Annotated in this window: 57 protein-coding genes (1 of these 57 only partly in view); 28 read left to right on the top strand and 29 right to left on the bottom strand. The window is 67.4% G+C overall.

The window, feature by feature from the left end:
* From WEB06_16950 to WEB06_16935, 4 genes are all read right to left on the bottom strand, one after another.
* A protein-coding gene (locus tag WEB06_16950; protein MEX2557305.1) for a sulfatase crosses the window boundary here: on the bottom strand, positions 1-1,231 show its 5' portion. It extends 305 nt beyond the left edge of the window; only the first 1,231 of its 1,536 coding nucleotides appear in the window; its start codon is at positions 1,229-1,231; the stop codon falls past the left edge of the window.
* Positions 1,232-1,279: 48 nt separating this feature from the next.
* On the bottom strand, positions 1,280-2,794 hold the full coding sequence (locus tag WEB06_16945) for a Calx-beta domain-containing protein (GenBank protein MEX2557304.1): 1,515 nt from the start codon (positions 2,792-2,794) through the stop codon (positions 1,280-1,282).
* A gap of 119 nt (positions 2,795-2,913) precedes the next feature.
* Complete coding sequence (locus WEB06_16940; GenBank protein ID MEX2557303.1) at positions 2,914-4,344, bottom strand: NAD(P)/FAD-dependent oxidoreductase; 1,431 nt, start codon at positions 4,342-4,344, stop codon at positions 2,914-2,916.
* A gap of 189 nt (positions 4,345-4,533) precedes the next feature.
* Positions 4,534-5,118 (bottom strand): hypothetical protein, encoded by a 585-nt coding sequence (locus WEB06_16935; GenBank protein ID MEX2557302.1) that lies wholly within the window; start codon positions 5,116-5,118, stop codon positions 4,534-4,536.
* 38 nt (positions 5,119-5,156) lie between these two features.
* Here WEB06_16935 and WEB06_16930 point away from each other — a divergent pair, with 38 nt between their 5' ends.
* On the top strand, positions 5,157-5,492 hold the full coding sequence (locus tag WEB06_16930) for a DUF779 domain-containing protein (protein ID MEX2557301.1): 336 nt from the start codon (positions 5,157-5,159) through the stop codon (positions 5,490-5,492).
* Here the strand turns inward: WEB06_16930 and WEB06_16925 are convergent.
* The 6 genes from WEB06_16925 to WEB06_16900 form a co-directional block, all read right to left on the bottom strand.
* A complete protein-coding gene (locus WEB06_16925) occupies positions 5,489-6,190 on the bottom strand; it encodes a chlorite dismutase family protein (GenBank protein MEX2557300.1) in 702 nt (233 codons plus the stop codon). The genes WEB06_16930 and WEB06_16925 overlap by 4 nt on opposite strands.
* On the bottom strand, positions 6,187-7,440 hold the full coding sequence (locus WEB06_16920; protein MEX2557299.1) for a glycosyltransferase 87 family protein: 1,254 nt from the start codon (positions 7,438-7,440) through the stop codon (positions 6,187-6,189). The genes WEB06_16925 and WEB06_16920 overlap by 4 nt, the downstream gene beginning before the upstream one ends.
* Positions 7,437-9,560, bottom strand: coding sequence for a PBP1A family penicillin-binding protein (locus tag WEB06_16915; GenBank protein ID MEX2557298.1), 2,124 nt, complete (start codon positions 9,558-9,560; stop codon positions 7,437-7,439). The genes WEB06_16920 and WEB06_16915 overlap by 4 nt, the downstream gene beginning before the upstream one ends.
* Positions 9,561-9,621: 61 nt before the next feature.
* Positions 9,622-11,172 (bottom strand): hypothetical protein, encoded by a 1,551-nt coding sequence (locus WEB06_16910; GenBank protein MEX2557297.1) that lies wholly within the window; start codon positions 11,170-11,172, stop codon positions 9,622-9,624.
* Positions 11,169-11,858, bottom strand: coding sequence for a hypothetical protein (locus tag WEB06_16905; protein MEX2557296.1), 690 nt, complete (start codon positions 11,856-11,858; stop codon positions 11,169-11,171). The genes WEB06_16910 and WEB06_16905 overlap by 4 nt, the downstream gene beginning before the upstream one ends.
* Before the next feature lie 42 nt (positions 11,859-11,900).
* Positions 11,901-12,257: a DUF5318 family protein gene (locus tag WEB06_16900; protein ID MEX2557295.1), complete on the bottom strand. Its 357-nt coding sequence runs from the start codon at positions 12,255-12,257 to the stop codon at positions 11,901-11,903.
* 269 nt (positions 12,258-12,526) lie between these two features.
* Between WEB06_16900 and WEB06_16895 the strand changes: the two genes are divergently transcribed.
* The 4 genes from WEB06_16895 (at position 12,527) to WEB06_16880 (ending at position 16,938) form a co-directional block, all read left to right on the top strand.
* Entirely contained in the window at positions 12,527-13,096 is a 570-nt protein-coding gene (locus WEB06_16895) for a PadR family transcriptional regulator (protein MEX2557294.1), read from the top strand.
* A gap of 12 nt (positions 13,097-13,108) precedes the next feature.
* Positions 13,109-14,284, top strand: coding sequence for an inositol-3-phosphate synthase (locus WEB06_16890; protein MEX2557293.1), 1,176 nt, complete (start codon positions 13,109-13,111; stop codon positions 14,282-14,284).
* Positions 14,285-14,299: 15 nt separating this feature from the next.
* The gene (locus tag WEB06_16885) at positions 14,300-15,880 is read left to right on the top strand and encodes an MFS transporter (GenBank protein ID MEX2557292.1); all 1,581 of its coding nucleotides are present in this window, start codon (positions 14,300-14,302) and stop codon (positions 15,878-15,880) included.
* Between the two features lie 155 nt (positions 15,881-16,035).
* Positions 16,036-16,938 carry a patatin-like phospholipase family protein gene (locus WEB06_16880; protein ID MEX2557291.1) on the top strand — a complete coding sequence of 301 codons (903 nt, stop codon included), beginning with the start codon at positions 16,036-16,038 and terminating at the stop codon, positions 16,936-16,938.
* Between the two features lies 1 nt (position 16,939).
* On the opposite strand, the gene WEB06_16875 is transcribed toward WEB06_16880, so the two are convergent.
* Entirely contained in the window at positions 16,940-17,446 is a 507-nt protein-coding gene (locus tag WEB06_16875; protein MEX2557290.1) for a S26 family signal peptidase, read from the bottom strand.
* On the opposite strand from WEB06_16875, the gene sodN reads away from it, so the two are divergent.
* Positions 17,445-17,834 carry a superoxide dismutase, Ni gene (sodN, locus tag WEB06_16870; GenBank protein MEX2557289.1) on the top strand — a complete coding sequence of 130 codons (390 nt, stop codon included), beginning with the start codon at positions 17,445-17,447 and terminating at the stop codon, positions 17,832-17,834. The two genes, WEB06_16875 and sodN, sit on opposite strands and share 2 nt — an antisense overlap.
* A gap of 114 nt (positions 17,835-17,948) precedes the next feature.
* On the opposite strand, the gene WEB06_16865 is transcribed toward sodN, so the two are convergent.
* From WEB06_16865 to WEB06_16845, 5 genes are all read right to left on the bottom strand, one after another.
* Positions 17,949-18,302 (bottom strand): VOC family protein, encoded by a 354-nt coding sequence (locus WEB06_16865; protein ID MEX2557288.1) that lies wholly within the window; start codon positions 18,300-18,302, stop codon positions 17,949-17,951.
* Positions 18,302-18,778 carry an SRPBCC domain-containing protein gene (locus tag WEB06_16860; GenBank protein ID MEX2557287.1) on the bottom strand — a complete coding sequence of 159 codons (477 nt, stop codon included), beginning with the start codon at positions 18,776-18,778 and terminating at the stop codon, positions 18,302-18,304. Before WEB06_16860 ends, WEB06_16865 begins: the two co-directional genes overlap by 1 nt.
* On the bottom strand, positions 18,738-19,082 hold the full coding sequence (locus WEB06_16855; protein ID MEX2557286.1) for a metalloregulator ArsR/SmtB family transcription factor: 345 nt from the start codon (positions 19,080-19,082) through the stop codon (positions 18,738-18,740). Before WEB06_16855 ends, WEB06_16860 begins: the two co-directional genes overlap by 41 nt.
* Before the next feature lie 67 nt (positions 19,083-19,149).
* The gene (locus WEB06_16850; protein MEX2557285.1) at positions 19,150-20,772 is read right to left on the bottom strand and encodes an HDIG domain-containing metalloprotein; all 1,623 of its coding nucleotides are present in this window, start codon (positions 20,770-20,772) and stop codon (positions 19,150-19,152) included.
* A 49-nt stretch (positions 20,773-20,821) separates the two neighbouring features.
* Positions 20,822-21,892, bottom strand: coding sequence for a type IV pilus twitching motility protein PilT (locus WEB06_16845; protein MEX2557284.1), 1,071 nt, complete (start codon positions 21,890-21,892; stop codon positions 20,822-20,824).
* 165 nt (positions 21,893-22,057) lie between these two features.
* Here WEB06_16845 and WEB06_16840 point away from each other — a divergent pair, with 165 nt between their 5' ends.
* Complete coding sequence (locus tag WEB06_16840) at positions 22,058-22,579, top strand: YbaK/EbsC family protein (protein ID MEX2557283.1); 522 nt, start codon at positions 22,058-22,060, stop codon at positions 22,577-22,579.
* A 6-nt stretch (positions 22,580-22,585) separates the two neighbouring features.
* Here the strand turns inward: WEB06_16840 and WEB06_16835 are convergent, their stop codons facing one another.
* Both WEB06_16835 and WEB06_16830 read right to left on the bottom strand, forming a co-directional pair.
* Complete coding sequence (locus WEB06_16835) at positions 22,586-22,972, bottom strand: sulfite exporter TauE/SafE family protein (protein MEX2557282.1); 387 nt, start codon at positions 22,970-22,972, stop codon at positions 22,586-22,588.
* Between the two features lie 10 nt (positions 22,973-22,982).
* Positions 22,983-23,342 carry a sulfite exporter TauE/SafE family protein gene (locus WEB06_16830; protein MEX2557281.1) on the bottom strand — a complete coding sequence of 120 codons (360 nt, stop codon included), beginning with the start codon at positions 23,340-23,342 and terminating at the stop codon, positions 22,983-22,985.
* Positions 23,343-23,368: 26 nt separating this feature from the next.
* Between WEB06_16830 and WEB06_16825 the strand changes: the two genes are divergently transcribed.
* The 9 genes from WEB06_16825 (at position 23,369) to trxB (ending at position 33,509) form a co-directional block, all read left to right on the top strand.
* Positions 23,369-25,411 carry a DUF6049 family protein gene (locus WEB06_16825; GenBank protein ID MEX2557280.1) on the top strand — a complete coding sequence of 681 codons (2,043 nt, stop codon included), beginning with the start codon at positions 23,369-23,371 and terminating at the stop codon, positions 25,409-25,411.
* A gap of 14 nt (positions 25,412-25,425) precedes the next feature.
* Positions 25,426-27,144 (top strand): murein biosynthesis integral membrane protein MurJ, encoded by a 1,719-nt coding sequence (murJ, locus tag WEB06_16820; GenBank protein ID MEX2557279.1) that lies wholly within the window; start codon positions 25,426-25,428, stop codon positions 27,142-27,144.
* On the top strand, positions 27,144-27,521 hold the full coding sequence (locus WEB06_16815; GenBank protein ID MEX2557278.1) for a hypothetical protein: 378 nt from the start codon (positions 27,144-27,146) through the stop codon (positions 27,519-27,521). The genes murJ and WEB06_16815 overlap by 1 nt, the downstream gene beginning before the upstream one ends.
* 8 nt (positions 27,522-27,529) lie before the next feature.
* Positions 27,530-28,855 (top strand): hypothetical protein, encoded by a 1,326-nt coding sequence (locus WEB06_16810; protein MEX2557277.1) that lies wholly within the window; start codon positions 27,530-27,532, stop codon positions 28,853-28,855.
* Between the two features lie 33 nt (positions 28,856-28,888).
* Entirely contained in the window at positions 28,889-29,962 is a 1,074-nt protein-coding gene (locus WEB06_16805; GenBank protein ID MEX2557276.1) for a peptidoglycan bridge formation glycyltransferase FemA/FemB family protein, read from the top strand.
* Positions 29,963-29,967: 5 nt separating this feature from the next.
* Complete coding sequence (gene alr, locus WEB06_16800; GenBank protein MEX2557275.1) at positions 29,968-31,086, top strand: alanine racemase; 1,119 nt, start codon at positions 29,968-29,970, stop codon at positions 31,084-31,086.
* Positions 31,083-31,664: a sigma-70 family RNA polymerase sigma factor gene (locus tag WEB06_16795; protein MEX2557274.1), complete on the top strand. Its 582-nt coding sequence runs from the start codon at positions 31,083-31,085 to the stop codon at positions 31,662-31,664. Before alr ends, WEB06_16795 begins: the two co-directional genes overlap by 4 nt.
* An 8-nt stretch (positions 31,665-31,672) precedes the next feature.
* Positions 31,673-32,458, top strand: a complete 786-nt coding sequence (locus tag WEB06_16790; protein ID MEX2557273.1) for a zf-HC2 domain-containing protein — start codon at positions 31,673-31,675, stop codon at positions 32,456-32,458.
* Positions 32,459-32,582: 124 nt separating this feature from the next.
* Positions 32,583-33,509, top strand: coding sequence for a thioredoxin-disulfide reductase (gene trxB, locus WEB06_16785; GenBank protein MEX2557272.1), 927 nt, complete (start codon positions 32,583-32,585; stop codon positions 33,507-33,509).
* Here the strand turns inward: trxB and WEB06_16780 are convergent.
* Positions 33,506-33,769 carry a hypothetical protein gene (locus tag WEB06_16780; GenBank protein ID MEX2557271.1) on the bottom strand — a complete coding sequence of 88 codons (264 nt, stop codon included), beginning with the start codon at positions 33,767-33,769 and terminating at the stop codon, positions 33,506-33,508. The genes trxB and WEB06_16780 overlap by 4 nt on opposite strands.
* Before the next feature lie 52 nt (positions 33,770-33,821).
* On the opposite strand from WEB06_16780, the gene WEB06_16775 reads away from it, so the two are divergent.
* From WEB06_16775 to WEB06_16765, 3 genes are all read left to right on the top strand, one after another.
* A complete protein-coding gene (locus WEB06_16775; GenBank protein MEX2557270.1) occupies positions 33,822-34,961 on the top strand; it encodes a mandelate racemase/muconate lactonizing enzyme family protein in 1,140 nt (379 codons plus the stop codon).
* Positions 34,962-35,064: 103 nt separating this feature from the next.
* Positions 35,065-35,394 (top strand): thioredoxin, encoded by a 330-nt coding sequence (gene trxA / locus WEB06_16770; protein ID MEX2557269.1) that lies wholly within the window; start codon positions 35,065-35,067, stop codon positions 35,392-35,394.
* Positions 35,395-35,434: 40 nt separating this feature from the next.
* Positions 35,435-36,505 carry an N-acetylmuramoyl-L-alanine amidase gene (locus tag WEB06_16765; protein ID MEX2557268.1) on the top strand — a complete coding sequence of 357 codons (1,071 nt, stop codon included), beginning with the start codon at positions 35,435-35,437 and terminating at the stop codon, positions 36,503-36,505.
* Here the strand turns inward: WEB06_16765 and WEB06_16760 are convergent.
* The 10 genes from WEB06_16760 to WEB06_16715 all read right to left on the bottom strand — a co-directional run bounded on the left by WEB06_16760 (position 36,502) and on the right by WEB06_16715 (position 45,367).
* The gene (locus WEB06_16760) at positions 36,502-37,137 is read right to left on the bottom strand and encodes a GNAT family N-acetyltransferase (GenBank protein ID MEX2557267.1); all 636 of its coding nucleotides are present in this window, start codon (positions 37,135-37,137) and stop codon (positions 36,502-36,504) included. The genes WEB06_16765 and WEB06_16760 overlap by 4 nt on opposite strands.
* A gap of 138 nt (positions 37,138-37,275) precedes the next feature.
* The gene (locus WEB06_16755; GenBank protein MEX2557266.1) at positions 37,276-38,457 is read right to left on the bottom strand and encodes an aminotransferase class I/II-fold pyridoxal phosphate-dependent enzyme; all 1,182 of its coding nucleotides are present in this window, start codon (positions 38,455-38,457) and stop codon (positions 37,276-37,278) included.
* Positions 38,458-38,477: 20 nt separating this feature from the next.
* Positions 38,478-39,359 carry a ParB/RepB/Spo0J family partition protein gene (locus WEB06_16750; protein ID MEX2557265.1) on the bottom strand — a complete coding sequence of 294 codons (882 nt, stop codon included), beginning with the start codon at positions 39,357-39,359 and terminating at the stop codon, positions 38,478-38,480.
* Entirely contained in the window at positions 39,356-40,285 is a 930-nt protein-coding gene (locus tag WEB06_16745) for a ParA family protein (protein ID MEX2557264.1), read from the bottom strand. The genes WEB06_16750 and WEB06_16745 overlap by 4 nt, the downstream gene beginning before the upstream one ends.
* The gene (locus WEB06_16740; protein ID MEX2557263.1) at positions 40,282-40,812 is read right to left on the bottom strand and encodes an RsmG family class I SAM-dependent methyltransferase; all 531 of its coding nucleotides are present in this window, start codon (positions 40,810-40,812) and stop codon (positions 40,282-40,284) included. Before WEB06_16740 ends, WEB06_16745 begins: the two co-directional genes overlap by 4 nt.
* Before the next feature lie 178 nt (positions 40,813-40,990).
* A complete protein-coding gene (gene jag, locus WEB06_16735) occupies positions 40,991-41,698 on the bottom strand; it encodes an RNA-binding cell elongation regulator Jag/EloR (GenBank protein ID MEX2557262.1) in 708 nt (235 codons plus the stop codon).
* Positions 41,695-42,843 carry a YidC/Oxa1 family membrane protein insertase gene (locus WEB06_16730; GenBank protein MEX2557261.1) on the bottom strand — a complete coding sequence of 383 codons (1,149 nt, stop codon included), beginning with the start codon at positions 42,841-42,843 and terminating at the stop codon, positions 41,695-41,697. The genes jag and WEB06_16730 overlap by 4 nt, the downstream gene beginning before the upstream one ends.
* Positions 42,836-43,099, bottom strand: a complete 264-nt coding sequence (gene yidD, locus WEB06_16725) for a membrane protein insertion efficiency factor YidD (protein MEX2557260.1) — start codon at positions 43,097-43,099, stop codon at positions 42,836-42,838. Before yidD ends, WEB06_16730 begins: the two co-directional genes overlap by 8 nt.
* 360 nt (positions 43,100-43,459) lie before the next feature.
* Positions 43,460-43,594 carry a 50S ribosomal protein L34 gene (rpmH, locus tag WEB06_16720; GenBank protein ID MEX2557259.1) on the bottom strand — a complete coding sequence of 45 codons (135 nt, stop codon included), beginning with the start codon at positions 43,592-43,594 and terminating at the stop codon, positions 43,460-43,462.
* Between the two features lie 222 nt (positions 43,595-43,816).
* Positions 43,817-45,367, bottom strand: coding sequence for a sulfatase (locus tag WEB06_16715; protein ID MEX2557258.1), 1,551 nt, complete (start codon positions 45,365-45,367; stop codon positions 43,817-43,819).
* 303 nt (positions 45,368-45,670) lie between these two features.
* Between WEB06_16715 and dnaA the strand changes: the two genes are divergently transcribed.
* The 9 genes from dnaA (at position 45,671) to WEB06_16670 (ending at position 56,310) form a co-directional block, all read left to right on the top strand.
* Complete coding sequence (gene dnaA, locus WEB06_16710) at positions 45,671-47,065, top strand: chromosomal replication initiator protein DnaA (GenBank protein ID MEX2557257.1); 1,395 nt, start codon at positions 45,671-45,673, stop codon at positions 47,063-47,065.
* The gene (locus WEB06_16705; protein ID MEX2557256.1) at positions 47,058-47,225 is read left to right on the top strand and encodes a hypothetical protein; all 168 of its coding nucleotides are present in this window, start codon (positions 47,058-47,060) and stop codon (positions 47,223-47,225) included. The genes dnaA and WEB06_16705 overlap by 8 nt, the downstream gene beginning before the upstream one ends.
* The gene (gene dnaN / locus WEB06_16700; protein MEX2557255.1) at positions 47,222-48,313 is read left to right on the top strand and encodes a DNA polymerase III subunit beta; all 1,092 of its coding nucleotides are present in this window, start codon (positions 47,222-47,224) and stop codon (positions 48,311-48,313) included. Before WEB06_16705 ends, dnaN begins: the two co-directional genes overlap by 4 nt.
* A 17-nt stretch (positions 48,314-48,330) precedes the next feature.
* A complete protein-coding gene (locus tag WEB06_16695; GenBank protein ID MEX2557254.1) occupies positions 48,331-49,434 on the top strand; it encodes a DNA replication/repair protein RecF in 1,104 nt (367 codons plus the stop codon).
* Between the two features lie 46 nt (positions 49,435-49,480).
* Positions 49,481-49,768, top strand: a complete 288-nt coding sequence (locus tag WEB06_16690; protein ID MEX2557253.1) for a DUF721 domain-containing protein — start codon at positions 49,481-49,483, stop codon at positions 49,766-49,768.
* A gap of 304 nt (positions 49,769-50,072) precedes the next feature.
* Positions 50,073-51,986: a DNA topoisomerase (ATP-hydrolyzing) subunit B gene (gyrB, locus tag WEB06_16685; protein MEX2557252.1), complete on the top strand. Its 1,914-nt coding sequence runs from the start codon at positions 50,073-50,075 to the stop codon at positions 51,984-51,986.
* Between the two features lies 1 nt (position 51,987).
* Entirely contained in the window at positions 51,988-54,450 is a 2,463-nt protein-coding gene (gene gyrA / locus WEB06_16680) for a DNA gyrase subunit A (protein ID MEX2557251.1), read from the top strand.
* Positions 54,451-54,466: 16 nt separating this feature from the next.
* A complete protein-coding gene (locus WEB06_16675; GenBank protein ID MEX2557250.1) occupies positions 54,467-54,868 on the top strand; it encodes an archease in 402 nt (133 codons plus the stop codon).
* The gene (locus tag WEB06_16670; protein ID MEX2557249.1) at positions 54,868-56,310 is read left to right on the top strand and encodes an RtcB family protein; all 1,443 of its coding nucleotides are present in this window, start codon (positions 54,868-54,870) and stop codon (positions 56,308-56,310) included. The genes WEB06_16675 and WEB06_16670 overlap by 1 nt, the downstream gene beginning before the upstream one ends.
* Positions 56,311-56,439 lie beyond the last annotated feature (129 nt).

Raw genomic sequence — 56,439 nt, 5'->3', positions numbered from 1 at the left:
GCTCCCCGGTCGAGAGCTCGGCGTACTTCCATTCGTGCGTGCGGATCGCCCAGAAGCCGGGCTGATTGTTCGTCCCCGACGTCTGGTGGAGGAGGCTCGATCTCCAGCCGGCGCCCGGATCCTCGATCAGGGGAAGAAAGCTCGTACCGTCGATCGCGTCCGGAGGGACCATCCCGGCCAGGTCGGCGAACGTGGGAGCGATATCGACGCTCGAGACGAGGCCGGGTTCGACCCGCTCTTCGATCCAAGGAACCCGCACGTACATGGGGGTCCGGATGCACTCCTCGTACACACAGTTCTTGCCCGAGCCGCGATGCTCGCCGAACAGATAGCCGTTGTCGGTCATGAACACGATCACGGTGTTGTCCAACGTGTTCGTGTCATCCAGGGCGTCGTACACGGTGCGGATCAGGTCGTCGACGGCTTGCACCGCCCGGTACTGCTGCACGCGCTTCTTGTCCATCGCGTTCTCGAGGTTGGGGCTCAGCAACGGCAGGGACTGGATCCAGGCCGGCTTGTCGGAGACGTCGGCCTCGTTGAAGTTGGGCGAACGCGTGACGGTGAAGGGTGTCTTCGCGTACCGCTCCGGCGGCGTGGTCGGCGAATGCGGGGCGATCGGAGAGGCGTACAGGAAGAACGGCTCCCCCGCAGAGGATCGGATGAACGCGTCGGCTCGCCGGGCGATGACATCGGTGTGGTAGTCCTCCGGAGCGCTGCCGTACGAGACGGTCGTTCCGTTGTCGAACATGTCGTAGTTGTAGTACTTGCTCGTTCCGACGTTCGCGAACCAGTCCGACCAGCCCGGCGGGACGAAGGGCGACGAACCGAATGGGTAGTCGTTGAGGTACTTGCCGGCCAAGCCGGTGCGATACCCGGCCGACTGCAGCCAGGTCGCCAGCGTCGAGTCGTGATCGAACGGCCCGCCGGTGTTCTGGGTGACGCCGTGGTGGTGCGGATACAGCCCGGACAACAGGGTCGCCCGCGTCGGGCAGCACAGCGGCGTGTTCAGGAAGGCGTTGGTGAACTCGATCCATCCCCCGCCGGGCTTGCTGGTGAGGAAGGGCATCGCCGCCAGGGCGTCGAGACTCTGGTCGTCGCTGAGGATGAGCACGATGTTGGGCGCAGTGGGCGGGGTCGCGGTCGCCGGTCCGGATAGCGATCCCGTCGCGAAGAACATCACGGCGCCCGCAAGCAAGCCGAGAACGGACAACGCTGCCACACGACGGCGCATCCTGTTCGCTACCTCCCCCGCCCCGTCTGCCGACCCCGGGGCACGCGCCTAGCCTTCGTCGTTCAGGATCGTGCACTTGCCCTGCGCATCGGCGATCGACGCGCCGGAAGCGTTGCTCAGGTTGAGGAAGAAGGACTCGTCCCGCTCCGTGAGCATGTCGCCGGAGATGGACACATCGACGGTCTTCGACACCTCGCCGGGAGCGAACGTCAAGATCCCGCTCGTCGCCGTATAGTCGCTCGGCGCCTTGGCACTTCCGTCCGCGGTCGCGTAGGAGACCATAACCGTCGCCCCGCTCGGGTTCGACAGGGTCACGACCAGGCTCGCGATGGACGTCGTACCGCCGTTGCCTTCCAGGAGCGACACATCGGAGATCGTGATCGCAGGCACGGAGTCGTCGTTGAGGATCGTCCCGTCACCGCGTCCGTCCGCGACCAGCACGTCGGACGAGGAGATGTCCACGTAGAAGACCTCGGACACCTCCGGGTCGGTGTCGCCGAAGACGGTGACGCCGATCGTCTTCGAGCCCTCACCCCCGGCGAAGTTCAGCGTGCCCGAGACGGCCTGATAATCGCCGGGAGCGACCGCGGTCCCGTCGGCCGTCGTCCACGACACCTCGACGGGCCCGCCGGCGGGCGGTGAGATCGAAACCGTGAACGTGGCGATCACCGAGCCGCTGTTGCCCTCGACCACGGAGACATCGTCGATCGAGGCGGAGGGCGGGGCGTCGTCGGTCAGGATCGCGCCGACGCCGGACCCGTCCGCGATGGCGGCGCCCGACGCGCCGGACAGTTGCACGGTGAACGTCTCGTCCGGCTCCGGCGTGGTGTCGCCGTTCACCAACACGGTCACCTGGTTTGACGTCTGCCCCGGGTCGAACGTGACCTGACCGTACGTCGTCTGGTAGTCGCCGGGCGCGGTCGCGGTTCCGTCCGCGGTCGCGTAGGAGACGGAGACCGTCCCGCCGCTCGAGGGCGAAAGGGAAACGGTGAACGTGGCGGCCGTCGTACCCGAGCTGCCCTCCACGACCGAGACGTCGTCGATGGACAGCAACGGCTCCGGGCCGTTGATGACCGTCATCGAGTCGCAACCCTCGATCTTGAGGCCGGTCGTGGTCTGCCCGTACATGCAGGCACTGGTATCCGAGCCCTGGATCCCGGTCAGCGGCGTCGACCATTTCCAGATTTTGTCCTTCTTGCCGTCCCCGTTGACGTCGCGGAACTTCCCCCGCCGCGTCACCGGCTCACACGCGCGGTTGTTCGGATCGCTTGCGTCGCCGAAGCACAGCGGGACGTCCTCGATCACCGCCGGATCGAGGGCCGGGGTCCAGAGGACCGCGGCGTGGACGGTGTGGAACTCGAGGTCGACGGTGTTGTTCTTCTCGGGCTCGACAACCATCGCGACCACGAGGCACCCTTCGCCCGGCGGCTGATCGACGACGCCGTCGCCGTCGGCGTCGATGCCGAGGCACGGGTCGGGATCTGCGCTCGCGACGGGAAGGCCGGCCCCGATGACCAGAGCGGCCGCCAAGAACGCGATGACCGGCAGTCGCCCGGTGCCCATCCCCCGTCCTCCGATCCCCCCAGGCTGCGAAGGGCAGAACCCCGCCCCTCTCACGTCACGCTACCCGACCCCTCATACGACGGGAAGGGTCGACTCCCGATGCGTGACAAAGTTCACACTCAGCCGGCGACCTCGACGCCCGAATCGGCCTTCTGCCCGCCGTTGGCGACCATCGGGAAGGCGACCTCCTTCGGCGTGTAGCAGGTCGGCGCTTCCTTGTTGTAGTCCTCGCGGTCGAGGATCAGCTTCTTGTAGTGCTCGAAGCCGCGGGGGTCCTCGAGCGCGTCGAAGAACTTATTGTAGCGCTCGTGGTTCTCGAAGAAGTCGCCGGCGAGCATGTAGTGCCCGGCCGCCATCGCGCTCTCATGACGCTTGTGGACCTGGTGGTCGACGCCGACCTCCGCCCACGTGATCGCGTGCGGGTTGTAGAAGAGGCGGATCATCCGGTGCACGAAGTTGTATGCGCCCGAAACCTTGCGGTACGCCTCGACCATTTCCGGTCCCATCGGTTCCTGCTCGCCGAGCAGCTGCTTGTGGAGCGCCGCCGAAACGAGGTGGGCCGTCTTCATCGACAGGAACACGCCCGACGAGAAGATCGGGTCGATGAAGCCGCGCGCGTCGCCGATCATCGCGTAGTTCGTGCCGTAATGGTTCGAGATCTCGTACGAGTAGTTGCCGTTGACCATGATCTGCATGACGCGGTGTGCACCCGGCGTGTCGAGAAGCCTCGCGACGACGGGCGATTCACGAAGCTCGGCCTCGCACATGGCCTCCTGCCAGTCGGTGATGCCCTCAGCCTGGAGCTCCTTGCGACGCTTACGGATGTAGGAGTTCTGGAAGACCACGCCGGCGGTGATGCGGCTGTCGGAGAGCGGGAAGACCCAGATCCAACCCTTCTTCTCCTCACCGATGTAGATGATGAGCGACAGCCCCTCCTCGAGGCCGTGCGCCATCTTGACGCCCTCCCAGTGGGACCAGAGCGCCGTACGGTCGAGCTCCTCGCGCGGCTTGCGCCACCCGTTCTTGGAGCCCACGATCGCGTCGCGACCGCTCGCGTCGACGAGGAAGCGAGCCGTGTGGACCTCTTGCACGCCGTCGACGGTCTCCGACTCGATGATGACCTTGTTGGGATCGCTCAGGTCGACGTCGGTGACCTTGACCTCTTCCCGCACCTCCGCGCCGAGGCGGCGCGAGTTGTTGAGCAGGATGTTGTCGAAGGGTGCGCGGTTGACCTGGAACGAGAGGTAGGTCTCGTCCTCGATGACGACATCGAAGCACCAGGTGGTCGAGGCGATGTCATTGCGGTCGATGAAGCGGACGCCCGGCTTCCGGACGAACGTGCGCTCCATCTCCTCGCGGACGCCCAGCCCGTCGAAAAGCTTGTAGCAGAACGGCAGCATCGACTCGCCGACGTGATCACGTGGGAACTTCTCGCGTTCGAGCAGGAGAACCTTGTGCCCATCGCGGGAGAGCAGCGAGGCTGCGGTGGAGCCGGCCGGGCCGCCCCCGACCACGATGACGTCGTAGTCGTATTCGTTGCTCGAGGCCATTCTTCACTCCTTGGGTAGATCGTTCGGATCCCAACGCCGGGCGCGAGATAGCACGCCGACAGAGGTCTGCGTGCTGAGGATAGCGTCCGGCCACGGAGCGCGAAAGTGGTGGATTCCCCCTATGCAAGCGCGATCAGCGAGGAACCAGCGGTTGCGCTGACCAGCAGAAACGGGGCTATCTGACATTTCTCATCCGACCGGCGTCGGCGAGGGGTCGGGAAGGTTCGGCGAAGCCCCGAGCCCGAGCCGCCGGCGATGGAATTGAATCACGCCGGCGACGCGGTCGAACAGCTTGTCGGCGTTCTCGGCGATGGTCACCGCTTGGTCGACCGCGGCCGAGAGGGTTCCGGGGTCCGCGCGACCCACCGTCTGGAACGCGTCGACCGTGACGAGGTAGGCGCCCATCGCCGCGTCCCAGCCGGCTTCGATGTCGCCGAGGAGGGCCGGCGGTTCGAGGCCGAGCAGGTCGTCGCGGACCCGCTGGAACACCCGCTGCCAGGCGCCCGTCCGATCGAGGAGCTGCACGCCCGTGATGGTCCCCTCGACGATCTCCCGAAGCGACGGCTTCATCTCCTGCTGGACGATCCGGCCGGCTTCGCGGACGGCCGGGAGCAACGACTCCTCGTAGGAAACGAGCGCGGCGCGGTCGTTCTTCCGGTTCGACGAGCCCATCAGGAACACGGCCGTTGCACCGGCGGCCAGCACCAGCACCAGCGCGATCGTATAGACGAGCGGGCTGCGCCGGCGGGTTTTCGTTACGTCCGGATCGGCCATATCGGGTCCTCGGATGCGGATGCTACGATGATTTAGCGATGAACGTCGCCGTGACCTCCGACGCCTCGAAGATCGTTCAACGCGTCCGGGAGGACGGCCGCACCAACCTCATCATGGTGCTCGGAACAGGTTGTTGCGACTCGACCGCGCCGTTCCTCTACGACAACTACCTACCCGAGCCCGACGCGCGTCCGGTCGGCGAGATCGACGGCGTTCCGATCGTCGCCCCCGCCTGGCTCGCCAACCTGTACCCCGGCGAGGAAGGGCTCATCGTCGACGTCGATCCGAACGTGGTGAACGACTCGTTCTCGCTCGAGAGCGAATACGACTGCCGCTTCACGCTGCGTCTGCCGGAGCGCCCCGAGCGGCGTTAGCCGAGCGCTTCGAGCACGGCGAGGGGCTCGCCGGCGATGCACGAGAAGATAGGGGTGTCCCGCAAGGTGAACTCCGACGAGCGCGTCTCGCGCAGCGCCATCACTAGGTCGAGGAAGTCCTCCGGAGAGTCTGTTTCGAACGCGACCACGAACTCCTGATCGTCCAGGCCGAAAGAGTACGTCGTGTTCAACTTCACCGTCGGGTAGCGGTGCCCGATCTCGATGTGCGCATCCATCATCTTCTGCCGCTCATCGAACGGAAGCAGGTACCACGCGCGCGTCTTCACGAACGGATAGATGAACAGATACTTGGCACGGCCCGGCTTCACCTTGAGCTTCTCGCGGGTGGATGGGTCGAGCCGGTCCTCGTACTGCGAGCGCTTCGTCATCGCAAGGAACGAGTGCGACGCGTGGAGCCAGCGTCCGAGCCCGGTAGAGCGGATCGCGGTCTCCAGGTCGCGGATCTCCTCGAGCGTCTTAGCGGCCGACCAGATAAGCATGTCGGCATCGCCGCGCATCCCGACCGTCGAGTACGTGCGGAGCATCGGGAACCGTTCGCGCCACTCGTCGAGCAGCCCGGCCAACTCCTTGCGCGCGGCGGCGCGCTCCTCGTCGGGCAAGCCCAGCCACGCGGGGTCGGCCTTGTAGAAGGCGTACTTCACCATCTGGCGGGGATGCGGTTTCTGGGTCTCGCTCACGCCGTCAATGGTACCGGAGCGCCTCGGGGCGCCCGTCCGGGCGGCGCGTCGACCAAATCGTCGGCCCGGCGACTCAAAACCAGGAGGATCAGGAGCACGCCGTATCGGAGCCAGACGGTCACCTCGGTCACGTTCAACCGGAATGCCGGATCGCCGGACGCGAACTGCACGGCGGTGAAGTAGGCGCTGATCGAGATCCACACCGCCGCGTCGGCAACGACGAATGCGACGTACGACCATAGGGGGAGCCTGAGCAACACGAAGAACGGCAGCAGCCAGAGCGCGTACTGGGGGGAGAACACTTTCGCGGTGAGCAGGAACACGACAAGGATCCCGAAGCCGAGCGCGAACGGCCGGGGGCGCTCACGCAAGGACTCGAGGACGATGAGCACACCCGCGCCGATCAGGAAGAGCACCCCGGACGCCACGTTCGCGAAGGTCGGATACCAGGTCGCGAGCCCCGCGTAGTCGGGATGGATGTGACGGAAGACCATGAACCAGGCCGTCTCGAAGTTCGGCGCCCGGCTGCTCTGGAAGTCCCACGGGTACTTCCATCCTTCGAAGTTCGCGATGAGCAGGGGGACGTTCAACGCTGCCACGCCGAGCACGAACAAGGCGGCCATCCGCCAGGGCGGCTTCTCGCGGCGTCGCCACGCCGCGAGCGCGAGCGCCGGCAGGAGGAACGCGGGATAGAGCTTCGTCGCTGCGCCGAGGCCGAGCGACAACCCTGCCCAACCGTCGGCTCCTCTCCAGAACGCATAGAGGCCGACGGTCGCGAATCCGACGGCCAGCAGATCCCAGTTGTGGAACGCGTACAGGATCAGCGGAGGGCCGAGCGCGTACAGCAGCACGCGTCTCGGGTCGCGCGCCATCGAAGTCAACGCCCACGCGGCGGCGATGCCCATGAGCGCGAGCCCGACCGTGTTCGCGTTGAAGAACGAGTCCAGCGTGGTCGTCGTCTTGGCCACGACGCCGAAGTAGAGGCCGGTTCCGGCGGGATACTCCACGTCTTGGTGTGCGGCGCGGGTCTCGGTGGTCGAGTCGAGGTAGGGGAATCGTCCCTCGGCGAGCCCGCGCGCGCCGTACAGCGGGACGATGTCCGAGTAGCAGAGGCGACGGTACTGCTTCCCGTCGTTCCAGTCCCCGGAGATGCACGGGGCCTTCAGTGCGTAACCGGCCGCCAATCCGACGACGGCGGAACCGAGAAGGAAAAGGGTGATCCTGCGGCGGCGGTCCGCCGCCCAGCTCACCCCCCGCCTCCCGACGGTGCCGCCGACGGCGACGACGTCGGCGACGGACTCGGGGGTCCGGGAGTTTTGGTCTCCTTGGGCTTCGGGGTTTCGGTCTGAACCGGCGGCAGGGTCGCCACAGGTGTCGGCGTCTTCGTGCTGCTCGGCGACGGAGAAGGCGTCGGCGACTCATTGAGGATCTCGCCCTCGAAGGTCGGCTTTCCGAAGCCTTCGACGGGCATGGTCTCCATAACGGGCTCCATGAACTCCCGCCAGATCTGGGCCGGGAACGATCCCCCCGTGACCGCGATGCCGCGCACGTTCTGCATCTTACGTTTGCCGTCCGGAAATCCCATCCATACCGTCGTCGCGATCTGACGGGTGAATCCGGCGAACCACGCGTCGACGTGATCCTCGGTCGTCCCCGTCTTGCCGCCGACCGGCCGCGATCCAAGGTCGGCTCGACCACCGGTACCGCTCTCGACGACCTGGACCAAAGCGTGGGCGACGGTGTCGGCTACCTTCGGCTCGACGACCTGCGCCGGCTTGATATCGGTCTCGAAGATCGTCCTCTTGTCGGCATCCTGGATGGAACGGATCAGATGGGGCTGCGCATGCTTGCCGCTGTTCGCAAACGAGGCGTACGCGCCGGCCATCTCCAAAGGCGACACGTCTGACGTCCCAAGCGTCAGCGAGGGAACCGCCTGCAACTTCGACGTGATCCCTAATCGCGCGGCCATATCGGCCGCTGACTTTGGGCCGACCTTGAGGATGAGTTGTGCGTAGACGGTGTTCACGCTGAATTCCGTGGCCGTGATCAGATCGATCTGTCCGTAGTTCTTGTTGTCGTAGTTCGCGACCTCCCACGGTTCGAAGCCCGTCTCGAGCTTGATCTTCGCCGGAGCTTTGAACGTGGACTTCACGGAGTACTCGGCGTCCACCGCGGTCGCGAGCACGAACGGTTTGAACGCGCTACCCGCCTGCCTTCGACCTTGGCTGGCGAGGTTGAACTGGTTCTCCTCGAACGTGCGCCCGCCGACCATCGCGACGACCTCACCGGTCGCGGTATCGACGGCGACGAGCGCCGCCTGAGGGTCGTCCTTCCGGTCGAGGACCGACGCGACGGCTTTCTCCGCGAGGTACTGGTGATCGATGTCCATCGTCGTCCGCACGGTCAAACCCCCGCGGTACACCGTGCCGGCCCCGTATTGTCCGACCAAGATCCGACGCACGTCCTCGACGAAGTGCGCACCGACCGCGGGCACCGTGGTGGTGACGCGGTCGCGAACCTTGACCGGTTTCGCCGCCGCGGCCGTCGCGTCGGCGGCGCTGATGAAGCGCAGGCTCGCCATCGCGTCCAAGACGAGATCTCGCCGCTGCTTCGCGGTCTCCGGCTTGCGGACGGGGTCGTAGGTCTCGGGTGCCTTGATGATCGCCGCGAGCAACGCCGACTCGTGCAGCTCCAGCTTCGAAGCTCGCTTCCGGAAATAGGTCTGAGCGGCGGCCTCCACCCCGTACGCGCCGCGGCCCAAATAGATCGTGTTGAGGTAGTCCTCGAGGATCTCGTCCTTCGACTGTTGGCGTTCTATCTTCATCGACACGATCGCTTCCTTCACCTTGCGCCACATGGTGCGCTCGCTGCCGACGTAGGCGTTCTTCACGAACTGCTGTGTGATCGTGCTTCCCCCCTGCTGGACGCCGCCTCCGATGAGGTTCGCGAACGCAGCACGGGCGATCGACGGGATCGATACGCCGCCGTGTTGATAGAAATCGCGGTCTTCGGCGGCGATCACCGCCCGACGCAGATGCTCCGGCATGTCCTTGAACGGGATGTCGACGCGATCGGCTTCGGCGTGGAGACGCGCGATCAACTTGTTGTCTCGATCGAGCACGATCGTCGATCGGGCAGTAGAGATGTCGGTCGGAACGGGGACGTCGACGAGGGCATAGGCCATGCCGAAGAGCAGCATGCCGAAGAGGAGCCCACCCGGGACTGCCACGATGACGTACCGCTTGAGGCGCTGATGCCAGCGGCGGGCGGCCGGCGTTCTGCCTTGCAGCCAGTCGCGGAAACGCCGGACGCGCGAGGCGGGTGGCTTGCCTCGCGGGGTGGGCGGTCGTTTCGACGTCGATCGGGGCATCGCAGGATTACTTTCTACCCAGAGTGAGCGTGGCGTACGCTCCGGAGCCGAACCCCAGCCCTCACAGGAAGCCTCGTCCGGACGCCACGATGTAGACCCGGATCGCGATCCCGATCGACGCGGCCATCAGAACCGTAGCCGCGATCGACCACTCGCGCTCGGCGATCGGGAGCGGCAGGCGAGCCGGAAGAAGCGCGAACCTTCGAGGGGGCGTCCGGGGCGAGCCGGCCGGTGGGCCGCCCGATCCCGCGCGGCCCGGCCCCACGAGGAAGGCGAGCACCGCGACGGCCACCATCACGATCGCCAGATCCTCGGCGACCCCGGGTTCGGCGCCGACGCGAAGGAGACGCCCCACGCCGAGCGCGTCGGAGACCGGGAACGCGAGCCCATGCACGGCTCGAACCGGCAGCGCCGCCAGTGCCGTCGCGGCGGCGACCGACAACCAACCCCAGAGCGCCGCCGCAGGTCGATCACCGCGTGCGCGCGTATGGAGACCTCGGCCGGGGATGCCGGCCGACACGGCGGCGGCCAGGACCAGCGTCGCCGCCAGTGCCGGCAGCGCGAACGCGAGGAACGCCGGGCGCACCACGGCTGCCTCGAACGTCGCCGCCACCACCAACACCGCACCGGGGAGCATCGCGCCGGCGGGAAGGACGCCGACCGTCGGACGGATCGACTCACGCGCGGCTCTTCCGGCGAACCAGGCCGGTACCGAGGCGAAGGCCGCCGCGATGCAAAGGATCGCACCCCAAAGCGCCACCGGCCCCCCCAAGGAGATCCCGAGCACCGCGAGCGACACGCCCACCGTCGCCGCCGGACCGAGATCTGGGTTGCGGAGCGCTCGTACGGAGAAGAGCGATGCTGTAGCGGCCGCGGCCGCCGCGGCAGCGTAGGCCACGCCGCGCCCGGCCGCGACGGCGGCGGGGACGAGAAGCAGACCTTGTGCGCGTATCGGCCCCAGCCAGATCGCCGCGATCACCGGGTCCGCACGCGATGCGTCGCCGGCTCCCCACCACAGCGGAACGAGGCCGAGGCGAAGCGCGACCGCTCCGAGGAGCAGCGCGCCGGCGGTGATCGACAGATCCGGAGGAAGCTTCGTCCCCGAGGACACGGCCGTGCCGATCGCGAGAAGCGCCGCGACATCGGAGAGCGCCAGAGCCGCGATCGCGCGGCGGTGCGCGAGCCCAAGCGTCTCCCGACGCGACGAGACGACCGCCGCGCACGCGAACGCGAGCGTGCTCACCGGCAGCGTGACGGCGAGGAGGTGAACCTCGCGCACGAGGAGCGGCGCGACGCCGGCCGCGGCGGCTGCGAATAGGACGGCTTCCGTCGGTGCCGGCCGGCGTCGGCCGCCGGCGCGCGCGATGCCGGCAACGATGGAAGCGACCGCTCCCAGGGAGAGCAACGCCGTCCAAGCGTCGGACGCGAATCCGCGCCACGCGACGGCCTCTGAGGCGGCCGAGCGCACCAACGCGGTCGCCGCACCTCCCAGGATCGCCGCGCTGCACACCGCGACGAGTGCGCGCCGTTGGGTGGGAACTTCGGCGAATGCGATCGCCGCGACCGCCCCAACGAGCGGGGCCAGCAGCAAGACAAGAAGTGGAACGCTCACGGCGCGCCACCGACGAGGACGAGCCCAAGGCCGACGGCGGCGAGGGAGGCCGGAAGGGCCGGTAGATAGGCGATGTCGGGCAGCCTGACGCGCCGCGCGTACCACGCGGCGGCCGCCAGCGGGATCATTCCGCCGACCCACCATGCGGCTTCGGGACCGTCGACGATCTGGGGTCCGAGGAACAAAGTGACGACGAGCGCCGCTTCCGCGAGGACGCCGATGGCGTCGAGCATCCTCACGGGAGACGGCGCCTCCACGCGACCGGGAGCAGCCCCGGCGGTCTCGGCGCCGAGCTCCACCCACGTGATAAGCGCGAGGATCGCCGCCCCGAGCGCGAGCCACGAACCTGCGACCGTGATCACCGGGCCGTATGCGAGCGCCGATCCCGCGACCGCGTTCGCCCCACGCAGTCCGTCGAGCTCGGGCGAGCCGGCACGCGCGACCGCCGCCGCGGCCGTGAGCGTCCACACCGGCGCGAGCCACACACGCCCGCGGAGACCCCGCAGCGCATCCGCAGCCAGTATGGGACCCGCGTCGACGAGCGCCGCGAGCGAGGCGGTCCGGATCGAGAACGCGAGAAGAAGCGCGAGAACGACGCTGCCCTCGAACCGGCCGGAGAGCAGCAGCGCCGCCCCGACGGCGGCGGCGACACCCGTGGCGAAGGCGACCCGCGAGCGAACGCTCACGCGCGCAAGTCTAAGAGCAAGGAGGAGGCTGCGAAGGGATGCCTACCCGGCGCGACGGCCGGTGACGAAGCTGCGAACCAGGTGGTTCCAGGAGCAATCGATGCAAACCTCGACGACGTAGCAGACGAACTCGTTCACCTGACCGCGTAGCTCCCGGAGCTCGGCGGCTCGGCGGGGCCACCCGTTGTGGCGCTTCAGATCCTTGCCGTAGGTGTACAGGACGAGACGGAGTCCCGTGTTCCCGCACACCGGGCACTGCTCGGTGGTTTGCTCGCCGATGTGGCGCGCGGCGCGGATGAGCTCTGGGTGTGCGTCGCACACGTCGATCCGCGACACCATGCCCGTACGAAGCTGGCGAAGCGTCGCACGCTTCGCCATCCGGTAGTCGATCGTCGCCATGGAGATGCGGCATTGTACTTCGCGGCCCCGACGGTCTGGAAGGGTTCGTTCCCGGAACTTCAGGGTTGGGCCGGGGGGCCCCCGCCGGGTTCTCTTTCGAGAAGTTCGAGCGCATCCAGGGCCGGGCCCGCCTAGCTTGACACCCCCCTGGGGCCCCGGCACAATATCGGAGCGATATATCGGACCGATATATCGGGCCGCTACATAGAGTGGCCACGGGCCGACAGGTTCGACCGGTCCGTCCGATACCCGATCAGGAGCGCGAAACGATGCTGGAACTCGGACTGCTGGGTCTCCTCAAGGGGAAGCCCATGCATGGGTACGAGCTGAAGCAGCGTCTCGCGGAGCAGCTTGGGCCGTTCGGACGCTTTTCCTACGGCTCCCTCTACCCGACGCTGAAACGCCTCGCGAAAGAGGGCGCCGTCGAGACCGAACTGCCCAAGGGCGAGACGTCGCGACGCAAGAACGTCTATCGGATCACGCCGGCCGGGGAGAGCCTCTTCGAGACGTTGCTCGAGGAGTCCGGCCCTTCGGTGACCGAGGAACGCAACGCGTTCATGCTCCGGCTCGCCTTCTTCCGCTACATGAAGCCCGAGGCCCGCACGCGGCTGATGGAAAGCAGGCGCGGGTACCTGCAAGGGAGGCTCCAGAAGATGGCGGCCTCGCTCAAGAACGTGAAAGAGAAGATGGATGGGTACACGGTCGAGGTCATGCGCTACGGCGTCACCGAGGCCGAGCACGACATCCGTTGGCTCGATGACATGCTCGAGGCCGAGCGGCGAAATGGGAACGGGAACGGGACCAACGCCGCCGCGCCGACGCCTGAGGGCGCTCGATAGGGGGAGCCGCTAATGAGGAATGGAACGAAGAGGGTGCGCGTCGCGATCGCTGGGGTGGGCAATTGCGCGTCCGCACTCATCCAGGGCGTTCACTACTACGCGGACGCCGACCCCGAGGATGACGTCCCCGGTCTGATGCATGTCGACCTGGCGGGGTATCACGTCGGTGCCATCGACTTCTCGGTCGCCTTCGACGTCGACGCGAAGAAGGTCGGGCGCGACCTCTCTGAGGCGATCGCAGCCCAACCGAACAACACGATCAAGTTTGCCGACGTTCCGCCTCTCGGTGTCGAGGTTCTTCGAGGCCCGACCCTCGACGGCCTCGGCCACTACTACCGCGAGATGGTCGAAGAGTCCCCGACGACGCCCGTCGACGTGGCGCAGGCGCTGCGCGACTCGAACACCGATGTGCTGGTTTCGTACCTGCCCGTCGGGAGCGAGGCCGCGACCCGCTTCTACGCGGAGGCCGCCCTGCAAGCCGGCGTCGGCTTCGTCAACTGCATCCCGGTGTTCATCGCCTCCAAGCCGGAGTGGGCAGACCGGTTCCGCGCCGCCGGGCTTCCGATCGTCGGCGACGACATCAAGAGTCAGGTCGGCTCGACGATCATCCACCGCTCGCTCGCGAAGCTGTTCGAAGACCGCGGCGTGCACCTCGACCACACGTACCAGCTCAACTTCGGCGGGAACATGGACTTCATGAACATGCTCGAGCGTGAGCGCTTGCAGTCGAAGAAGATCTCGAAGACGCAGTCGGTCACGTCGAACATGCGCCGCACGCTCAGCAAAGATGACATCCACATCGGCCCGTCCGATCACGTCCCCTGGCTGCAGGACCGCAAGTGGGCGCACATCCGGCTCGAGGGCCGCGAATTCGGCAACGTCCCGCTCGTAGTTGATCTCAAGCTCGAGGTCTGGGACTCGCCGAACTCGGCGGGTATCGTGATCGACGCCGTGCGGTGCGCCAAGGTGGCGCTCGACCGCGGCATCGGCGGGCCGCTCATCGGACCCTCCGCCTACTTCATGAAGTCGCCTCCGGTCCAGTACCCGGACGACGTCGCACAGCAGATGGTCGAGGCCTACATCAAGCCTGCGCAGACGCCCATCCACAGCTCGAACGGGAACGGGTCGAACGGGAACGGGTCGATGCCGCACGTCACCGCGGCGGCGCGGCTCGCCGACCGCTCCTAACAAGCGACGGCAACGTTGATCGGGCCGGCGGAAGCCGGCCGGACGACCCGGCAGCGCGTCCGCGAGGTCTTTTCCTCCTCCGGGTTCCGCCGTCTCGTCCTCACGCGGGTCACCTCACAGATCGGCGACGGGCTCTTCCAGCTTGCGGCGGCAGATCTCCTGCTGTTCGACGATCCCGGTCGTAACCCGGCGCTCAAGCTCACCGCCCTCGTCGCCATCACGCTCATCCCTTTCAGCGCCGTGGTTCCGTTCGTCGGCGTGTTCATCGACCGATGGGACCGCCGCAAGATCCTCGCCCACACCCCGTTCTTCCGAGCGGGCTTGGCCGCATTGTTGCCGCTGACGATCTTCGGAAACGACGAGTCGCCGGTCTTCTTCCTGATCACGCTGGTGGTGCTCTCGGTGAACCGGCTCTTCCTCGCGACGATGTCCGCGGTGCTTCCTTCGCTCGTTCCCGAACGCGATCTGCTGGTCGCCAACTCGGTCGCAGCGACCGGAGGAAGCCTCGCTACGGTGACCGGACTCGGTTTGGGGGCCGCGACCGCGGCGGCGTTCGGGGGGGCGCGCGCCGCACTCGTCGCCGCCGTCGCTTTCGCGGCCGCCGGGGTGCTCGCGCGAAGACTGCCGATCCAAAAGCACGTGCCGCACGACCACGGGACGCTCGTGCAGGAGGTGCGCGCCATCCTCTCCGAGATGGTCGAGGGCCTCCGGCGCGTCCGCGACAGCCGACGTGTCCCATTCGCCCTGAGCGCCGTCGGGTTGGGGCAGCTGTTCGTCGGTGCCACCACGGGAGCGACGACGGTCGTGTTCCTCTCGCGCCTCGGCCTCGGCGTCGAATCGGTTGCCACGTTGCTCGGCGCCGTCGGGATCGGCCTCGGGATCGGGGTGGTGGTCGTTCCCTTGATCGCGCGGCGGGTACGCGAGGAGTTCATCGTGCCGATCGCCTTCGCGATCGGATCGGTCGGGGTGCTGGTGTCGGCGACATCGCTCACGCGGGGACGCATGATCGCCGCGGCGACGATCGTCGGCCTGTCGTACGCGTTCGCGAAGATCCCGGTCGACACCATCGTCCAGGAGGAGATGCCCGACGAGTTCCGGGGGCGCGCGTTCGCCGTCTACGACCTGTTGTTCAACGTGGCTCGGGTGGCCGGAACCGGCGCCGCGGCCCTCGCGATCGAAGCCGGAGCGCGACTCGACGCGATCCTTGTCGCGGTGGGGCTCGGCTATCTCTTCACCTCCGCGGGACTGCTCGCGTGGGCGCGTAGGATCGTGGACGTGCGCAGACGCAAGCGTTCGAACGCACCGGGCCGGGGGTCCGGCCTCTCTCTGCTCGCCGGCGAGATGGTGACCGTGCGCGCGTACGAGGGATCCCGCGCCGACGAGGAGCCGCGCGCGGTCGTGATCGGTGGCCGCGAGGTCCCCGTGGACGAGGTGGAATGGCGGGCCGTCGTCGAGCGGGGCGGCGAGCGCCGGCGCGTGTTCGTCGTCCGGATCGGCGGCGCTCGGGTCCGGCTGGCACATGTGGAACCTTCTTCGCTCTGGGAAGTCGAACGAGTGATGTCCGAAACGCCTATCCGGGACGAGCGTCCCACCTGACCGGATCCCGGCAGGAGGACCCGACTCACCCGTCGAAAGGCTTCCTCGAACGGGCACTGGGGAAGGCCTGGACGGGCCACCTCCAGATGGCCCGTTCGGGGTCTCCAGCGCATCTCCACCGTACCGAGGTCGTTGGAGAGGGCAGGAGTAGCGGGATGCGGCTCACCGATTACGTCCGCACGGTCCGTGTTCGAGGGAGGGCATCGGATCGGGCGAGAGCACGCCGCAAGCCGACCGTCGCGTTCGTTCTGTCCGGCGGCGGTGTCCTCGGAGCCGCCCAAGTCGGACAGATGCAAGCGCTCATCGACGCCGGCATCCGTCCCGACGTACTCGTCTCAACCTCGGTCGGCGCACTCAACGCCGCCGCCGTCGCGGCAGATCCGACCCCCGAAGGCGCCGCCCGCCTCGCAGAGGTGTGGCGCGCGCTGAAGACCGAAGACATCTTCCCGGGAAGCCGCGTGGCGCGAGCATGGAACATCGTCTCCCGCGGCGACCACATCCATCCGAACACCGGGATCCGGCGCTTGGTGGAGAACCTCCACGCCGCGACGTTCGAGGAGACCGAGATCCCGGTGTGGATCTCCGCGACGAACCTCCGCACCGGCGAGGAGCACTGGTTCTCCAGCGGATCGCTCATGCGCGCGATCCTCGCGTCGACCGCGCTGCCCGGGATCTTCCCGCCGGTGGCGATCGACGGCGAGCTCTACATCGACGGCGGCGTCGTGAACAACGTTCCGATCTCGCAAGCCATATCGCTCGGAGCGAAACGCATATACGTCCTCACGTGCGGCACCGCAACCGGCGGCCAGCGTCCGATCCGGCGACCGCTCGACGTTCTCGTGCAAGCCTTCGCGCATTCCCGTCGCGCGCGTGTTCCTCAGGATCTCATCCAGTACGCCGACCGAGCCGAGATCGTGATGATGCCGACGTTCGATCCGGGCTACATCGGCTACAACGATCCGTCGCAGAGCGCCCGCTTGATCGAACGTGCGCGGTCGATGTCGGCGGAGTTCCTCGCCGCGCCGCGCGGCGTCGAGGCCGCCGGCGCGAACGCCTGATTCATCGGTATAACAACCGCCAGGACCGCGGCGGCCAGTAGCACGCCCGCGCCACGGCCACGACCTCCCCGCGAGTCACCGGCCCGTAGTGGCGGCTGTCCGTCGAGCGCGACCGGTTGTCACCCGCGATCGCGAACCGGCCGGGGCCCAGCGTGGTCTCGCCCGTCTCGAGACGAACCCGGTCGCCCGGCGTCCCGACGATGCGCTTGAGATGCTCGGAGCCGTCGGGCCGCCGCACCACGACGACGGCCCCATACGATGGTTCGCCTCGCACCGGCGACACAGCGACGAGCGAGCCGGCGGGCAAGGTCGGCTCCATCGAATCACCTTCGACAAGAACCGGCGCCCAGCGCGCCCGCCGCAGCGCGAGCGCACACGCGATGACGCCGGCGAGGAGCGCACCTCCCCGATATCGACCTCGCCTGCGTGGTTGCGTCATGGCCGGTGGGGGATGGTATACCTGCCGCGTCAGCGGTAACGACCAGCGAAGGAGGACGGCGATGGTCATGCGATGGATCAGCCCGACGCGCGTCGTACGCGCCCACTGCGATCTCCCGTGCGGCGTCTACGACCCCGCGCAAGCCCGCATCGAAGCCGAATCGGTAAAGGCCTGCCAGGAGAAATACCAGGGTAACGAAGACCCGGTCTTCCGCGAGCGCGCAGTCACCATCAAGGAAGCACGCGCCGACATGGTCAAAGAACACCTCTGGATCCTCTGGACGGACTACTTCAAGCCCGAGCACCTCCAGAAGCACCCACAGCTCCACGACCTCTTCTGGAACGCTACCAAAGAAGCCGGAGCCGCCAAGAAGTCCGTGGACCCCGCCCAAGGCCAGAAACTCCTGGACCTGATCGCCGAGATCGACAAGGTCTTCAAAGAAACCAAGAAGGGTTAGCTGACGTACGAGCGGGGCCCGGCACGCACCTTCCCTCATCCGCAAGCGCTCTAGGATTCGGGAAGGCGGATGCCGGGCCCCGCTCTAACCGTCAGAACAACCCCAGGTTCCTTCTTACATTCCCTTGGAGAGGCCGATCACGTGGCCTTCGGGGTCGGCGAAGTGCGCGAGGGAGATGCCGGCGCCGGGAACTTCCATCGGCGGGTTGACGGTCTTGCCGCCGAGTTTTTCGATCTTGTCCAGGGCGGCTTGGAGGTCGTCCACCTCGATGTAGACGGTGACCCCGCTGCTCCCGTCCGGGGGCTGACCGATCCCGCCGTTGATGCCCTTGCCGGCGTGGGTGTCGACCATGCCGTAGTTCATCGGGTTGTTGTCGTCGACGTGCCAGTCGAACGCCTTGGCGTAGAACTCGCCGAGTGCCTTCCCGTTGGCGCCGTTGATCTCGAAGTGCGTGACTGCGTTGCCCATCATCTTCCTCCTTCTTCGGATGCGAGCATCCAGGGGTCCACTCCGGGATCTCCGCCGGCGGCGACGATCGAGAGCCGCTCGAGGAAGTGATCCCAGCCATCGACGTGCGCGGTGGCTGCTTCGACGGACGGGAAATCACGGTGCTCGAGCCGGACGACCGTCTTCGATCCCTCGGGGCGCAGCGTGATCTCCACCGTGCTGGTGCCGGGTTGTACCGGACTCTCGGGGCTCTCCCAGCCCCACGTGAACACGACCCGGGTGTTGGGCTCGACGGCGACGTATTCGCCACGCGCGACGTCCCGGCCGGTCACATCGACGCGATAGATCCCGCCGGGTCGCGGGTCGAGTTTCGCGTCGATGCCTTTCCACCGAATCATCTTCTCGGGATCGGTGAAGAACGGGAAGATGGTTTCCGGGCTGGCGTCGATCGTCACCTCACGGACGACGACGTCGACGAGTTGCTCTGCTTCGGGCACGCTTCCTCCTCTCCTCGCGTTCGGCCGCAACCTTCAAGCGCTGCAGTCCCTCGTCCCAATAGGACTCCAGGAACGCTCGAAGCTCGCCCAAGCCTTCCGGACTGGCCCGGTACAAGCGACGGGTCCCCTCCCTCCGTTCCGTGACGAGCGCCGCCTCTCGCAGAACGCGCAGGTGCTGCGAGACGGCCGCGTGCGACACGTCGAAGTGTGAAGCGATCTGTCCGGCCGGAAGCTCCCGATCCCAGACCAGCCGCAGGATCTCGCGGCGGCGTGGCTCGGCGATGGCTCTCAGCGCGGACTCCATACGGCCTTATTTAAGTCAAACCTTAAATACGGTGTCAAGCCCCCGGGAGAGGGATCATGCGAGACCCTCAGGAACCCTTGGCCGGGTTCTGCTCTACCACCCAGGTGTCGAGCAACTGCTCCGCTTCCTCCTTGGGGATCTCGCCGCGATCCAAGCGGACCTCCATCAGGTAGCGGAGCGCCGCACCGACGACCGGGCCAGGCGGGAGCCCAAGGTGCGTCATCACTTCGTCCCCGTTGAGCGCGGGACGCATCTGCTTGATGTTCTCTTCCTCTGCCAGCCGGCGGATCCGCGCTTCGAACAACGCCATGGCGAGCCGGAGCCGTTTGGCCTTGTTCTCGTTGCGAGTGGTGCAGTCGGCAAGCACCAGGGCGTTCAGCCGCGGCAGCAGCGGGCCCGCGTCGCGCACGTAGCGTCGCACGGCCGAGTCTTTCCATCCCGGCTTCGCGCCGAACAACTTCTGACGAAGCGCCATGGCGTCGCGCACGGTCGCCGCGGTCGCGTCGTCGTAGCCGGCCTTCGCCAACCGCGACGCGACGTCTTCGACGAGCGCGGGAGCGTTGCGATACTCGAGCTCGGCGCGAGCGACGATGCGGCCGATCTCCCGCGCAGCGTCCTCGGGAAAGCCGTGCTCGGAGACCACGCGCATCACCATGTCGCGCCAGTCCGGGCGGTAGGAATGGAAGCGGAGGTGGAGTTCGATCAGCGAACCGACGTCGCGGATCTTCTCGGAAGGGAAGTGGAGCTCGCGCATGCGCTGCTCGGCCATACGCGCACCGACCACCTCGTGATGGTGGAACGAGACGCCGTCCGGTCCGAACCGTCGCGTCGCCGGCTTGCCGATGTCGTGCAGCAGTCCGGCGAGCCGCAGATCGATGTCGGGTTCGCCGTCGATGACGGCAGCCATCAGGTTCTCCATCACGGCGAGCGAATGGCGGTAGACGTCCTTGTGCCGATGGATCGGGTCCTGCTCGAGCCGCAGCGCGGGGAGCTCTGGGAGGAACTCCTCGGCGAGCTCGGTCTCGACGGCGAGGTCGAGACCCTCCGACGGATGCGGCGCCGCGATGATCTTGATGAGTTCGTCGCGGACCCGCTCGCCCGACACGATCTTCAAGCGCTCGTGCTGCGCGCGCATCGCATCCACCAGCTCGGGCGCCGGCGTCACACCGAGCTGCGCGACGAACCGTGCTGCCCGGAGCATCCGGAGCGGGTCGTCGGCCAAGGACTCCTCGGGCGACAGCGGGGTACGCAGCCGGCCGCCATCCAAGTCACCGCGGCCGTCGAATGGATCGATGAAAGAACCTTCCGGGAGCTTCACGGCCATCGCATTGATCGTGAAGTCGCGGCGCGCGAGATCGTCCTCGATGGTGGAGACCCGCGACACTTTCGGGTGCCGCGACGCGGGGTCGTACCGGTCGCCGCGGAAGGTCGTGATCTCGAGCCGGTGCCCATCCTTCATAAGCCCGACCGTGCCGAACTCGATCCCCACGGTCCAGGTGCCTTCCGCCCAGCCGCTCACCGTTTCCAGGACCTCCTCGGGTGAAGCATCGGTGGCGAAGTCGAGGTCGCCGGACAGCGCGTCCTTGACGAGCCCGCGAACCGACCCTCCGACGAGGAACAGCGAACGGCCGGTCCGGCCGAGCTTGTCCGCGAGATCGAGGGCGACGCGCGGTACGGCCGACACGTCGATGGTGGTCACACCTCCAGCATAGCTGGGGGCGTCGTCCCGTCCGGAGGAGTTAGGCGATGCCGCGTTGCTGGAGCGCGAGCGCGAAGTCGTGCGGCGACGTGGCGGCCGCGGAGGCCTCGTCGAGCAGAACCCGTCCGTCTGCGACGAGCGCGATGAGATGCTGGTCGAACGTCTGCATGCCGTAGAAGTCGCCCTCACGGATGATGTCTTCGAGCATGTGCGTCTGGTCGGGGTTGACGATCATGTCGAACACGCGGCCGTTGGCCACCAGCACCTCGACGGCGGGGATCCGGCCGACACCGTCCGAGCGGACGAGCAGGCGCTGGGAGATGATCCCCTTGAGGGTACCCGCGAGCGTGAGTCGCGCCTGCATCTGTTGGTGCGGCGGGAAGAAGTCGATAACGCGGTTCACCGTCTCGGTCGCGTCAAGCGTGTGAAGCGTCGAGATGACCAGATGGCCGGTCTCTGCCGCCGACAGCGCAGCCTTCACCGTCTCGGGGTCGCGCATCTCGCCGATGAAGATCACATCCGGATCCTGGCGCGCAACGTGCTTCAAAGCCGTCGCGAAATCCGTGGTGTCGATCAACACCTCGCGCTGATCTATGATCGCGAGCTTGTCGACGTGAAGCACCTCGATCGGATCCTCGACCGTGACGATGTGACAGCGGCGGTTGGCGTTGATGTGGTTGATCATCGCGGCGGTCGTGGTGGTCTTCCCCGAGCCCGTCATGCCCGTTACGAGGATGAGCCCTCGCCGTTCCTCGCAGAGCGACTCGACGACCGGCGGCAAGCCGAGAGCCTCGAAGCTCGTCGAGCCCGGCAGGACGCGGCGGATCGCGATGCCGACGGCTCCACGCTGCCGGAACGCGTTGATGCGGAACCGCGCGACGCCGGGAAGCGAGTACGCGAAATCGGCCTCGCTGCTTTGCTTGAAGTTCCGGACCTGCTCCTCGGTCATGAGATCGAAAGCCATGCGTTCGACTTCGGGCGCACCGAGCGCGGGCATCTCGAGCGGCTGAAGCTCGCCGTCGATCCGCAGATACGGCGGCCCGCCGGCCCGAACGTGAAGATCCGACGCCAAACGCTCGGCGGCGATCGTCAGCAGCTCGTCGATGTCCATTTTCGTCCCTCGTCGGCGGTGCAACGGGCCGCCGATCACAACCGGTGACCCCGTAGCTCCCGTATGGGATATCTCGACCATCAGCGCTTCGGGCTTTACGGCGTCCTGTTTGGCGGGGTCATCGCTCGGGTAGCAATGGCTTCGCCACCTCAGGGGAGAATCCCGATGCGCGGCTCCATCGAAGTTCATCGTTACCTTACCGAGCGACAGATCCCGCACGAGTTCTATCGCCTCAGACGACCCCTGCGGAACATCGACGAGGTCGCCGCTCTGCTCGACCTGCTCCCATCTCAGGTGGTTACGGCCGAGCTTTTCGAGGGCAAGACCGGGCCCGTGCTCGCCCTGGTTCCGGTGGGGGTCTGCCCATCGGTCGCCAACGTCGCCCGGACATCTCGGGAAACGCGCATCCGCCCGGCGACACCCTCGCGCGTGACCAAGCACACCGGCTTCTTGGCCGGATGGCTGCCGCCCGTCGGACATGAAAGCCCTTCACGCGCGATCGTCGACGCGGCCCTCGCCCAGGCCGGCGTCCTGTACGCAGCCGGAGGCGATCCCGGGGTGATGCTCGTTCTCCGTGCCGACGATCTCATCCGGGCGACGGCAGCGACGGTCGCTCCGCTGGCGGAGACGCTCGACGAGCCGGTCGAGGAGTCGCGTGCGAGTGCAACGAACCTGCTCGCGGGCTGAGCGCGGTCAGTGCGGCGCGCCCCGGCGGGGCGCCGCGATCCACGCCGCCATCACGATCAGGAACGCGCCGAAGATCTTCTGAAGCACGGCCTCGTCCTCGATCAACGCCACGGCGACCAAGCTGCCCAGGACGGCTCCCCCTACGCCGCCCATCGCGAGCAACCCTGCCCACCGGGGGAGGACCAGTCGGTTCCGATGGTGTGCCCGCGCGGCCACGAACGAGGTACCGACGATCGCGAGGAGCGACGTCCCCTCGGCGACGCGCTGAGGCTGATCGAGCAACAGCACCATCGCAGGAACCATGACGATGCCTCCGCCCACCCCGAGCAGTCCGGCATAGCCGCCCGCGACCACGCCGACGGCGACCGCGATCAGCGCTTCGGCCGGGCTCATCGCCGAGCGCTCACACGAGCAACCGGACGCCGGCCACCACGAGCACGACGGCGAACACCAGCATGAGTGGGCGTTCGGGGACCCGCGACATCGCGCGCGCGCCTGCCGGCGCCCCGATGAGCGCGCCGAGGACCATCAGCCCGGCGATCGCGTAGTTCACCTCACCGTGCAGGGCGAAGATGGCGAAGCCGACGATGCCGATCGGGACGATGGCAGCCAGCGACGTCGCGTGGGCCCGGTGCTGGGTAGCACCGAGGACGAGCACGAGGCCGGGGACCATGACGATCCCGCCGCCCACCCCGAGCAGCCCGGACGCAGCTCCTGCGGCGAACCCGATCGCGAGCGCCGCCTGCGTGTGCCGGGAGGCCATATGCCGCGGATGCTAGCATCGAGGTCGTGCTCCGCCCCCGGAACCTCTTCCTCGTCCTTCTCGCGACCGGGGCATCGGTTTTGCCGCCGGTCGCGCTGGCGCAACCCCTCGACGACGTAACGGTGCGCCTTGCATCGTTCGCCCCGTGGACTGCACCGGATCGCCCTCTCGTGGTCGTGCTCGAGGTCACCAATGGGGGGACGACGCCGTTGGAAGAGATCGCGATCCGCCTCACCATCCGCGATCGCGTCCGGAGTCGTTCGGCGCTGCGGGTCGCACTCGACCGGGAGCCGCAAGGCGAGATCCTCGCCCAGACGACAGAGGAGCTGATCGAACCCCTCGCTGCCGGCGGGACCACGACGATCACCATCCAGCGTGACCTCGGCTCGCTCGCGACCGCCTTCTTGCCCGGCCGCGGGGGAAGCGGTGTCTACCCGCTCGCGATCAAGGTGCAGTCGGGCGTGCAGACGCTCGCCGAACGCTCCGGCGCTTTCATTTTCCTTGCCCAGGCACCCGAGAGCCAACTGAACGTCGTCTGGGTGCTCCCCATCCACCGGGCCACCGCGATGGACGAGGGCGGCGCTTACGACAAGGCTCAGCTCGGTCGCGAGCTGCTCGAGGGCGGCGCGGTTCGCGGCACCATCGAGCTCCTCGAGCGGCATCCGAGCGCCGGTCTGACGCTCGCGCCGACGGGTTTGCTCGCGGACCAGCTGGCCGACGTCTCGAACGGGTTCGAGGCGCGACTGGAGAACGGGGAACGCGACCCGGTTCCGGAAACCGATCCGGTCGCGGTTGCGGCGGGAGAACTTCTCGCACGGCTGCGCGTCGCCGTCGCGAGTCCGGCCTTCGAGATCGCGACGGTGCCGTACGCGAGGGCGGACCTCGCCTCATTGGTCGCGGCCGACATGGCGCTCGACGCACGCCAGCAGGTCCTGGCGGGCCGGGAGAGCGTCGGCCGGCATCTGGTGCGGCAGCCGAGCCCGACGTTGTTCACCAACACCAACTACACGGCCGACTCGCGAAGCGCGCGAACCTTCTCGGCGCTCGGCGCCGAGGTCCTCGTCCTCGATCCAGAGGTCTTGCGCGAGATCCCGGAGGGCCGTTTCGGCCACCCGGATCGTCCGGAAGAGGTGCGCTCGTCCGGCCAATCCTTCGACTCGTTGCTCCTCGACGATCCAGTTCGCGACCGACTTCAAACCCAGACGGAGGATCCCGTGCTGACGGCGATGGGCGTGCTCGCCGAGACGGCCGTGTCCTACTTCGAGGTGCCCGGGCTCGCCCCTGCCCGCGCGCTCGTCGTCGCGACCGACACGATGCCATCGCCGGCCGTCAGCGGGCCATTGCTCGACGCCCTTGCTCAGGCCCCCTGGGCCCGGCTGCGCACGGCGACGAGCGTGATCACCGACCCCGCGCTTGCCCCGGCCGGCGAGCCGTTGCGGCTGGACACGATCAAGCCGACCATCCCGGCCCGCCTCGATGCGGCCAAGGGCGCGCGGCCCATGGTCGACATCCTCGAGAAGGTGGTCGAGGCGCCCGACCTCGTCGCAGACCTGAATCGAAGGATCCTGATCGCCGAATCGTCGGACTTCAGGCCCCGCGTCGCGACGGCTTTCGCCCGGGCCGTTCGCGCGACCGCAGAGGCGACCCTCAACGCGATCACGGTTCCTCCCCGGCGTGTGACGCTCACCTCGCGGGGAGGTCGCGTGCCGGTCACCGTCGTGAACGGCACGGGGTACACCATCCGGGTCCGCGTGCGGCTCGACTCCGCGAAGGTGGCCTTCCCCGGAGGCGACATCCGCGAGGTAACGGTCGAGGGGAACCCCGACCGGCAAACGCTGAGCACGGAGACGTTCGAGCTCGAGGCCCGGACCGCGGGCTCGTTCCCGATCGACGTCCGCATCGAGACGGCCGACGGTGAGAGTCAGATCGGCACCGGGCAGCTCCTCGTTCGCTCCACCGCGGTGAGCGCCGTCACGTTCGCCGCGACGGCCGGGGGTGCCCTCTTCCTGCTCGGTGCGTGGGCGCGCCGGGCCTTCATCCGCCGTCCGAAAGCCAAACCGCTCGGCTGATACCATCGGCCGCGATGGCCTTCCCGGGATCCGGGCCCCCCACCGACCCGGCCTCCGACCCCCTCACCGGCGAGATCGATCTGCGCGCGGATGCCGGAGAGGGGTCCGCGCGCGCCCTGACCCGCGCCACCGCCGTGATGAGCGTCGGAACGGCACTCTCGCGCCTGACCGGCTTCCTGCGCCTCGCCGTCATGGCGTGGGCCATCGGCGGTGCCGAGACCAAGCTGCCGGACACGTACAACCTCGCCAACACGATGCCGAACATCGTGTATCAGCTCATCCTCGGCGAGATACTCGCGACGCTCTTCGTCCCGATCTTCGTCCAGCATCTGACGACGCGGGCGAAGGACGAGGCGTGGCGACTCGCGTCTACCATCCTGAACATCGCCGTCGCGGTGGCGGCGGTCATCAGCGCGATCGCCGTCCTTCTCGCGCCATGGATCATCAAGATCTACACGTTCCGCGTGGCGGACACAGACCTGCGCATCCAGCAGGAGCAGGTCGGTGCGTTCCTGTTGCGGCTCCTGCTGCCGCAGATGATCTTCTACGCGGCCGGCGCCGTCCTCACCGGACTGTTGAACGCCCACCGCAAGTTCGCGGTGCCGATGTTCGCTCCCATCCTCAACAACGTGATCGTGATGGCCACGTTCATCGTGTTCCGCTGGAAGCACTCGAGCCAGCGGGTGGACCTGCTCGACCTCACGACCGGCGACAAGCTGCTGCTCGGGATCGGAACGACGCTCGGCGTGATGACGATGACGCTCGTCCTGTGGCCGTTCGTCTTACGCCTCAAGGATCGGGCGTACAGTCCGCGCGAGTTCGACTATCGCAACCCGGCGATCCGTCACGTCGGAAACCTGGCCAAGTACTCGCTCGCATACGTCGTGGTGAACCAGATCGGGTTGTGGGTCGTGTACGCGCTCGCGAACGGCGTGACCGGCGGCGTCACCGCCTTCCAGAGCTCGTTCATCCTGTACCAGCTTCCGTACGGGATCTTCGCCGTGAGCGTGTTCACCGCCCTCGTGCCGACCTTATCGGAGCATCACGTACGCGGAGACCTGGAGGCGTTCCGCCGCGACCTGTCGCTCGGGCTCCGCACGACGATGTTCGTCATCGCGCCGGCGGCCGCCGGCTTCATCGTCCTCTCGCATCCCATCGTCCGGCTGCTGCTCGAGCACGGCGTCTTCGGCGCGGGGTCGACGGAGCTATTCGCCGACACGTTCCTGCTGATGGCGGTGGGCCTCGTGGGCTACGCCGCCTTCCAGCAGCTGATGCGAGCCAGCTACGCACGGCAGGACACGCGTACCCCGTGGATCGTGAACAGCCTCGCGGTCGCGCTCAACATCGCCCTCGCGTTTCCGTTCTACGAGTGGCGCGGCGTGCCGGGCCTCGCGCTCGCACACGCGATCTCGTACATCTTCGCCGCGATCCTGGGAGGAGTCGTGCTTCGCCGGCAGCTCGGCGGGCTCGACGGCGCGAGGATCGGCGCCTCCACGATGAAGATCGTCTTCGCCTCCGCGGTTTCGGCTACGGCCGCATGGCTCGTCGCGAAGGGCGTGGCCGGGACGGCAGACACCGCAGCGCTCGGGGGACAGATCCTTCAGGTCGGAGGAGCCGTAACCGCGGCACTTATACTGTACGGAGCCTTGGCAGCACTCCTTCGCCTCGACGAGTTCCACCCCTTGCTGCGCATTGTCACCGGCCGTTTCTCGCGACGAGAGAGGATCGAGTGATGACCTCAGAACGCGGCGGGATCATCACTGGTTGGCTGCTGAAGCTCGTGATCTCACTTGCCATCTTCGGGCTGGTCGCCTTCGAGGCAGGAGCGATCGTCGTCGCCAAGGTGACGATCGAAGACATCGCCGGCGACGCGGTCGCCGCCGCGGCACACGAGTATTCGACCACGAAGAACCAGGATGGGGCCGAGAAGGCCGCGCGCGATGTCGCCGAGGCGAAGGGAGCGGTCCTCGAGGCGTTCAGCGTCGTCGAGAACGGCAAGGCCGTCGTGGTGACGTTGTCCAAACCCGCGAAGACGCTCTTCGTCCATCGCATCGGCGTCACCGAAGGCTGGGCGGTGGCCCGCTCGACCCGGCGGCGCGGCGTCGCCTGACGTCTGAGATGATCGTCGAGCCCGGCACGATGATCGGCGGCCGCTACCGCGTGCAGCGCCGAGCGTGGGATGGGGTCGCCGGGCCGGCGTGGCTCGCGCTCGACACCATCCTTGACCGGCCGGTCCTGATCCAGACCTTCCCGGAAGCCGCCCGCGAAGCCGTTACGCACGCGGTTGCCGCGGCTGCGACGGTATCCCACGCCGGTCTCGCGCAGATCTACGACGTGAGCGCCGATCCGCCGGGGATCGTCTTCGAACACGCACCCGGGGGACGGCTCGTCGATCGTAAGGACGGCGCCTTGCCGGTCACCGCCGCCGCAGCCGTCACATGTCAGCTCGCCGGCGCGCTCTCCGCGCTCCACGAGCACAACGTCCCACACGGCGCCGTCGGCCCCGAAACCATCATGTTCGACGAAGAGGGTCGCGCCAAGCTCACTGGGACGGCCGTTGCCTCCGCACTCGGCGACCAGGCTTCCGAGGGGTACCGGCATAACGGCGAAGCGACCGACGAGGAACGCGACCGCTACGCGCTCGCCGCCATCGCGTACCGCCTCTTCACCGGTCGCGAGCCGGGGCCCGACGCACCTCCCGCGCGAACCGCGCGCCGCTCCATCCCGCCGGAAGTGGACTCGCTCCTCGCCCGAGGCCTGGCGCGCGACCGGTCGGTCCGGCCGAGCCTCGCGGAGTTCACGCGGGTTCTCAGGCCACTCACCTCGATCGAGCCGGTCGAGCGCGGCCCGGGATTCGTCCGTCAGGAGGCGCGCTGGCTGGTCCCTGCGCTGTTCCTCGTCGGGCTCGGAGTCGCCGCCGTGATCTTCCTCGTCCAAACCAAGGCGATCCAGATCGGCGGCGATGGGGACGGAACCGCCTCCCCACCTCCCTCGCGTGCGGCCTATCAGGCGACCGCGGACGACTTCGACCCGCCGCCGGGCAACGGCGAGGAGCACCCGAAGCAAACCGGCTTCGTCCTCGACGGCAAGGACACGTTCTGGTCCACGGTCGGGTACAGCGGCCCGAACCTCGACGGGAGGAAGAAGGGCGTCGGCCTCCTGTTCGACCTGGGACAGGCCCGCTCGGTTGCTCGGATCGAGATCGACACCCCCTTCCCGGGGTGGAAGGCGGAATGGCGGGTGGCCGACACGAAAGGCGCCCAGGCACAGGACTTCCGAGTCGTCGAAGACTTCACGGCGACCGGCGATCCCGTCGTCATCAACGGGAACCCGACCGCTCGCTACTGGCTGTTGTGGATCACCGAGCTCGTCGAGATCGGAGCGGACGATGAATACCCCTTCGGAGCTCACGTCTCCGAGATCCGCTTCCTGCCTCCGGTCTAAGTACCCCCACGCCCTGGGTATAGTCTCGCCGCGATGAAAGCCCGGGTGGCGACCGACGCCGATCTCGAGCGGTACAACACATTCGTGGCGTCCTCTCCGCTCGCCGACGTCCTGCAGGCGTGGGAGTGGGGCGAGGTGAAGCGACGCTCGGGTTGGGCGCCACGCCGGTTCATCGTCGAGGACGGCGATCGCACGCTCGCCGTCGCGCAGGTCCTCGGACGCCGGCCCATCAAGGGGGCGCCTCTCTTGCTCTACGCGCCGCGCGGCCCGGTGTTCGACGCAGCAAGCGCCGACGCGCTCGAGGCGCTCGTGCGCACGATCCGCGACCAAGCGGGCGGCGCGTTCGTCTTGAAATGCGATCCGTCGATCGAGTCGGGGTCGGCTGAGGCGAAGACACTCGAACGCGCCGGTTTCGTGACGTCGAACGAAGCCGGGTTCGGCGGCGTGCAGCCGAAGGCGGTGATGGTCCTGGACCTCGAGCCGACGCCGGACGAGCTGCTCGCCGGTTTCCGTTCGAAGTGGCGATACAACGTGCGCGTCGCGGAGCGGAAGGGCGTCGAGGTCGCGCGGGTCGGCCGTGGCGAGCTGCCCGCCTTCTACGATCTCCTCGTCTCGACGGCCAAGCGTGACGGCTTCCTGATCCGCGGCCGTTGGTACTTCGAGACGCTGTTCGATTGCCTTGAGCCCGCGGGGCTCATCGCCATGTTCCTCGCCCGCTTCGAGGGACGGCCGGTCGCCGGCGCCCTCTGCATGGGCTTCGGCCCGCGCCTCACCTACGTCTACGGCGCGTCCTCCAATGAGCATCGCAACGTGATGCCGAACCATCTCATGCAGTGGCACATGATCCGGTGGGCCCGCGAGCAGGGCTACAAGATCTACGATTTCCGCGGCGTGTCGCCGATCAGAGACGGCAAGCCCGCCGAGGAGCACCTCGCCGGCCTCAACCGCTTCAAGGAAGGGTTCGGCGCGCGCTACGTCGAGTACGCCGGCACGTTCGACCTGCCGCTCCGCCCCGTCGTGTACCGGGCGTGGCGGTTGGGCGCGCCCCTCGCGATCGAGACCCTGAAGCGGATCCGCCGCGGACGCGCCGCCGAAGCGGCAGACTGAGCCCGATGGAAGGGCTCGGTTCGGGCAGGACCTCGTGGGTGGAGATCTCGCGCGGCGCGCTCCAGGCCAACTTCGACGCCGTCCGGAAGCTCGCCGGCACCGCGGTATGTGCCGTCGTCAAGGCGAATGCCTACGGGTGCGGCCTCGTCGAGTGCGCGAGCCTGTTCCATCGCGCCGGCGCGCGCATGGTCGCGGTGACGCGGTTCGAGGAAGCGCGGATGCTGCGCGACGCGGGTGTCGCAGCCGACATCCTTGCGCTGGCCCCACCCCCGCGTGACGCATTGCGGCAAGCGATCGCCATGAACTGCGCGCTCGCGCTCGCCGACGGCTCCGACGTGGAACCGTACGCCGAGGCCGCGAAGGCCGCCGGACGACCGGCGCGGATCCACATGAAGATCGACACCGGCATGGGCCGCCTCGGGATCAGGCCGGAGCACGCCCCGGCGATCGCTTCACGGGTTGCCGGCTCCGACGACCTCTCGCTCGAGGGGATCTGGACCCACTTCGCAGACGCTGCGGGTCAGTCCGGACGGATGCAACTCGACCGATTCCTAGCCGTGCGGGCGGCGCTCGGCAATTACGCGCCGCGCGCGATCATGCATGCCGCGAACTCCGCCGGAACGATCACCTTGCCGGCGGCGCGGCTCGACATGGTCCGGGTGGGGACGCTGCTGTACGGCCAGGATCCGGCCGGCGCCGACGCCCCCTTCGCGCTGAAAGATCCTTTCGCATGGCACGCTACGGCGGTGTCGGTGCGTGAGCTTCCCGCCGGAGCGACGGTCGGGTACGGGGGTGAGTGGCGAGCGAAGGCTCCCACGCGAGTGGCGACGCTCGCGATCGGCTACGCGGATGGCTTCGGCCTCGAGCCCGCCGCTCGCTCCGAGTCGATGACCGAAGCCGCTCGGCTCGGCGGCCGGGTCGCTGCGGTTGCGCTCGGACGCAGGCCGTCGCCTCGATTCGTGTGGTTCGGCGACCGCAAGGCGCCGGTCGTGGGACGTATCGCGATGCAGGAAGTGACCGTCGACGTGGAGGGGATCGCCGGCGTGCGGCCGGGCTCGGTCGCGCGTCTGCCGGCACGGCGACTGCTCGTTTCGTCCGGCATCGAGCGCGTGTACATCCCGTGACCGACCCCGACGATCAGGAACTGCTCGACCGGGCTCGCAACGGCGACCCCGCCGCTTTCGACACCATCGTCGATCGATTCGAGCGCCGCGTATTCGCGGTCGCCCTCCGGGTCGTTCGCCATCACGAGGACGCGCGGGACGTGACTCAGGAGGTCTTCGTCACGGCGCTGCGCGCGCTCAAAGGCTTCCGAGGCGACGCGCAGCTTTCCACGTGGTTCCACCGCGTCGCCGTGAACGCTTCACTTGATCTCGTTCGGAAGCGCCGGCGGCGCGACCACTCGAGCATGGACGAGCTGGCCGAGCACGCCTCATCGGAGGCGGGCCCGGAGGCCGAGGCGATCGAGTCGATCCGCGCGCGCGAGGTGCATCGGGCGCTCGGCCTGATCCCACCCGACCAGCGAGCCCTGATCGTCCTGCACGACCTCCAAGGCCTGGACTACGCGGAGTGCGCCGCAGCGCTCGAGATACCGCTCGGAACGGTCAAAAGCCGCCTCCACCGTGCTCGATCGGCCTTGGCGCGCCAGCTCGGGCACCTGCGAGAGGCGGAACCCAGCGGCGATCCCGGCCCTCTAAGGTAGGAATGACGATGAACTCACACGACGAGCTCGACTTGCTCTCCCCCTATCTGGACGGGGAGCTCGACGCGTCCGACCGCGCGCGCCTCGACGTGCACATGGCGTCCTGCGCGGAGTGCCGCGCGACGCTGCTCGGGCTGCAAGCCACCCTCGCCGATCTCCGGACGCTTCCGGAACCGATCCCGACGCCCCAGGATTCCTGGGCGCTCAGGGCTGCGATCCGCAGAGCACGCTCGCCGATGCGGAAGTGGCAGCGTGTCTCCTGGGCGGCCGGAGCGGTGGCGGCCGCCGCGATCGTGTTCGCAGCGGTCACTTTGCCCGGCAGCAACCCGGCACGGGACCTAACAGCCGGCGCCCTCCAAGGCGAAAGCGCATCGAACGTCCCGATCTACCAGTCGGGTCAGAACCTGAGCGCGATCGACGCGCAGGGGCGGCTGCTCGAGCTCGTGGGGATCACCGGCCGCTCGGCGGGAACGCCGGCGGCGGCCGCAGCCCCCCTGGGAGCCGGAGGCGGATCCACCGAGAACCAAGTCACGAGTGACACGGCGAGAGTGGTTACCCCTGGGGTTACGGCCTTCTCTTTGTACGCGGCACCGGCCGACGACCGCGCGGCGATCGATCGTTGCGTGAGCGTCGTGCGCGGCTCGACCCAGGAGTTCCTCGAACCGATCCGCTACGAGATCGCGACGTTCGAGAGCAAGCCGTCGTACCTTCTCTTCTTCCGCTCGAGCGCTCGGTACGAGCTCTGGGTCGTCGCTCGCGGCGACTGCACCGTGCTGTACTTCGGGCAAGCCTGACCCGAGTACCGCGCCGGTCGCCGGGCCAACGCTCGGGCCAACGCTCGGGCCAACGCTCGGGAAGGACCGGCGAACCCCCTGCGTTACAATCCCTGCCACTTCGATCCGTGAAAGGACCCTTGGATTGGCGGAGAAAGTCGTCGTCGTCGGCTCGGGCCCGGCAGGACTGACCGCGGCCCTCTACACGGCGCGCGCGAACCTCGAGCCACTGATCATCGAGGGTGCCGCCCCGATGGGTCAGCTCATGCTGACCACCGAAGTCGAGAACTACCCGGGGTTCCCCGACGGCATCCTTGGCCCAGAGCTGATGGAGAAGTTCCGCGCCCAGGCGGGGCGGTTCGGCGCGAAGTTCGTGACCGCCGATGCCACCATGGTCGATCTTTCGAAGCGGCCGTTCGTCGTGGAGGTCGGCGAGGCGACCTACGAGGCGCAGGCCCTCATCATCTCGACCGGTGCGACCGCGAGGATGCTGGACATCCCCGGCGAGCGCGAGTACCTCGGTCGCGGCGTCTCAACCTGCGCGACGTGTGACGGATTCTTCTTCCGCGGCGTTCCGCTGGTGGTCGTGGGCGGCGGTGACAGTGCGATGGAGGAAGCCAACTTCCTCACCAAGTTCGCCTCGAACGTGACCATCGTCCATCGCCGCGACGCGCTGCGCGCCTCGAAGATCATGCAAGACCGCGCGCACGCCAACGACAAGATCGACTTCATCTGGGACACCACCGTCGACGAGGTCGAAGGCGCCGACGGGCGCGTGACCAACCTCCGCCTGCGCAACGTCAAGACCGATGAGACATCCAACCTCGAGGTCGGCGGGATGTTCGTCGCGATCGGCCACGATCCCAACACCGGGCTCTTCAAAGGCCAGCTCGAGCTGCAAGATAACGGCTACATCAAGGTGCAGCACCCCGGAACGGCGACGAGCGTGGACGGCGTGTTCGCCGCCGGCGACGTCGTCGACCACATCTACCGCCAGGCGATAACCGCGGCGGGGATGGGCTGCTCGGCTGCGATCGACGTCGAGCGCTGGCTCGAGGCCCGGGGCCACTAACGCCCGGGCGTCTTTTCCTCGGCCGCGACGCGGCGCCGTTCGATCGGATACTTCCCGGCCAGCCAATCGTTGACGGCGAGCGCGGCGATCACGTTGAGGATCGCAGCCCCGAAGGTGATCAGCGCCCCCTCCGCGCCGCCGATCGTTACTTCTTTGTCTGGGTCTCCCCCCACGGCGATCGCGAGGAACAGCACCTGGACCGCGAATTGGATGACGATCCCGGCGGTGACGGCGGCGATCCAGCGCAGGTAGCGGGGCATGACGGCCAGAGTCTACGATGCGAAACACCGGGACGCGCGGGGAGGCCAGGCGATGAAGATCGAGCGGATAGACGCGTGGATCTGTCACTTCCCGCTTCCGGCTCCCTTCTCCCCGTCGTGGGTGCCCGGCCTCGCGAGCCAGAACAACTCGTGCGTCGTCTATCGCCTCGTCACCGATGAGGGCCTCGACGGGATCGCCGGCTGGATCGCGTTCGCCGACGAAGCGCGCGGCCCCGTCAACCTCATGCGCGCCTTCTTGATCGGGCGTGACCCGACGCGCCCGCAAGAGCTGCGGCCGCTGCTCGAGACTGCGGTGCGCGTGCTCGGTCAGCGCGTGTGGTTCGTCGAAACGGCGATCTACGACCTCGCCGCCAAGGCAGCAGGCATGCCCCTGTACCGCTATCTCGGAGGCGCGCGTGATCGCGTCCCGGCGTACGCGTCGTTCGGCGAGCTCCGCGACCCGCGCCGGCGCGCCGAGGACGCGCTCGCGGCCATCGAGCGCGGTTTCAAGGCCATCAAGCTCCGTCCGCGGCATCCGACGTTCCGCGAGGACGTGAAGGAAGTGCGCACCGTCCGGGAGGCCGCCGGAGACGACCTCGTTATCGCCGCGGATGCGAACCAGGGGTGGCGCGTCGACACGTTCGCGCCGGAGAACCCCGTCCGCTGGGATTTCAAGCGCGCGATGGAGACCGCTCGGGCGTACGAGGAGTTCCACGTCGCGTGGCTCGAGGAGCCGCTCGATCAGTTCGACTTCGAGGGATACCGGCGCCTGCGCGACACGACGACGACCCCGATCGCCGGCGGAGAGCTGTCGGGCGACGTGTGGCCGCTGCGCGAGATGATCGAGCGGCGCGCGGTGGACATCGTCCAGCCGGACGCGACCTTCACCGGAGGGATCACCGGAGCCCTGCAGATCGCGTCCATGGCGGCTCAGTTCGGGCTGGGGTTCGCGCCGCACACCTGGTCCAACGGCCTGGGGCTCGCCGCGAACATGCACGTGCTCGCCGCGACGCAGGGAACCTGGCTCGAATACCCCTACGATCCGCCGGGCTGGGTGCCCGGGGCACGCGACGCCATGCTCACGTCCCCGATCGCGGTCGATCCCGACGGCATGGTGACGATGCCCTCGGCGCCGGGCCTCGGCGTGGAGCTCGACCTCGCGCGGGTCCAGGCCCATGGAGTGCCGATCTAGCAGGGGGAATACACGTCGGCATCGAGGCGTTTCAGCGCATGTAGCACGTTGATAGACTCAGCGCGCGGCGCTTCCGGGCGCCGCCTCGCTTACGGAGGTGTTCATGGCAGGTCCGACGATCCAGGTGACCGATTCCGATTTCGAGGAAAAGGTCCTCGGAAGCTCCACGCCCGTTCTGGTCGATTTCTGGGCGGAGTGGTGCGGTCCCTGTCACATGGTCGCCCCGGTCCTCGAGGAGATCGCAAGCGAGAAGCAAGGCGCTCTGACCATCGCCAAGCTCGACATCGACGAGAACCCGGACACCGCTCGCCGCTTCGGGATCCTCTCGATCCCGTCGATGGTGCTGTTCGTGGACGGCGTCGAGAAACGACGGCTCGTCGGGGCGCGCGGCAAGCAGCAGATCCTCGGCGACCTCGCCGAGTTCCTGTCTTAGGCTCCCGCCCCAGGATCGGGCGGGGGTCCGGTACGACCCCATGCTGATCCGTCCCGGCACGCGCTCCTCCGCGGTTCGCGATGTTCAACGTCGTCTGCTCGCGCTCGATCTTCCGATCGCGGCGGTCGAGCTCGACGGCACGTTCGGACCCTCGACCGAGGGAGCCGTCCGTGACTTCCAGGAGCTCCGCGGCCTGGCGATCGACGGGCTCGTCGGGGAAGCCACCTGGCGAGAGCTCGTCGAAGCATCCTGGAGCCTCGGCGACCGAACCCTTTATCTTCGCGCGCCGGCCCTGCGCGGCGACGACGTCCGCGCGCTTCAAGAACGGCTCGGCGCGCTCGGCTTCGATGTCGGCCGGGTGGACGGCATCTTCGGAGCACGCACCGCGCGAGCGGTTCGCGAATTCCAGGCCAACTACGGCGTCCCTTCCGATGCGATCGTCGGTCGCTCGACGCTTCGAGCACTTGCCGGACTGCCGGCGACCGGCCGCTCGACCTCCGCGGCTCCGCTGCGCGAGCGCGAGCAGCTCCGTCGCTTCGGGCCGGGTATCGCCGGGCTCCATCTCGTGGTCGACGCGGGGCACGGCGCCGAGGACGCCGGACACGTCGGGCCCGGCGGCCTGCTCGAGGCGGAGGTCGGTTTCGCGATCGCCCAGCGACTCGAGTCGGTGCTTACCGCCGCCGGCGTGATCGTCTACCAGACGCGCGACGCAAGCTCCGGCCCGACCGAATCACAGCGCGCGACGCTGGCGAACGCGCTCGACGCCGACGCGATCCTTTCGATCCACGCGGGAGGCTCGCGCGACCCGCACCGTCGCGGCGCGTCGTGCTTCTACTTCGGGCACGACCGGTTCCGGTCCGAAGCCGGAGCGCGGTTGGCGGAGTGCATCCAAGAGGAGCTGCTCGGCCTCGATATCCCCGACGCGGGCGCACACGCGAAACAGTTCCCGATCTTGCGTGAAACTCGGATGCCGGCCTTGCAGATCGAGCCCGCTCATATCACCAACCCAGACGACGAGAAGCTCCTCGTCGACGTCGGGTTCCAGCGCAGAGCCGCGGAGGCGATCGCCGCGGGGCTGCGAGCGTTCGCGCGGCGACCGGTCGCGATCTAGCGCTGGACGGATCGCGCGGCGCCCGGTGCCGGCGTCGGGATCTTCACCGAGCGCAGGAACTCCTCCACCGCTTCCGCCGCGCTCGACGTGAGCTTCCCGAGGGATCGCACGTCGATCCGCATGAGCGGGAAGCGCACGTGATCGCGCCGGACCCTGAAACCGACGCTCTCGCAGAACGCAGCAGGGAGCATGCAGTCGGGCCCGGCCCAGGTGCGGTCGGCGAAACACTCCAGCGCGCGTTTCCCGCGCTCTTTCGCGTCCTTCAGCACGGCTTGGACGAGCGCTTTGCCGACCCCTCGCCCCCACGCCTCAGGGAGGACGAACGCCGTAGCCAGGAACCACGCATCCTTCGAAACACGCGCCGGGAAGGACTCAGATCGCGGGAACTCGCTCGGCGGCCCGGCGAGCGCGTAGCCGACGAGCTGTCCGTCGATGTACGCCACCTTGCCCGCCGACCCGTGGTGGAGACAGACCGTCGAGCACCAAACCTCTTTCTCGAACTCGGGATCGGCCTCGACGGCGATGGCGCGATCCAACGGCGATAGCTCCCAGAAGACGCATCCCCGGCAGCGATTCGGGAGCTCGTGAAGGCTTCCCAGATCGAGGTCGGCGATCCGGCGTCCGATCCCCATAAGGACGTCTTAGGCGGCCCGCCGGGATCCGCCGCGACGGCCCATCAATCCGATCAACGCGCCGAGCGCGATCCCGAGGAGCACACCGAGAATCGCCCGGCGAATCTCCGACGAATCTGCCACGGGCACTGGTTCCCCCTATCGCGGCGGCCCGGCCGCGAGCGCCTTGCGGATCCCGCGTGTCGCTTGCTTGATGCGATGCTCGTTCTCGACAAGGGCGAAACGCACGTAAGTGTCGCCGGCTCGGCCGAAGCCGACGCCCGGCGAAACCGCAACCTTCCCCTCCGACAAGAGGTACTTGGCGAATTCGAGCGACCGCATCGACGCGAACTCCTCGGGGATCTTCGCCCAGACGAACATGGTCGCCTGCGGCGGCGGAACCTCCCATCCGGCGCGCGCGAGTCCCTCGATGAGCACGTCCCGGCGAGAACGGTACACGTCGCAGTAGACCTTCGTCTCGTCCTCGCACTCGTTCAGCGCGATGATCGATGCGATCGCGATCGGCTGGAAGACGCCGTAGTCGAGGTAGGACTTCAACCGGGTGAGCGCGCCGATCATCTCCGGGTTCCCGAGCGCGAACGCGATCCGCCAGCCGGCCATCGAGAACGACTTCGACAGGGAGAAGATCTCGACGCCGACGTCTTTCGCGCCGGGCGTCGCGAGGAAGCTCGGGGGCTTGTAGCCGTCGAACGCGATGTCCGCGTAGGCGAAGTCGTGCACGACCATGAGGTCGCGCTCCTTCGCGAACGCGACGAGCCGTTCGAAGAATCCGGCATCGACGCACGTGGTCGTCGGATTGTGCGGGAAGCTGGTCAGGACCATGCGCGGGCGCGGCCACGTGCGTTCGTATCCCTCGAGCAGGTTCGCGAAGAAGTCCTCTTCGGGGCCGAGCGGAACGGCGTGCACGTCGGCGCCGGCGAGCGCAAGCGAGAACGTGTGGATCGGATACGTCGGCTCGGGGACCAGACAGGTATCACCCGGCTGGACCAGCGCCCACGCGAGGTGCGAGATACCTTCCTTCGCGCCGATCGTCTGCACCACTTCGCCGTCCGGGTCGAGCGTCACACCGAACCGGCGCTCGTACCAGTCGCTCATCGCCTTCCGCAGCTTCGGCAGGCCTTTGCTCGACGAGTAGCGGTGATTCTTGGGGTTCTGCGCCGCCTCGACGAGCTTGTCGACCACCTGGTGCGGCGACCCGAGATCCGGGTTCCCCATCCCGAGATCGATGATGTCCTCGCCGGCTCGGCGAGCCGCTGCCTTCAAGTCGTTCACGACGTTGAAGACGTACGGCGGCAACCGATCGATCCGGCGGAACTCCACGGGATCCTCCTAACGTCTCGTCAGGCGTCGTCGCGTGCGATCACACGCCATATCCGGTCGAGGTCGGAGAGGTCGGCGAACTCGATGGTGAGCCGTCCGCGGCGACGTCCGAGCGCGACGTTCACACGCGTCTCCAGCATATCGGAAAGGCGTTTCTCGACTTCCAATATCCCCGGCGGGCGGTTCACGCGTGAGCTCGCAGCACGCGTCTTCAGGCCGGCACCGCCCTCGACGAGCCGGCGGACGAGATCTTCCGTTTGCCGGACGCTGAGGTTCTGCGCGACGACCCGCTGCGCTGCGCCTTCCTGGTGCTCGTGATCTGCGAGGCCGGCGAGCGCTCGCCCGTGCGCTGCGCTCAGCGTCCCTCCGGCGATCCGGACCTGCACCGTCGCTGAGAGTCCGAGCAGGCGAAGCGCGTTCGTTATCGCGGCGCGGCTTCGGCCCACTCGCTCGGCGAGCTCCTCATGGGTGAGCCCGATGTCGTCGAGCAGCTGGCGGTACGCGGCCGCCTCCTCCAGCGGATTCAGGTCCTCGCGGTGAAGATTCTCGATGAGCGCGTCTCGCAGGAGCTCTCCGTCGCCGGTCTCACGGACGATCGCCGGGATGCGCTGCAGACCGGCACGGCGGGCCGCCCGCCACCGCCGCTCCCCGACCACCAGCTCGAATCCCCCGCCGTCGCGAGACCGCACGATGACCGGCTGCAGTACGCCGACCGCTCGGATCGACGCGGCGAGCGTGTCGAGCGCCTCGTCGTCGAACTCTGATCGCGGCTGTCGAGGGTTCGGCGCGATATCGTCGAGCGCAACCTCACGCAGCGATGTCGAAGGAGTTTGAAGCAACGCGCTCAGCCCGCGCCCGAGGCCGCCGCGCGGACGCGTGTCGTATCCGTCGCTTGCGTTCATGGTCGATCCTCCTCGCGCATCGGTGAGCCGGCCGGCGAACCATCGGGTGCATTCCCCTCCGGAGCCGCCGGAGTTCCGACCTTGCCTTCCGTGCTCCATCGGGTGATGAACTCGCGCGCCAGATCCCGATAGGCGACGGCGCCGCGCGTCGCCGGGTCGTAGCGCGTGATCGGCCGTCCGAACCCCGGCGCTTCCGAAAGCCGGACGCTCCGTGGGATGACCGTCTTGAACACCGCGTCGCCGAAATGACGGCGAACCTCCGCGACGACTTGCTCGGCGAGCCGCGTGCGCGCATCGAACATCGTGAGGACGACACCGGCGATGCGCAGCGCCGGGTTGAGGCCGTCGCGCACGAGGTCGATCGTCCGCAGCAGTTGCCCGAGGCCCTCCAGCGCGTAGTACTCGCATTGCACGGGCACGACGATCGCGTCGGCTGCGACGAGCGCGTTGATCGTCAGCAGGCCGAGTGAGGGCGGCGAGTCGATGAGGATGGCGTCGTACCGGTCGCGCAAACCGGAGAGGCAGCCGCGAAGCTTGGACTCGCGCGCGAACGCGGCAACGAGTTCGATCTCCGCTCCCGCAAGATCGATCGTCGACGGCAGCACGGAGAGACGCTCGATGGGAGTCTCGATGATTCCTTCGGCCGGATCCAACCCGCCGAGCACTTCGTAGGTTCCGACCTTAACGGCGCGACGGTCGACGCCGACACCCGTGCTCGCGTTCCCCTGCGGGTCGAGATCGACGAGCAATGTCCGGATGCCTTCGTCGGCCAGGCACGCCGCGAGGTTCACTGCCGTCGTGGTCTTCCCGACCCCGCCCTTTTGGTTCGTGAACGCAAAGATGCCGTGAAAACTGGCAGATACTGGTGAAGAAGCGGCCTGGGTCTGCCGCTCGATATGGTAGAGACTGCCAGGAAGTGGAGTCATACCTCGCGGCTCATCATAAAGAGCACGCCCGGCGAGTCAACGTCGCCGAGACGCTCGAGCGTGACGGCCGTCGCTCCCGCCGGGACGGCCTCGTGAGGGCCGGCGGCGACGATCACTCGGCCACCCACCTTTACCAGCGTAATCATGCTGCGGAGGGCGAGAGAAGGAGCCTGAAAAGCTCGGGCGACCCCGATATCGAAGGCGCCCGACACATCCTCGAGGCGCCGGGCCACGACCTCCACGTTCGCGAGACCGAGGCCGGCCAACTGCAGCTCGAGGAATCCGGCCCGCCGTTCGCTCGGTTCGATCAGCGTGAACCTCGTTTCCGGATAGCAGCAGGCAAGGACCAGACCTGGGAACCCCGCCCCAGACCCGACGTCCACCCAGGTTTCCCCCGGGATCGGTGGGCGCGCCAGAGCGAAGAGCAGCGAGTCCGCCGTATGGCGAGCAACCATCGAGCCTCGATCCCCAGGCGCAACCAAACCAAGCCGGTCCGACGCGCCGGCCACAGCAGCGGCATGAGCCATCAGGGGAGAGGCAAAGTTGAGGGGAAGGCCGAGTCGCTGAAGCAACGCGCCAAGCACGCCCCGATCACGGGCAATGTTTCTCGTGAAACTCATGTGTCCTTGGGAAGCATCCTAACGCCGGGACACCGATGGGCCGGTTTGGTGGGGTCGAACGCAGCCCAGGTCTCGAGCGATTGCGTTAGGCAGGGCTGATGACGACGTGCCGTTCCTGCCCCTCGCCATCACTACTGGTGCGCACTCCGCGGAAATCCGCCAGGCTGTCATGGACGATCTTCCGCTCGTACGCCGACATCGGCTCGAGCTCCTGCGGTCGACCCGACTTCCGAACCCGCGCTGCCAGCGACCGGGCCTTCCGCTCGACGATCACGCGCCGTCGCGCCCGATATCCCTCGATATCGAGGTTCACCCAGGCGCGCTGGCCGACCCGACGTTGAACGGCCGCGCGGGTGACCTCCTGCAGCGCCTCGAGCGTTGAGCCGCGGCGTCCGATGAGCAGGCCAAGCTCATTTCCGGTGAGCTCGAGAAGTGCCGCGTGGGACGTGAGCGACGTCGAGACATCGGCATCGAGATCCATCGCTTCGATGAGCCCGTGCAAGAACTCTTCGGCTGCCTGTGCTTGGTCTTCGAGCTCTTCGGCCGCCAGAGGGGACTCTGTCGCAACAGGCGGCTCGAACGCCGTCTCCGACTCGCGGGCAAGCGCCAGGTCCTCCTCGGTGCGCTCGTCGCGCAAGCGCACCCTGACCTTGGCCTCACCGCGTTCGAAGCCGGCGCCTTCCTCTGACAGGATCTGGACTTCGACCTCGTCGTCTGTCGCGCCGAGCATCTCGAGCGCTCGGTCGATCGCTTCCTCGACCGAGCGGCCGGAGGCAACGACCCCTTCGCTCATCGCTTGGGTTTGGGCTTGGGTTTGGGCTTCGGCTTGGGCTTCGGCTTGGAGGGCTTCCCCTTGTCGTCGTCGCCGGCGCTCGGCGGGGAGGGTTGACCGATCATCTGCCTGCTCAGGAAGAACTGCTGCTGCCCGATCGTCCAGATGTTAGAGATCACCCAGTAGATCAACACCCCGGTCGGCATGCTCAGAGAGATGAAGCCGAGGAAGACGGGCATGATGCGGCCCATCATCTGCATCTGTTTGGCCTGCGGGCCGGTCGCCTGACGAGACATCTGTTTCTGCTGGTAGTAGGTGGTCCCGATCATCAGGGCGACGAGCGCGAAGTACGCGACCAGGCTTGCGCCACCCGCGGCATCCTCAGCGGCCGTGCACTGGCGGATGGTGGTCCTGCTCGTTGCTTGAGTTGGTGAGCAGGCGAGGTGCATCCCTAAGAACGTGGCCTCGTCCCTTACGAGCGCGTCGCCCAAGGAATCCGGTTTGAACTCCCCGGTCTGCGCTCTCGGTAAGTGACCCGTGCCGACCGGCGACTGACAACGGAAGCCGAAGGCGTCCTGGCCGTCGATGAGAACGTCTCCCGGCTTACAGAGGGTCACGAAGGCCGGCAACCCACCTCCGGTTCCGGCTCGGCCGTCGATCACTTCGATCTCTTCCTGCTCGACCGTCTTGCCGTCGCTGCTCGTGATCTCGCACATCAAGGTGGTGGACGCAGCGGACCGTTCGAGCGGCCGACAGATCGAGGTCTTCTCCGGGAACTCCTCGGGAGTCGCGGCGTTCACCGCGACCGCCGGCACGGGGACCGCCGCGCGGAGCACGGAGTACAGCGCGATGAAAACCGGCGCCTGCATCAGGAGAGGGAAGCACCCACCGAGTGGGTTGACGCCGTGCTCTTTGTAGAGCTTCATCAATTCTTCGTTCATCTTTTGCCGGTCGCCCTTGTGCTTCTGCTGGAGCCGCTTGAGCTCCGGCTGAATCTTCTGCATCGCGCTCATCGACCGGATCTGCTTCACCGTCAGAGGGATCAGCACGACGCGAACCAAAATGGTGAGGATGATGATCGCGACCCCGTACGAAGGGATGACGTCGTAGATCGCCGACAGTACGGAGCCGAGGAACCGGAGGATCGCGCCCCAGGCCTCAGCCACGAGCGGCCCCCTCAACCGAGCCCCGAGCCTTCACGGGGTCGAGCCCGCCCCGGTTCCACGGACCGCAGCGCACGACCCGCCAGCCGGCGGCCATCCCGCCGCGGATGAGCCCGTTCTCGCGCAGCGACCCGACGGCGTACTCTGAGCACGAGGGATGGAACCGACAGCGCTGCGGCATCATCCGCGCGAGCGAGAGCTGATACAGCCGGATGATGCCTATCACGAGCAGAGCAGGGACCCTGATCAGCTGCTTCACCGACAGCCCCCGGCCTGTGCAAGTGCGCGGCGAATGCTATCTACCATATCCTGGAAGTCCACCCGCGTGGCTGCCGCTGAGGCGACCAGCACGACATCGGATCCCGGGCGAACCTCATCCTGCACCGCGCGAACGGCCTCCCGGAGACGGCGTTTGGCTCGGTTGCGACTCACGGATCCACCGAGACCGCGCACCGCCGTCACTCCGATCCGAGCCGGCCCCGATCCGTTCGTGGGACGCACATGCGCTACGACGGCCCCAATCGATGCTCGCTTGCCTTCGGAGTAGGTACGGCGGAAGTCGGCGGGCGACGTGAGCCTTCCGATCTTTCCCATCGATGCTCGAGCGCGGGCCAGGCGCCTACACGGTGAGCCGCGTGCGCTGCTTGCGGCGTCGGCGGGCGAGCACCGCGCGGCCTGCGCGCGTGCGCATGCGAGCGCGAAACCCGTGGGTGCGCTTGCGGCGTCGCCGATGCGGCTGGTAGGTGCGCTTCATGGTTGTGAGAAGTCGCCGAAGTCTACGCGTCTGCTCGGAACACCGTCAACAAAGGCGCGATTTCCGGTCGTGGACGTGTCGCTTCCTCGGTGGATCGGCGTGGGTCAGCCGGTCCTGGCGGCGGCCGGGGCCCTGTGCCTCAACGATCTCCGTTTGAGGGCTGGTCCTGTCATCGTGCGTCCGTTCGAAGAGTGTGGCGACTTAGGCGGGCCGCCACTCCCGCTACGACGGGTCGGGGATCGGCGCTATCTCAGCGCGGCACGCTTCGCCCGCGCAGAGACGGAACCGCTCGAGGGTCAGCAGCAGCGCCAGCTGGGTGCGGAGGTATCGCGGGTCGAGATGGGCCGAACTCATCTGCCAGGGATCCTCGACGAGGTCGTACAGCTCGCGTTCGCCGGTGACGTACTCGACGTACAGGTATCGCTCCGTGCGGACCGCTTGGTAGGGAAGGACCGCGTTGCCGAGCGGGATGTCCCCCAAGGGCCCGGGGAGCGCCACCGAATGGGAAGCGGGCAGCGGGATCTGCTGGAGGAAGAACTCCAGGAGCGAGCCCACCGGCATGAACGACTCGATCACGAGCGGCCGCAGCGTCCGGCGCTGCGGTTCGGCCGCGAAAGGCAGCAGGGAACGGCCGTCCATCGCGAGGCCCGCTGTGGCATCGGCGACTTCCACGATGGTCGGCGCCAGGTCGATGTTGGCGACGAACTCCTCGATCACGGTTCCGGCCGGGATCCCCGGCCCGCGCATCAACAGCGGAACGCGCGAGCCCGACTCGTACGCGAGGATCTTCTCGTCCGGCGTCCGATGCTCCCCGTGGAAATAGCCGTTGTCGGAGGTGAAGATCACGTAGGTCTCGTCGAGGATCCCCTCCGCCTCGAGCGCGGCGACGATCGCCTCCACGGCCTCGTCGACCGCGAGCAGCGACTCGAGCTCGTTGCGGTACCGATCGTCGATCTCCTCGATCGCCGGCTGGTCGAGCGAGGGCTTCACCTGCATGAACAGCGGCTTGTCGCTCATGTCTTGCTCGTTGAAGTTGGGCGCTTGTGGGAACGTCTCGCCCGAGAAGACGCCCTTGTGCCGCGGTGCCGGGCGCGGGCCGCTCTGCTCGGCCAGGATCGTGACCTCCCGGTGCGGCGCGAGCGTCGCGAACGACAGGAAGAACGGTTCGCCATCGTCCGCCGCGCGCCCGACGGCGTCGACGGCCTTCGCCGCGAGCACGTCGGTCTGGTAGAAGGCCGGGTCCTCGTCCTCGATCGAGCCGTAGGTGTGGAGCGCTCCGTTCTCGTTGATCGTGTAGCCCCACATCCGGTACGTGGAGGGGTCGACCGTCCCGTACCACTCCGTCCATCCGGCGGGGATCTCCAACGGATCCTCTTCGCCGTAGCCGTTGAGGAACTTGCCGACGTGGATCGTCCGGTAGCCGGCCTCCTGCAGCCACACCGGCAGAGAATTCTGGTGGTCGAACGCCTCGTACCCACCGGTCGGCGGCTCGTTCTCGAGCACGCCGTGATTGTGCGCGTATTGGCCGGTGAGGAAGGTCGCGCGCGACGGGCAGCAGATCGGGAACGAGACGAGCGAGTTCTCGAACGTCACACCGGCGTCGCCGATCAGTGCGCGCGTGGCGTCCATGACACGCATCTGCTCGAGCGTCTGATCGTCGGTCATGATCACGACGACGTTGGGCCGCGCCGGTTGTTGAGCGCGTCCGGGCGAGACGGTGAGCGCGATCGAAGCCGCGGTCAGAACAGCCCAGCGACGTGCGCCTCGTCTCACCACTGCACCCCCACCGATCCCGCGAGGAACCTCGAGAACGTCTTCAGCAGATCCGGGCCGATCACCTGCTTGCCGAACCCGAACCGTCACGGGTCAGGCTGGATGAAAGGTCTCTCCCATCCACCGAGATTCCCGTTCTTGAAGGCCTCAGAGGCCGATGTTAGTCTGCGGCCCCTCCGGAAACCGTCTCCGTTGGGTTCATCCTTCCCGACCCTCGGTTTCGTCGTGCCTCGAGTATGGCCCGGAGTCTTCCCCAGGTGTTTTCCACATATGTGGATACGGCCTGTGGAAATCGGAGGGCTCATGAGCGAGACCGCGGAAGCGCTCTGGGCGAGCGCGCTCCAGCGTTTGCGGTCGAGCTCCATGTCCCCCGGCGCGAAACCCTGGATCGAGGGCACGCGCCCGGTACGCCTCCGCGGCAACACGATCGTGCTCGCGGCGCCGTCGGCGTTCGCGAAGGAGTGGCTCGAGAGCCGCTATGCGACGTTGCTGACCGACGCGCTCGGTGAAGCTGCCGGCCGGCACCTCGATCTGGAAGTCCTGGTGGACGCCAAGGGGGCCGCTCCCGACCCGGCCCCCGTCGCCGTGATGGATCCGCCGGCTCCGCTCAGCCCGACGGTCGAGCGACCGAGCGCTCGCCCGCCGTCGGCTTCCTCGCCGTTGAGCCCGAAGTACACGTTCGACTCGTTCGTGATCGGTCCGTCCAACCGTTTCGCCCACGCCGCAGCGCTCGCCGTCGCGGAGCAACCGGCTCGTAGTTACAACCCCCTCTTCGTCTACGGCGGCGCAGGTCTCGGAAAGACGCACCTGCTCCACGCGGTGGGACATCACGTCCGCCGCCTCTATCCGTCTGCGGTCGTCCGCTATGTCTCGAGCGAACAATTCATGAACGAGTTCATCATGGGCGTGCGCGAAGAGAAGATGCAGGCCTTCCGCCAGCGCTACCGTGAGGCAGATCTTCTTCTCGTCGATGACATCCAGTTCCTCGCTCGAGGGGAGCAGACCCAAGAAGAGTTCTTCCACACGTTCAACGCGCTCTACAACGACGGCCGCCAGATCGTGATCTCCTCCGACCGGGCGCCCGCGCAGATCGCGAGCCTCGAAGATCGCTTACGGAGCCGATTCGAGTGGGGGCTGATCACGGACGTCCAGCCTCCAGATCTCGAAACGCGGGTCGTGATCTTGCAGAAAAAGGCCGCTGGTGAAGGGTTCAACGTCCCCAACGACGTCTTAGAGTTCATCGCGCAGCGCGTGCAGAACAACATCCGAGAGCTGGAGGGGCGGCTGATCCGCGTCGTGTCCTACGCGTCGCTGTCCAGCGTTCCCGTAACCCTGGCACTCGCGCAGGACGTGCTTCGGCCGCTGCTACCCTCGGAGGGCACCGGCGATATCCCCGTCGAGGCGATCATCAAGGAAACGACTTCGTACTTTTCCGTCACGCGTGAGGAGCTCGTCGGACCATCGCGGTCTCGGCCGCTCGTTACCGCGCGTCAAGTCGCGATGTATCTCTGCCGTGAGCTGACGCCGTTGTCGCTACCAAAGATCGGTGAGGCGTTCGGTGGACGCGACCACACGACCGTGATGCACGCAGAGTCGAAGATCAAGAAACACATGGGGGAACGTGAGGCCATTTATTCACAGGTCCAGGAGCTGACGGCCCGGATCCGGCGTCGCGCAACGGGAGCGACCCATGGGTAGCCCAGTTGCGCACACGCGTCGTCCCCAGGATTTCGCCCGGTTCACCCTGGTCGACGCGGTCGTCCACATCATCCACACGCCCTACTACTTCTTCGACCCTAGTTTTATGAAGATCAATGTCATAGGCACCCCGTACGATCTGTGGAGGAGGACAACGTGAAGATCAGGATCGAGCGGGACGCGTTCGCGGAAGCCAGTTCTTGGGTGCTGCGTTCGGTTGGTACACGGGCAACCCTCCCGGTTCTCGGCGGTGTGCTTGTCGTCGCCGAGGACGATGGGATCCGATTGGCAGGGACCGATCTCGAGGTCGGCGCCGAGGCGAAGGTCGACGGCGGGATCGACGGCAAGGGTCGCGTGGTCCTTCCCGGCAGGGTGTTGGGCGAGATCGCGCGCACGCTGCCACCCGGTACCGTCCGGGTCGAGGCCGACGGCGGGCAGGCCCGGATCACGTGCGGTTCGGCGGAGTTCACGCTGCGAACCCTGCCGACCGAGGATTTCCCCGCGCTCGCCGGGCCAAGCGACGCCCCCGGTGGAACGGTGCCGGCCGGGGAGTTCGCGCTGGCGGTCGGACAAGTTACGAAGGCCGCCTCGCGTGACGAGGCGCGCCCGATCCTGACCGGCGTCCTGATCGAGTCTGAGGGGGCCAAGATCACCTTCGCCGCGACGGACAGCTATCGCCTCGCGATCCGCGAGATCGCATGGAAGGGCCCTCAGGAGAGTCTGAAGCGCGTCGTTCCGGCGCGCGCGTTGTCCGAGGCGGCGCGCGCCGCCGAAGGTGAGGGCGACGTGACGCTGTCGCTCGGAGAGACCCAGGTCTCGGTGCAGGGAAACGACCGTCGTCTGACGACGCGCTTGATCGAAGGCGAATTCCCGAACTGGCGGCAACTCGTCCCCGAAGATCAGCCGAACCATCTGACGGTCGATCGTGAGGCGTTCCTCGAGTCGGTGCGACGGGTCGGCATCCTGGCGCAGCAGGGAACGCCGTTGCGACTCGAGCTTGGACCGGCGGGTGTCCGGCTCACCTCAGGGACCCAAGACGTGGGCGAAGCTGCAGATCTGGTCGAGGGGAAGTACGAAGGCGAGCCGCTGGCGATCGCGTTCAACCCAACGTACCTGTCCGACGGCGTGCAAGCTATCGAGGGAAGCGAGGTCGTGCTCTCGTGCCGGGACGGACTCAAGCCGGCGGTGTTGCGGTCGCCCGAGGGCGGGTCGTTCCTCTACCTGCTCATGCCGGTTCGCATCTCATAGCGGAAACCCGTTCGGGGTTGCGGCTCACAAACCTGGAACTCGCCGGCTTCCGATGCTGGGAGGCGCTGACGCTCGCCTTCCCACGAGAGCACGTTGCTCTGGTCGGGCCGAATGCATCCGGCAAAACGTCGATCCTCGAAGCGATCTGGTACGTCGCTTCGCTCGGCTCTCATCGGACCTCCGCTGACGCGGTTCTTGTTCGATCCGGGCAGACGTCTGCGATCGTCCGCGCCTCGGTGGAGCACGAAGGCCGGGACGACCTCGTGGAGCTCGAGATCGTCACCCAGGGCCGCGCACGGGCGAAGTTAGGCGGTGCGTCGGTGCCGCGCCGGCGGGACGTTCTTGGAGCGTTGCGAGCGTCGATCTTCGCACCGGAGCGCGTTTCGGTCGTGCGCGGAGACCCCGGTGAGCGCCGGCGGTTCGCCGACGAACTGCTCATCCAGCTGCACCCGCGCTATCACGCAGTGATCCGTGAGTACGAACGCGCGCTGCGACAACGGAACGCCCTCTTGCGCGAATCCGATGGACGTGTTCCCGCGGGCCTGGACGCTTGGGACGAGGCGCTCGCCGGACCCGGCGGAGAATTGTGCGCGGGCCGCGCCGAGGCTCTCATCGCGCTGTCGCCGGCCGCGAGCGAGGCGTTCGCCGCGGTCGGTGGGTCCAGCCGGCTCCACGTTGCATACGCGCCGAACGTAGCTACGCCGGATGATCCGACACCGGTGGCCTGGACATCAGCGATCCGGCGCCGCCTCGAGGAGCGTCGCAACGACGAAGTGATACGGAAGACGACCCTGGCCGGTCCCCACCGCGACGACCTCGAGATCGCGATCGACGGGCTTCCGGCCCGCAGCCACGCCAGCCAAGGGGAAGCCTGGCTGGCCACTCTGGCCCTGGTTCTCGGCGCTCACGCTGCGATCGCGAACAGGGTCGGCGAAATGCCCGTACTGCTTCTGGACGACGCGTTCGGGCTCCTCGATCCCGACCGGCGGGATCGACTGGAGGCCGCCCTCCCGCCCGGGGCACAGGTGATAGCTACATGTTCTGATATCAAGGAGTTGCCAACTTCACTGCGCTGGGAAGTAATGAGAGTTAGCGTTCAGGGCGTGAGCCCCCATGCGTGAACGCGGCCCCCGTGGCCGAGAGCGTGAAGGGAGTGATCCGGCGCCGGTGTCGGAAGCTGTTAAACAGCTGATCACCCAGCGGGGCTGGGAAGAACAGATGGCCCTCGGGCGTCTCAAGGCGCGATGGGCCGAGGTCGTTGGGGATCAGGTCGCCGCCCGGAGCGAGCCGGTCCGGCTCGAGAGCGGTCGCCTTACGATCCGCGTGGAAGGCGGTGCCTGGGCCGCCGAGCTTGCCCTTCTGGGGTCCTCGCTCGCGTCGACGGCTGCGCACTTCCTCGGCCCGGGCCACGTCCGGGAAGTGGCCGTGGTGGCGGGGTCCGTCAACCGCCGCTGAGGGCCCGGGTCCACTGCCCCGCGAGGCCCGCGAAACGCTCGCCCGTCGAGACCCGGAAAAAGCGCCTTTCTGGGCCGTTGAGGCACCGAAAAACCGCCTCTGACGTGCTATAATCGTGTCTGAGCGTCCTCGACTAAGACCCGGTCCGGCGCGCCATGCTTCCGGACCGGACGCGAGCCCCAGAACCGCCCTTCCCACGGTGGGCTGGCTGTGTGGAAAAAGGGCGCCGGAACAGGGTCCGGGCGGGGTCTCTCCGGGGGGGTTGAGCCTCTGGAACGCGGTTGATTCGAGCCAGGAGCGCGGGTTGGCGAAAGCGGTCGAAGAGCAATACGGCAGCCAGCACATCAAGGTCCTCGAAGGGCTGCAGGCCGTCCGAAAGCGTCCCGGGATGTACATCGGGTCCACGGGGCCGCGAGGTCTGCATCACCTCGTCTATGAGGTCGTCGACAACTCGATCGACGAGGCCCTCGCCGGGCGCTGCTCCAAGATCGTGGCCGTGGTCAATGCAGACAACAGTGTGACGGTCACCGACGACGGCGCCGGCATCCCGGTCGCGCCGATCCCGGGTCGTAAGGATCGCCGGCCCGCGGTCGAGGTGGTCCTCACTACTCTGCACGCCGGTGGGAAGTTCGAGGGCAAAGGCTACACCGTGTCCGGTGGATTGCACGGCGTCGGCGTTTCTGTCGTCAACGCGCTCTCGAAGCGACTGGATGTCGAGGTGTATCGCGACAGCCACGAGTGGCGTCAGTCGTACGAGCGCGGCAAGCCGGTCACGAAGCTCACCAAGGGCAAGCCCACAAAGAAGACGGGAACGAAGCTCACCTTCTGGCCCGACCCAGTCATCTTCGACGAACTCGAGTTCAAGACCGACATCCTCGCTCAGCGGCTGAAGGAGCTCGCGTACTTGACGAAGGGCGTGCAGATCGTCCTTCGCGACGAGCGCCCGACCCCGCCGGAAGAAGAGAACTTCCGCTTCACCGGCGGCATCGCCGACTTCGTCAAGGCGCTCAACACCGGCCGCGAGACCCTCAACCGCGTCATCTACTTCGAGCAGGCGGAGGAGGGGCGCGAGGTCGACATCGCGATGCAGTGGAACACCGGCTACACCGATTCCATCAACACATTCGCGAACACGATCAACACGCACGAGGGCGGCACCCACGAGGAGGGCTTCAAGAAGGCCGTCACCAACGTGGTGAACCGCTACGCGCGCGCGAAGATCCTTCTGAAGGAGAAGGAAGAGAACCTTCAGGGCGAGGACATCCGCGAAGGGCTCACCGGCATCGTGTCGGTGAAGCTTCGCGACCCCCAGTTCGAAGGTCAGACCAAGACGAAGCTCGGGAACACAGAGATCCGCGCGTTCGTCGAGAAGGCGGTCAACGCGCGGCTCGCGGAGTGGTTCGAGGAGCACCCCACTGAAGGGCGTCGGATCGTCGCGAAGGGCATACAGGCGGCGCGCGCGCGACTGGCGGCGAAGAAGGCACGCGACATCGCGCGCAAGAGCGCGTTCGACGCCGGCGGCCTTCCGGGCAAACTCGCCGACTGCTCGTCGACCGATAACAACTCGACCGAGGTGTTCATCGTCGAGGGGGACTCGGCCGGCGGCAGCGCCAAGCAGGCGCGCAACCGGGAGTTCCAGGCGATCCTGCCGATCCGCGGCAAGATCCTGAACGTGGAGAAGGCGCGGCTCCACAAGATCCTCGAGAACGCGGAGATCCAGGCGCTCATCAGCGCGGTGGGGACCGGGATCGGGGACGACGCCGACATCGAGAAGCGTCGCTACGGCAAGGTCATCATGTTGACCGACGCCGACGTGGACGGCGCCCACATCCGCACGCTGCTGCTGACCTTCTTCTTCCGGCACATGCGCACGGTCGTCGAGCAGGGCTACATGTATATCGCGCAGCCGCCCCTGTATTCGATCCGGTTCGGTGCGAACGAGGTCCACTACGTGTTCAGCGACAAGGAACGCGATGCGATACTCAAGGCGAACAACGGCAAGAAGGCACAGATCGGCCGGTTCAAAGGCCTCGGCGAGATGCCGGCCGAGGAACTGTGGCAGACCACGATGAACCCCGAAACGCGCAACCTCTTGCAAGTAACGCTCGAGGACGCGGCGCTCGCCGACCAGATCTTCGTGACGCTGATGGGCGAGGACGTCGAGGGCCGCCGCGAGTTCATCCAGAAGAACGCCAAGGACGCATTCGTCGACATCTGATATGGCAGACACCCCGCTCGAACGCCGCATCGAACCTATAGACATCGAGGAGGAGGTCAAGCGCTCCTACCTCGATTACGCGATGTCCGTCATCGTGGGGCGCGCGCTTCCCGACGCGAAGGACGGACTGAAACCGGTCCACCGGCGGATCCTGTGGGGCATGCAAGAGGAAGGCGCCCGGCCGGGGACGCCGTACAAGAAGTCCGCGCGCCTCGTCGGTAGTGTGATGGGTAAGTACCACCCGCACGGCGACACGGCGATCTACGACGCTCTGGCGCGCATGGCCCAGGACTTCGCGATGCGCCACCCGCTCGTCGACGGAAAGGGAAACTTCGGCTCGGTCGACGGTGACGCGCCGGCTTCGATGCGGTACACGGAAGCCCGCCTCGCGCCGCTGGCGATGGAGCTTCTGTCGGGGATCGACGAGGAGACCGTCGACTTCATCGCCAACTACGACGGCGAGGAGCAAGAGCCCGTCGTCGTGCCGGCGCGCTTCCCGAACCTGCTCGTCAACGGCTCGACCGGGATCGCGGTCGGAATGGCGACGAACATCCCGCCCCACAACCTGGGCGAGGTGATCGACGCGGTGATCGACGCGATCGACGAGCCCGATATCACGCCCGCCGGGCTGATGAAGCACGTCAAGGGTCCCGACTTCCCAGGCGGCGGAATCATCATGGGCTGGCAGGGGATAAAGGACGCGTACGAGACCGGGCGCGGCTCGATCAAGGTCCGCGCGAAGGCCACGATCGAGGAATCGAAGGCAGGGAAGACGCAGATCGTCGTCACCGAGCTCCCGTACATGGTCTCCGGCGACCGCGTGCTGGCGAAGGTGGCGGAGCTCGTCGACAAGAAGGTCATCGTCGGCATCACGCCGAGCGCGAAAGCCGTGCGCAACGAATCCAACCGGCAGGGCCTGCGCCTGGTGATCGAGCTGAAGCGCGACGCGATCCCGCAGGTCGTGCTCAACAACCTCTTCAAGCACACGCAATTGCAAGATTCGTTCGGCGTGAACATGCTCGCGCTCGTCGACGGTGTGCCGCGGACCCTGAACCTGGCGCAGGCGATCAAGGTTTACATCGCCCATCAGGTCGACGTCGTCACGCGGCGCACGCGCTACCGCCTGCGGAAGGCGGAGGAGCGGGCGCACATCCTCGAGGGCTTGCTCGTCGCCTTGAAGAACCTGGACGCGGTCATCAAGCTGATCCGGGCGTCGAAGGACGCCGACGAAGCCCGCACCGGCCTGATGAAGAAGTTCAAGCTGACGGAGGTCCAGGCGACCGCCATCCTCGACATGCAGCTGCGCCGGCTGGCCGCGCTCGAGCGCCAGAAGATCGAGGATGAGCACAAGGAGCTGATGGCGAAGATCAAGGAGTACAAGGCGATCCTCGCCGACCCCGCGAAGGTGCGGAAGATCGTCAAGGACGAGCTGCTCGCGATCAAGGAGAAGTTCGCCAGCCCGCGCCGCACCGACATCCGCGCCGACGAGGCCGACATCAACGTCGAGGACCTCATCGCCGACGACGAGGTCGTGCTGACCGTAACGCGGTCGGGCTACATAAAGCGCGTCCCTGCGAACGTCTACCGCACGCAGGGCCGCGGCGGGAAGGGCATCCGCGGGGCCAAACCCAAGGAAGGCGACATCGTCGAGCACCTCCTGACGACGACGAATCACGCGTACGTGCTGTTCTTCTCGAGCCGGGGGAAGGTGTACCGGATCAAGGCCCACGAGATCCCCGAGAAGGATCGCACCGCTCGCGGCATCTCGATCCGCAATCTGCTGCCGTTCAGCGGCGAGGATTCGCTGGCGGCCGTGATCGACACGCGTGACTACGAGACGCACAAGTTCCTCGTGATCGCGACGAGGAAGGGGATCATCAAGAAGACGAATTTCTCGGCCTACGACTCGTCGCGGCGCGACGGCATCATCGCGGTGAAGCTGCGGCCCGACGACGAGGTCGTTTCGGTCAAGGCCACATCCGGCGAGGACGAGCTGATCCTCGTGTCGCGCAAGGCGCAGGCCGTGGTGTTCACCGAGACCGAAGTGCGTCCCATGGGCCGCGACGCGTCGGGCGTGATCGGGATCCGTCTCGGCCTCGAAGACGAGGTCGTCGCGTTCGACGTGGTGGATCCCAACGGCGAGCTGCTCGTCGTGACCGACAACGGGTTCGGAAAGCGCACGCTGCTCACCCAGTACCCACGTCATCACCGCGGCGGCAAGGGCGTGCAGACGGCGAAGCTCACCTCCCGCCGCGGAACCATCGCGGGCGCCGCGGTCGTGCGGCCGGGACACGAGGTCTTCCTGATCTCCTCCGGCGGCGTCGTCATCAAGATCGCGGCGAAGGACATCTCTCGCATGGGTCGTGGCACCCAAGGCGTGCGCGTGATGCGTCTCGGGCAGGGCGAGACGGTCTCGGGGATCGCTCGCGTGGTCGCCGACGAGGAGGCCGGGGTCGAGGCCTAGGCCCCGCGCATGCCGCGTGGCCTACCGGATCCTCGAGCACACCGCCGACATCGGTATAGAAGCGACCGCCCCCGACATCCCGAGCCTCTTCTCCGAAGCCGTCCGGGCAACCGCTTCGGTCGTCCTCGACGGAGAGCCGCCACCGGCCTTCGATCGCGTCGCGGTGTCGGGGGAGGCCGGCGACCTCGCCGCGCTGCTCGCCGATGTGCTGCAGGAAGCCCTGTGGCGTTTCGAGGCGCAGGGCTGGCTACCGGTCGACGCTGAGCTCGAAGTGTCGGGAACGACCGCCGCGGGAACGTTTGGTGTCGTGAACAACGTTACGGTCGGCGGACCGGCGATCAAAGCCGTTACCTACCACCAGCTGCTCGTCGAGCGGACCGGCGAGGGCTGGCGCGCTCAGGTCTACTTCGACGTGTGATGAAGACGCGCAGCGTCGGACCGTTCGAATGGGAAGTGCCGATCGGCGAGGTCGCCGGTATGCGCGTGCCGGGCCGGGTGTTCGCGGACGACGCCGGGATCGCCAAGGCGCGCGACGACCGTGCGCTGGAGCAGGTGGCCAACGTCGCGACGCTCCCCGGGATCGTTCGAGCCTCCTACGCGATGCCGGACATCCACTGGGGATACGGCTTCCCGGTAGGCGGCGTCGCCGCCACCGACGTGGAGGCCGGCGGTGTGATCTCGCCCGGCGGGGTCGGGTTCGACATCTGCTGCGGCGTGCGCCTGCTCCGCAGCGACCTGTCGCTCGCCGATGTGAAGGACGTCTTGGCGGAGTTGAGCGTCCGGCTCGGACGGCGGATCCCGCGCGGCGTCGGCACGAAGGGGATCCTTCGTCTCGACCGGCGAGAGCTGCGCGGCGTGCTCACAGAGGGCGCGGCCTGGCCGCTCGGGCGAGGGCTCGGCTGGGAGTCGGACCTCGAGCGTTGCGAGGACAACGGCCGGCTCGCCGGCGCGGATGCGGACGCCGTGTCCGATCGCGCGTACGAGCGCGGCGCCCCGCAGTGCGGCTCGCTCGGCGCAGGGAACCACTTCCTCGAGGTCCAGGTCGTCGATCTGATCGCCGACGCCGGGGCGGCGGAGGCGTTCGAGCTCGCGAAGGGGACGGTCTGCGTGATGATCCATTCGGGATCGCGCGGCGTCGGGCATCAGATCTGCACCGACCAGCTCAAGATCTTCGACGTGCTCATGCGACGAACGGGCATCGAAGTGCCCGACCGCCAGCTCGCGTGCGGACCGGTTGCCGCTCCCGAAGCCGAGCGCTACCTTGGCGCCATGGCGGCCGCCGCCAACTTCGCTCGTGCCAACCGGCATGCGCTCGCGCACGAGGTTCGCGAAACGTTCGAGGAAGTGGTCGGGCGCAGCGCCGAGTCGATGGGGATGCGCCTCGTGTACGACGTGGCGCACAACCTCGCCAAGATCGAGCGCCACGAGGTAAACGGTCGCGAGCGCGACCTGTGCGTCCACCGGAAGGGTGCCACGCGGGCGTTCGGGCCGGGTCATCCGGAGCTGATCGACCGATACAAGGCGGTGGGCCAGCCGGTCATCGTGCCCGGCTCGATGGGGACGAGCTCTTGGGTGCTCGTCGGTACGACCGAGGGGCGTGAAAAGGCGTTCTGGTCCACCTGTCACGGCGCAGGACGCGCCATGAGCCGCACGCAGGCCAAGAAGCGGATGGGAGGCGACCAGGTACGGCGCGACCTGGAGGAGCAAGGCATCCTGGTCAACGCCACGCATCCCGGCCTGCTGGCGGAGGAAGCCCCCTACGCGTATAAGGACGTAACATCGGTCGTCGACACCTGCGAAGGAGCGGGATTATCCAAGAAAGTGGCTCGGCTCCGCCCACTGGCGGTCATCAAGGGGTAGCCACGGCCACCCCGGCTCGCGGCTATTCGCACGGCTGGCGCCGAGCCCGGCTCGTCCTCCGCAAGATCGATCCGTGGTCGGTGCTGAAGTTCTCGCTCCTGTTCTACTTCTGCCTGCTGCTGATCATGC

It is taken from the genome of Actinomycetota bacterium (assembly GCA_040905475.1).
Lineage (GTDB): Bacteria > Actinomycetota > AC-67 > AC-67 > AC-67 > DATFGK01.
Note: the sequence above shows the minus strand (reverse complement) of the source record. Positions and strands in the feature narration are given on the sequence as shown.

Coding starts and splice junctions, on each gene's coding strand:
- WEB06_16760 (MEX2557267.1), bottom strand. CDS start 37,137: ATGGGGATCGGACGCCGGATCGCCGACCTCGATCTGGGAAGCCTTCAC.
- murJ (MEX2557279.1), top strand. CDS start 25,426: ATGGCCTTCCCGGGATCCGGGCCCCCCACCGACCCGGCCTCCGACCCC.
- WEB06_16855 (MEX2557286.1), bottom strand. CDS start 19,082: ATGGAGTCCGCGCTGAGAGCCATCGCCGAGCCACGCCGCCGCGAGATC.
- rpmH (MEX2557259.1), bottom strand. CDS start 43,594: ATGAAGCGCACCTACCAGCCGCATCGGCGACGCCGCAAGCGCACCCAC.
- jag (MEX2557262.1), bottom strand. CDS start 41,698: ATGAGCGAAGGGGTCGTTGCCTCCGGCCGCTCGGTCGAGGAAGCGATC.
- WEB06_16750 (MEX2557265.1), bottom strand. CDS start 39,359: ATGAACGCAAGCGACGGATACGACACGCGTCCGCGCGGCGGCCTCGGG.
- WEB06_16930 (MEX2557301.1), top strand. CDS start 5,157: ATGAACGTCGCCGTGACCTCCGACGCCTCGAAGATCGTTCAACGCGTC.
- WEB06_16865 (MEX2557288.1), bottom strand. CDS start 18,302: ATGGGCAACGCAGTCACGCACTTCGAGATCAACGGCGCCAACGGGAAG.
- WEB06_16945 (MEX2557304.1), bottom strand. CDS start 2,794: ATGGGCACCGGGCGACTGCCGGTCATCGCGTTCTTGGCGGCCGCTCTG.
- WEB06_16915 (MEX2557298.1), bottom strand. CDS start 9,560: ATGCCCCGATCGACGTCGAAACGACCGCCCACCCCGCGAGGCAAGCCA.
- WEB06_16670 (MEX2557249.1), top strand. CDS start 54,868: ATGAAGACGCGCAGCGTCGGACCGTTCGAATGGGAAGTGCCGATCGGC.
- WEB06_16890 (MEX2557293.1), top strand. CDS start 13,109: ATGAGGAATGGAACGAAGAGGGTGCGCGTCGCGATCGCTGGGGTGGGC.
- WEB06_16940 (MEX2557303.1), bottom strand. CDS start 4,344: ATGGCCTCGAGCAACGAATACGACTACGACGTCATCGTGGTCGGGGGC.
- WEB06_16705 (MEX2557256.1), top strand. CDS start 47,058: ATGGGTAGCCCAGTTGCGCACACGCGTCGTCCCCAGGATTTCGCCCGG.
- WEB06_16840 (MEX2557283.1), top strand. CDS start 22,058: ATGCGCGGCTCCATCGAAGTTCATCGTTACCTTACCGAGCGACAGATC.
- WEB06_16740 (MEX2557263.1), bottom strand. CDS start 40,812: ATGGCTCATGCCGCTGCTGTGGCCGGCGCGTCGGACCGGCTTGGTTTG.
- WEB06_16810 (MEX2557277.1), top strand. CDS start 27,530: ATGATCGTCGAGCCCGGCACGATGATCGGCGGCCGCTACCGCGTGCAG.
- alr (MEX2557275.1), top strand. CDS start 29,968: ATGGAAGGGCTCGGTTCGGGCAGGACCTCGTGGGTGGAGATCTCGCGC.
- WEB06_16745 (MEX2557264.1), bottom strand. CDS start 40,285: ATGACTCCACTTCCTGGCAGTCTCTACCATATCGAGCGGCAGACCCAG.
- WEB06_16830 (MEX2557281.1), bottom strand. CDS start 23,342: ATGGCCTCCCGGCACACGCAGGCGGCGCTCGCGATCGGGTTCGCCGCA.
- WEB06_16845 (MEX2557284.1), bottom strand. CDS start 21,892: ATGGACATCGACGAGCTGCTGACGATCGCCGCCGAGCGTTTGGCGTCG.
- trxA (MEX2557269.1), top strand. CDS start 35,065: ATGGCAGGTCCGACGATCCAGGTGACCGATTCCGATTTCGAGGAAAAG.
- WEB06_16805 (MEX2557276.1), top strand. CDS start 28,889: ATGAAAGCCCGGGTGGCGACCGACGCCGATCTCGAGCGGTACAACACA.
- WEB06_16790 (MEX2557273.1), top strand. CDS start 31,673: ATGAACTCACACGACGAGCTCGACTTGCTCTCCCCCTATCTGGACGGG.
- WEB06_16935 (MEX2557302.1), bottom strand. CDS start 5,118: ATGGCCGATCCGGACGTAACGAAAACCCGCCGGCGCAGCCCGCTCGTC.
- WEB06_16895 (MEX2557294.1), top strand. CDS start 12,527: ATGCTGGAACTCGGACTGCTGGGTCTCCTCAAGGGGAAGCCCATGCAT.
- WEB06_16875 (MEX2557290.1), bottom strand. CDS start 17,446: ATGACCATCGCCGTCCTCCTTCGCTGGTCGTTACCGCTGACGCGGCAG.
- WEB06_16765 (MEX2557268.1), top strand. CDS start 35,435: ATGCTGATCCGTCCCGGCACGCGCTCCTCCGCGGTTCGCGATGTTCAA.
- gyrA (MEX2557251.1), top strand. CDS start 51,988: ATGGCAGACACCCCGCTCGAACGCCGCATCGAACCTATAGACATCGAG.
- dnaA (MEX2557257.1), top strand. CDS start 45,671: ATGAGCGAGACCGCGGAAGCGCTCTGGGCGAGCGCGCTCCAGCGTTTG.
- WEB06_16775 (MEX2557270.1), top strand. CDS start 33,822: ATGAAGATCGAGCGGATAGACGCGTGGATCTGTCACTTCCCGCTTCCG.
- WEB06_16900 (MEX2557295.1), bottom strand. CDS start 12,257: ATGGCGACGATCGACTACCGGATGGCGAAGCGTGCGACGCTTCGCCAG.
- WEB06_16835 (MEX2557282.1), bottom strand. CDS start 22,972: ATGAGCCCGGCCGAAGCGCTGATCGCGGTCGCCGTCGGCGTGGTCGCG.
- WEB06_16780 (MEX2557271.1), bottom strand. CDS start 33,769: ATGCCCCGCTACCTGCGCTGGATCGCCGCCGTCACCGCCGGGATCGTC.
- WEB06_16880 (MEX2557291.1), top strand. CDS start 16,036: ATGCGGCTCACCGATTACGTCCGCACGGTCCGTGTTCGAGGGAGGGCA.
- sodN (MEX2557289.1), top strand. CDS start 17,445: ATGCGATGGATCAGCCCGACGCGCGTCGTACGCGCCCACTGCGATCTC.
- WEB06_16815 (MEX2557278.1), top strand. CDS start 27,144: ATGACCTCAGAACGCGGCGGGATCATCACTGGTTGGCTGCTGAAGCTC.